60 protein-coding genes and 4 tRNA genes (2 of these 64 only partly in view) are annotated in these 53,798 nt (G+C 65.3%); 36 read left to right on the forward strand and 28 right to left on the reverse strand.

What is annotated here, in order from left to right; all coding sequences use genetic code 11:
- The 3 genes from pstC to pstB all read left to right on the forward strand — a co-directional run.
- Positions 1–284: the 3' portion of a phosphate ABC transporter permease subunit PstC gene (pstC, locus tag MUG94_RS00555; RefSeq protein ID WP_104102602.1), read on the forward strand. Its footprint begins 649 nt before the window's first position; the window shows 284 of its 933 coding nt (coding positions 650–933); its start codon lies off the left edge, out of view; its stop codon occupies positions 282–284.
- Positions 284–1,390, forward strand: a complete 1,107-nt coding sequence (pstA, locus tag MUG94_RS00560) for a phosphate ABC transporter permease PstA (protein ID WP_227891034.1) — start codon at positions 284–286, stop codon at positions 1,388–1,390. The genes pstC and pstA overlap by 1 nt, the downstream gene beginning before the upstream one ends.
- Before the next feature lie 68 nt (positions 1,391–1,458).
- Complete coding sequence (pstB, locus tag MUG94_RS00565; protein WP_227891035.1) at positions 1,459–2,238, forward strand: phosphate ABC transporter ATP-binding protein PstB; 780 nt, start codon at positions 1,459–1,461, stop codon at positions 2,236–2,238.
- A gap of 35 nt (positions 2,239–2,273) precedes the next feature.
- Here pstB and MUG94_RS00570 read toward each other — a convergent pair whose 3' ends face one another.
- From MUG94_RS00570 to MUG94_RS00580, 3 genes are all read right to left on the reverse strand, one after another.
- Positions 2,274–3,284, reverse strand: a complete 1,011-nt coding sequence (locus tag MUG94_RS00570; protein ID WP_227891036.1) for an inorganic phosphate transporter — start codon at positions 3,282–3,284, stop codon at positions 2,274–2,276.
- Positions 3,285–3,902 (reverse strand): DUF47 domain-containing protein, encoded by a 618-nt coding sequence (locus MUG94_RS00575; RefSeq protein WP_227907475.1) that lies wholly within the window; start codon positions 3,900–3,902, stop codon positions 3,285–3,287.
- Between the two features lie 229 nt (positions 3,903–4,131).
- Positions 4,132–4,776 (reverse strand): hypothetical protein, encoded by a 645-nt coding sequence (locus MUG94_RS00580; protein ID WP_227891038.1) that lies wholly within the window; start codon positions 4,774–4,776, stop codon positions 4,132–4,134.
- A gap of 218 nt (positions 4,777–4,994) precedes the next feature.
- Here MUG94_RS00580 and MUG94_RS00585 point away from each other — a divergent pair.
- A tRNA-Lys gene (locus MUG94_RS00585) sits at positions 4,995–5,070 on the forward strand.
- 165 nt (positions 5,071–5,235) lie between these two features.
- A complete protein-coding gene (locus MUG94_RS00590) occupies positions 5,236–5,832 on the forward strand; it encodes a mycothiol-dependent nitroreductase Rv2466c family protein (protein ID WP_227907478.1) in 597 nt (198 codons plus the stop codon).
- Between the two features lie 3 nt (positions 5,833–5,835).
- Here MUG94_RS00590 and MUG94_RS17295 read toward each other — a convergent pair whose 3' ends face one another.
- Both MUG94_RS17295 and MUG94_RS00600 read right to left on the reverse strand, forming a co-directional pair.
- Positions 5,836–6,135 (reverse strand): CDGSH iron-sulfur domain-containing protein, encoded by a 300-nt coding sequence (locus MUG94_RS17295; RefSeq protein WP_432418090.1) that lies wholly within the window; start codon positions 6,133–6,135, stop codon positions 5,836–5,838.
- A gap of 113 nt (positions 6,136–6,248) precedes the next feature.
- Positions 6,249–7,334 (reverse strand): iron-containing redox enzyme family protein, encoded by a 1,086-nt coding sequence (locus MUG94_RS00600; protein ID WP_227907480.1) that lies wholly within the window; start codon positions 7,332–7,334, stop codon positions 6,249–6,251.
- Positions 7,335–7,580: 246 nt separating this feature from the next.
- Between MUG94_RS00600 and MUG94_RS00605 the strand changes: the two genes are divergently transcribed.
- The 4 genes from MUG94_RS00605 to MUG94_RS00620 all read left to right on the forward strand — a co-directional run bounded on the left by MUG94_RS00605 (position 7,581) and on the right by MUG94_RS00620 (position 10,177).
- Positions 7,581–8,177, forward strand: a complete 597-nt coding sequence (locus MUG94_RS00605; RefSeq protein ID WP_227907481.1) for a hypothetical protein — start codon at positions 7,581–7,583, stop codon at positions 8,175–8,177.
- Positions 8,178–8,224: 47 nt separating this feature from the next.
- Positions 8,225–8,539: a GNAT family N-acetyltransferase gene (locus MUG94_RS00610; protein ID WP_227891042.1), complete on the forward strand. Its 315-nt coding sequence runs from the start codon at positions 8,225–8,227 to the stop codon at positions 8,537–8,539.
- Positions 8,540–8,792: 253 nt separating this feature from the next.
- Positions 8,793–9,446 (forward strand): hypothetical protein, encoded by a 654-nt coding sequence (locus tag MUG94_RS00615; protein WP_231704892.1) that lies wholly within the window; start codon positions 8,793–8,795, stop codon positions 9,444–9,446.
- Complete coding sequence (locus tag MUG94_RS00620; RefSeq protein ID WP_227907483.1) at positions 9,443–10,177, forward strand: hypothetical protein; 735 nt, start codon at positions 9,443–9,445, stop codon at positions 10,175–10,177. Before MUG94_RS00615 ends, MUG94_RS00620 begins: the two co-directional genes overlap by 4 nt.
- A gap of 154 nt (positions 10,178–10,331) precedes the next feature.
- On the opposite strand, the gene MUG94_RS00625 is transcribed toward MUG94_RS00620, so the two are convergent.
- From MUG94_RS00625 to MUG94_RS00640, 4 genes are read right to left on the reverse strand one after another with little or no spacing between them, the layout of a single operon-like run.
- The gene (locus MUG94_RS00625; protein ID WP_227907484.1) at positions 10,332–10,610 is read right to left on the reverse strand and encodes an HPr family phosphocarrier protein; all 279 of its coding nucleotides are present in this window, start codon (positions 10,608–10,610) and stop codon (positions 10,332–10,334) included.
- A gap of 58 nt (positions 10,611–10,668) precedes the next feature.
- A complete protein-coding gene (gene ptsP / locus MUG94_RS00630) occupies positions 10,669–12,381 on the reverse strand; it encodes a phosphoenolpyruvate--protein phosphotransferase (RefSeq protein WP_227907485.1) in 1,713 nt (570 codons plus the stop codon).
- Between the two features lie 30 nt (positions 12,382–12,411).
- Positions 12,412–14,613 carry a PTS fructose transporter subunit IIABC gene (locus MUG94_RS00635; protein WP_227907487.1) on the reverse strand — a complete coding sequence of 734 codons (2,202 nt, stop codon included), beginning with the start codon at positions 14,611–14,613 and terminating at the stop codon, positions 12,412–12,414.
- The gene (locus MUG94_RS00640; protein ID WP_227907489.1) at positions 14,613–15,644 is read right to left on the reverse strand and encodes a 1-phosphofructokinase family hexose kinase; all 1,032 of its coding nucleotides are present in this window, start codon (positions 15,642–15,644) and stop codon (positions 14,613–14,615) included. Before MUG94_RS00640 ends, MUG94_RS00635 begins: the two co-directional genes overlap by 1 nt.
- Positions 15,645–15,901: 257 nt before the next feature.
- On the opposite strand from MUG94_RS00640, the gene MUG94_RS00645 reads away from it, so the two are divergent.
- The 3 genes from MUG94_RS00645 (at position 15,902) to MUG94_RS00655 (ending at position 17,875) form a co-directional block, all read left to right on the forward strand.
- Positions 15,902–16,558: an alpha/beta hydrolase gene (locus tag MUG94_RS00645; RefSeq protein ID WP_227907491.1), complete on the forward strand. Its 657-nt coding sequence runs from the start codon at positions 15,902–15,904 to the stop codon at positions 16,556–16,558.
- Between the two features lie 141 nt (positions 16,559–16,699).
- Complete coding sequence (locus tag MUG94_RS00650) at positions 16,700–16,966, forward strand: GlsB/YeaQ/YmgE family stress response membrane protein (protein ID WP_104102621.1); 267 nt, start codon at positions 16,700–16,702, stop codon at positions 16,964–16,966.
- Positions 16,967–17,128: 162 nt separating this feature from the next.
- A complete protein-coding gene (locus MUG94_RS00655; RefSeq protein ID WP_227907496.1) occupies positions 17,129–17,875 on the forward strand; it encodes a hypothetical protein in 747 nt (248 codons plus the stop codon).
- 40 nt (positions 17,876–17,915) lie between these two features.
- On the opposite strand, the gene MUG94_RS00660 is transcribed toward MUG94_RS00655, so the two are convergent.
- Positions 17,916–19,172, reverse strand: coding sequence for a DUF445 domain-containing protein (locus MUG94_RS00660; protein ID WP_227907499.1), 1,257 nt, complete (start codon positions 19,170–19,172; stop codon positions 17,916–17,918).
- Positions 19,173–19,416: 244 nt separating this feature from the next.
- On the opposite strand from MUG94_RS00660, the gene MUG94_RS00665 reads away from it, so the two are divergent.
- Genes MUG94_RS00665 through MUG94_RS00675 form a run of 3 tightly spaced genes read left to right on the forward strand, consistent with a single transcriptional unit; the run spans position 19,417 to position 22,176 of the window.
- Positions 19,417–21,258, forward strand: coding sequence for a glycoside hydrolase family 15 protein (locus tag MUG94_RS00665; RefSeq protein WP_227907501.1), 1,842 nt, complete (start codon positions 19,417–19,419; stop codon positions 21,256–21,258).
- Positions 21,255–21,650, forward strand: coding sequence for a DoxX family protein (locus tag MUG94_RS00670; RefSeq protein ID WP_227891053.1), 396 nt, complete (start codon positions 21,255–21,257; stop codon positions 21,648–21,650). The genes MUG94_RS00665 and MUG94_RS00670 overlap by 4 nt, the downstream gene beginning before the upstream one ends.
- 10 nt (positions 21,651–21,660) lie before the next feature.
- Positions 21,661–22,176: a metallophosphoesterase family protein gene (locus MUG94_RS00675; protein ID WP_227907506.1), complete on the forward strand. Its 516-nt coding sequence runs from the start codon at positions 21,661–21,663 to the stop codon at positions 22,174–22,176.
- A gap of 52 nt (positions 22,177–22,228) precedes the next feature.
- Here MUG94_RS00675 and MUG94_RS00680 read toward each other — a convergent pair whose 3' ends face one another.
- The 4 genes from MUG94_RS00680 to pta form a co-directional block, all read right to left on the reverse strand.
- Positions 22,229–23,413: a zinc-dependent alcohol dehydrogenase gene (locus MUG94_RS00680; RefSeq protein WP_227891055.1), complete on the reverse strand. Its 1,185-nt coding sequence runs from the start codon at positions 23,411–23,413 to the stop codon at positions 22,229–22,231.
- Positions 23,414–23,598: 185 nt separating this feature from the next.
- On the reverse strand, positions 23,599–24,120 hold the full coding sequence (locus MUG94_RS00685; RefSeq protein ID WP_227907508.1) for a hypothetical protein: 522 nt from the start codon (positions 24,118–24,120) through the stop codon (positions 23,599–23,601).
- Between the two features lie 111 nt (positions 24,121–24,231).
- Positions 24,232–25,389 (reverse strand): acetate/propionate family kinase, encoded by a 1,158-nt coding sequence (locus MUG94_RS00690; RefSeq protein WP_227907509.1) that lies wholly within the window; start codon positions 25,387–25,389, stop codon positions 24,232–24,234.
- A complete protein-coding gene (gene pta / locus MUG94_RS00695; protein WP_227907510.1) occupies positions 25,389–27,461 on the reverse strand; it encodes a phosphate acetyltransferase in 2,073 nt (690 codons plus the stop codon). Before pta ends, MUG94_RS00690 begins: the two co-directional genes overlap by 1 nt.
- A gap of 267 nt (positions 27,462–27,728) precedes the next feature.
- Between pta and MUG94_RS00700 the strand changes: the two genes are divergently transcribed.
- From MUG94_RS00700 to MUG94_RS00710, 3 genes are all read left to right on the forward strand, one after another.
- Entirely contained in the window at positions 27,729–29,279 is a 1,551-nt protein-coding gene (locus MUG94_RS00700) for an APC family permease (RefSeq protein ID WP_227907514.1), read from the forward strand.
- A gap of 104 nt (positions 29,280–29,383) precedes the next feature.
- Positions 29,384–29,749: a thiamine-binding protein gene (locus MUG94_RS00705; protein WP_227907516.1), complete on the forward strand. Its 366-nt coding sequence runs from the start codon at positions 29,384–29,386 to the stop codon at positions 29,747–29,749.
- Positions 29,750–29,874: 125 nt separating this feature from the next.
- A complete protein-coding gene (locus tag MUG94_RS00710) occupies positions 29,875–30,744 on the forward strand; it encodes a spermidine synthase (RefSeq protein WP_227907518.1) in 870 nt (289 codons plus the stop codon).
- 99 nt (positions 30,745–30,843) lie between these two features.
- On the opposite strand, the gene MUG94_RS00715 is transcribed toward MUG94_RS00710, so the two are convergent.
- Both MUG94_RS00715 and MUG94_RS00720 read right to left on the reverse strand, forming a co-directional pair.
- Positions 30,844–32,274 (reverse strand): NCS2 family permease, encoded by a 1,431-nt coding sequence (locus MUG94_RS00715; RefSeq protein WP_227907521.1) that lies wholly within the window; start codon positions 32,272–32,274, stop codon positions 30,844–30,846.
- Positions 32,275–32,417: 143 nt separating this feature from the next.
- Positions 32,418–33,071, reverse strand: coding sequence for an NAD(P)/FAD-dependent oxidoreductase (locus tag MUG94_RS00720; protein ID WP_227907523.1), 654 nt, complete (start codon positions 33,069–33,071; stop codon positions 32,418–32,420).
- A 286-nt stretch (positions 33,072–33,357) separates the two neighbouring features.
- Between MUG94_RS00720 and MUG94_RS00725 the strand changes: the two genes are divergently transcribed.
- A complete protein-coding gene (locus MUG94_RS00725; RefSeq protein ID WP_227907566.1) occupies positions 33,358–34,350 on the forward strand; it encodes a universal stress protein in 993 nt (330 codons plus the stop codon).
- Between the two features lie 18 nt (positions 34,351–34,368).
- Here the strand turns inward: MUG94_RS00725 and MUG94_RS00730 are convergent, their stop codons facing one another.
- Complete coding sequence (locus tag MUG94_RS00730) at positions 34,369–35,298, reverse strand: cation diffusion facilitator family transporter (protein WP_227891064.1); 930 nt, start codon at positions 35,296–35,298, stop codon at positions 34,369–34,371.
- Positions 35,299–35,311: 13 nt separating this feature from the next.
- Positions 35,312–35,671 carry a metallopeptidase family protein gene (locus MUG94_RS00735; RefSeq protein ID WP_227891137.1) on the reverse strand — a complete coding sequence of 120 codons (360 nt, stop codon included), beginning with the start codon at positions 35,669–35,671 and terminating at the stop codon, positions 35,312–35,314.
- A gap of 158 nt (positions 35,672–35,829) precedes the next feature.
- Here MUG94_RS00735 and MUG94_RS00740 point away from each other — a divergent pair.
- From MUG94_RS00740 to MUG94_RS00780, 9 genes are all read left to right on the forward strand, one after another.
- Positions 35,830–35,902: transfer RNA gene (locus MUG94_RS00740), tRNA-Glu, on the forward strand.
- Between the two features lie 59 nt (positions 35,903–35,961).
- Positions 35,962–36,035: transfer RNA gene (locus tag MUG94_RS00745), tRNA-Asp, on the forward strand.
- A 58-nt stretch (positions 36,036–36,093) separates the two neighbouring features.
- Positions 36,094–36,169: transfer RNA gene (locus MUG94_RS00750), tRNA-Phe, on the forward strand.
- A 245-nt stretch (positions 36,170–36,414) separates the two neighbouring features.
- Positions 36,415–36,861, forward strand: a complete 447-nt coding sequence (locus tag MUG94_RS00755; protein WP_227907525.1) for a pyridoxamine 5'-phosphate oxidase family protein — start codon at positions 36,415–36,417, stop codon at positions 36,859–36,861.
- Between the two features lie 57 nt (positions 36,862–36,918).
- Positions 36,919–37,464, forward strand: coding sequence for an Asp23/Gls24 family envelope stress response protein (locus MUG94_RS00760; RefSeq protein ID WP_227907527.1), 546 nt, complete (start codon positions 36,919–36,921; stop codon positions 37,462–37,464).
- A gap of 71 nt (positions 37,465–37,535) precedes the next feature.
- Positions 37,536–37,727 carry a DUF2273 domain-containing protein gene (locus MUG94_RS00765; RefSeq protein ID WP_152220571.1) on the forward strand — a complete coding sequence of 64 codons (192 nt, stop codon included), beginning with the start codon at positions 37,536–37,538 and terminating at the stop codon, positions 37,725–37,727.
- Positions 37,724–38,119 (forward strand): hypothetical protein, encoded by a 396-nt coding sequence (locus tag MUG94_RS00770; RefSeq protein WP_227891067.1) that lies wholly within the window; start codon positions 37,724–37,726, stop codon positions 38,117–38,119. Before MUG94_RS00765 ends, MUG94_RS00770 begins: the two co-directional genes overlap by 4 nt.
- Positions 38,116–38,700, forward strand: coding sequence for a DUF6286 domain-containing protein (locus MUG94_RS00775; protein ID WP_227891068.1), 585 nt, complete (start codon positions 38,116–38,118; stop codon positions 38,698–38,700). Before MUG94_RS00770 ends, MUG94_RS00775 begins: the two co-directional genes overlap by 4 nt.
- Positions 38,697–39,308: a hypothetical protein gene (locus MUG94_RS00780; RefSeq protein ID WP_227891069.1), complete on the forward strand. Its 612-nt coding sequence runs from the start codon at positions 38,697–38,699 to the stop codon at positions 39,306–39,308. The genes MUG94_RS00775 and MUG94_RS00780 overlap by 4 nt, the downstream gene beginning before the upstream one ends.
- Before the next feature lie 12 nt (positions 39,309–39,320).
- On the opposite strand, the gene MUG94_RS00785 is transcribed toward MUG94_RS00780, so the two are convergent.
- From MUG94_RS00785 to nadE, 3 genes are read right to left on the reverse strand one after another with little or no spacing between them, the layout of a single operon-like run.
- Complete coding sequence (locus MUG94_RS00785; protein ID WP_227891070.1) at positions 39,321–40,175, reverse strand: DUF8083 family protein; 855 nt, start codon at positions 40,173–40,175, stop codon at positions 39,321–39,323.
- A 2-nt stretch (positions 40,176–40,177) separates the two neighbouring features.
- Positions 40,178–40,981 (reverse strand): exodeoxyribonuclease III, encoded by an 804-nt coding sequence (locus MUG94_RS00790; RefSeq protein ID WP_227891071.1) that lies wholly within the window; start codon positions 40,979–40,981, stop codon positions 40,178–40,180.
- Between the two features lie 30 nt (positions 40,982–41,011).
- Complete coding sequence (nadE, locus tag MUG94_RS00795; protein WP_227907529.1) at positions 41,012–41,848, reverse strand: NAD(+) synthase; 837 nt, start codon at positions 41,846–41,848, stop codon at positions 41,012–41,014.
- A gap of 58 nt (positions 41,849–41,906) precedes the next feature.
- On the opposite strand from nadE, the gene pyrE reads away from it, so the two are divergent.
- Positions 41,907–42,485: an orotate phosphoribosyltransferase gene (gene pyrE, locus MUG94_RS00800; protein ID WP_423724312.1), complete on the forward strand. Its 579-nt coding sequence runs from the start codon at positions 41,907–41,909 to the stop codon at positions 42,483–42,485.
- A 54-nt stretch (positions 42,486–42,539) separates the two neighbouring features.
- Entirely contained in the window at positions 42,540–43,541 is a 1,002-nt protein-coding gene (locus MUG94_RS00805) for an alpha/beta hydrolase (protein ID WP_227907532.1), read from the forward strand.
- 27 nt (positions 43,542–43,568) lie between these two features.
- Here MUG94_RS00805 and MUG94_RS00810 read toward each other — a convergent pair whose 3' ends face one another.
- Positions 43,569–44,321 (reverse strand): HAD-IIA family hydrolase, encoded by a 753-nt coding sequence (locus MUG94_RS00810; protein WP_227891138.1) that lies wholly within the window; start codon positions 44,319–44,321, stop codon positions 43,569–43,571.
- A 159-nt stretch (positions 44,322–44,480) separates the two neighbouring features.
- Between MUG94_RS00810 and MUG94_RS00815 the strand changes: the two genes are divergently transcribed.
- The 3 genes from MUG94_RS00815 (at position 44,481) to MUG94_RS00825 (ending at position 46,733) form a co-directional block, all read left to right on the forward strand.
- Positions 44,481–45,134 carry a TrmH family RNA methyltransferase gene (locus tag MUG94_RS00815; protein WP_227891139.1) on the forward strand — a complete coding sequence of 218 codons (654 nt, stop codon included), beginning with the start codon at positions 44,481–44,483 and terminating at the stop codon, positions 45,132–45,134.
- A gap of 151 nt (positions 45,135–45,285) precedes the next feature.
- Entirely contained in the window at positions 45,286–46,305 is a 1,020-nt protein-coding gene (gene fbaA / locus MUG94_RS00820; RefSeq protein WP_227907533.1) for a class II fructose-bisphosphate aldolase, read from the forward strand.
- Complete coding sequence (locus MUG94_RS00825; protein ID WP_104053616.1) at positions 46,305–46,733, forward strand: DUF3151 domain-containing protein; 429 nt, start codon at positions 46,305–46,307, stop codon at positions 46,731–46,733. Before fbaA ends, MUG94_RS00825 begins: the two co-directional genes overlap by 1 nt.
- A gap of 96 nt (positions 46,734–46,829) precedes the next feature.
- On the opposite strand, the gene MUG94_RS00830 is transcribed toward MUG94_RS00825, so the two are convergent.
- The 4 genes from MUG94_RS00830 to MUG94_RS00845 form a co-directional block, all read right to left on the reverse strand.
- Entirely contained in the window at positions 46,830–47,330 is a 501-nt protein-coding gene (locus MUG94_RS00830; RefSeq protein WP_227907536.1) for a DUF427 domain-containing protein, read from the reverse strand.
- A 108-nt stretch (positions 47,331–47,438) separates the two neighbouring features.
- Positions 47,439–48,131, reverse strand: a complete 693-nt coding sequence (locus tag MUG94_RS00835) for a sortase domain-containing protein (protein WP_227907537.1) — start codon at positions 48,129–48,131, stop codon at positions 47,439–47,441.
- Between the two features lie 42 nt (positions 48,132–48,173).
- Entirely contained in the window at positions 48,174–48,323 is a 150-nt protein-coding gene (locus tag MUG94_RS00840; RefSeq protein ID WP_227907538.1) for a GVDTG sorting domain-containing protein, read from the reverse strand.
- A 136-nt stretch (positions 48,324–48,459) separates the two neighbouring features.
- On the reverse strand, positions 48,460–49,053 hold the full coding sequence (locus MUG94_RS00845) for a hypothetical protein (RefSeq protein ID WP_227907539.1): 594 nt from the start codon (positions 49,051–49,053) through the stop codon (positions 48,460–48,462).
- A gap of 230 nt (positions 49,054–49,283) precedes the next feature.
- Here MUG94_RS00845 and MUG94_RS00850 point away from each other — a divergent pair, with 230 nt between their 5' ends.
- Entirely contained in the window at positions 49,284–50,573 is a 1,290-nt protein-coding gene (locus MUG94_RS00850) for an adenylosuccinate synthase (RefSeq protein ID WP_227891080.1), read from the forward strand.
- A 162-nt stretch (positions 50,574–50,735) separates the two neighbouring features.
- Here the strand turns inward: MUG94_RS00850 and MUG94_RS00855 are convergent, their stop codons facing one another.
- Entirely contained in the window at positions 50,736–51,101 is a 366-nt protein-coding gene (locus MUG94_RS00855) for a VOC family protein (RefSeq protein WP_227891081.1), read from the reverse strand.
- A 112-nt stretch (positions 51,102–51,213) separates the two neighbouring features.
- The gene (locus MUG94_RS00860) at positions 51,214–52,206 is read right to left on the reverse strand and encodes a DUF2804 domain-containing protein (protein WP_227907540.1); all 993 of its coding nucleotides are present in this window, start codon (positions 52,204–52,206) and stop codon (positions 51,214–51,216) included.
- Positions 52,207–52,314: 108 nt separating this feature from the next.
- On the opposite strand from MUG94_RS00860, the gene MUG94_RS00865 reads away from it, so the two are divergent.
- Both MUG94_RS00865 and MUG94_RS00870 read left to right on the forward strand, forming a co-directional pair.
- Entirely contained in the window at positions 52,315–53,433 is a 1,119-nt protein-coding gene (locus MUG94_RS00865; protein ID WP_227907541.1) for an NAD(P)-dependent alcohol dehydrogenase, read from the forward strand.
- A gap of 43 nt (positions 53,434–53,476) precedes the next feature.
- A protein-coding gene (locus MUG94_RS00870; RefSeq protein ID WP_227891084.1) for a carbon-nitrogen hydrolase family protein crosses the window boundary here: on the forward strand, positions 53,477–53,798 show its 5' end (the start). 485 nt of this gene lie beyond the right edge of the window; 322 of the gene's 807 nt are visible here — the first part of the coding sequence; it begins with the start codon at positions 53,477–53,479; its stop codon lies beyond the right edge, outside the window.

Here is a 53,798-nt window from a genome sequence, read left to right on the forward strand (position 1 = left end):
GCCCGGGTGTCATCAGCGCCGTCATGCTGGGCCTGGGACGCGCCCTGGGTGAAACCATGGCCGTGGCCCTGGTGCTCTCCTCCGGCGGCCTGATTGCCAGCCTCATCCGCCCTGGCAACCAGACAATCGCTGCGGAAATTGCCCTGAACTTCCCCGAGGCGTACGGCCTGCGCCTGTCCGAGCTGATCGCCGCCGGCCTGGTGCTGTTCCTGATCACCCTGGCCGTGAACGTGATTGCGCGCTGGATCATCAGCCGCCATAAAGAATTCTCCGGAGCCAACTGATGCAGACGACACCAACACTCAGCCGCCGCCCCTCGACACTGACCAAGAACCAGCTTCCGCCCTATGCGGTGTGGGTGGTTCTGGGAGCGGCAGTCATCCTCGGCGCGGCTTTGTCCGCCCTGATCGGTTTCGGCATCGCAAGCTTCACCATCTTCACCGCGGTAATTTTCGTCATCGGCGCTACCGCCCTGACCTGGGCTGTGGAGGGACGCCGACGAGCGGTTGACCGCTTTGCCACCTACCTGATCTGCGGCTCCTTCCTCCTGGCGCTGGTTCCCCTGGTGTCCGTGATCTTCACCGTCCTGTCCAAAGGCCTGGCAGGCCTGAGCCCGGACTTCCTGTTCACCTCCATGGGCGGAATGACCGGGGCCGTGGACAACAACAGCGCGGAGACGGGCGGCCCAGTGCTGGGCGGGGCGTACCACGGCATTGTGGGCACGCTGCTGATTACCCTGTGGGCCACGATCATTTCGGTGCCGATCGGCCTGCTGACCGCCGTCTACCTGGTGGAATACAGCAACGGCGGACCGCTGTCCCGGGCCATCACCTTCTTCGTGGACGTCATGACCGGCATCCCGTCGATCGTTGCGGGTCTCTTCGCTGCAGCCTTCTTCGCCCTGGTGTTCGGACCGGGGGTGCGCACCGGCTTTGTGGCCGCCGTCGCCCTCTCCGTCCTGATGATCCCCGTGGTGGTGCGCTCCACCGAGGAAATGCTCAAGATCGTGCCGAACGAGCTGCGGGAAGCCGCCTACGCGCTGGGCGTGCGCAAATGGCGCACCATCCTGAAGGTGGTGGTGCCGACGGCGATTTCGGGCATCGCCTCGGGTGTCACCCTGGCCATCGCACGCGTTATCGGCGAAACGGCGCCGCTGCTGGTCACCGCAGGTTTTGTGAACACGATCAACATGAACGTGTTTGCGGGCTGGATGAGCACCCTGCCCACCTACATTTACCGGCAGCTGATGAGCCCCACCTCGCCCACCAACACCGATCCGAGCACACAGCGTGCCTGGGCGGCGGCGCTGCTGCTGATCATCATGGTGATGCTGCTGAACCTGGGTGCCCGCCTGATCGCCCGGATGTTCGCGCCCAAGACCGGACGCTGACCAGCCTCACTCCCTGCGGCAGGCACCGCCGCCCTGCCGCTCCCGAAACTTCAACAAAAAGGAATCACATGTCCAAGCGAATCGACGTCAAGGACCTCAACGTCTACTACGGCGACTTCCTGGCCGTAGAAAACGTCAACATCAACATTGAGGCGCGCTCGGTCACGGCGTTCATCGGCCCCTCGGGCTGCGGAAAGTCCACCTTCCTGCGGACGCTGAACCGCATGCATGAAGTTCTTCCGGGCGCCCGCGTGGAGGGTGAAGTCCTGCTGGACGGCGAGAACCTCTACGGCTCCGGCGTGGATCCCGTCACCGTGCGCAGCCACATCGGCATGGTGTTCCAGCGCCCCAACCCGTTCCCCACCATGTCCATCCGGGACAACGTCCTGGCCGGCGTGAAGCTGAACAACAAGCGCATCTCAAAGTCCGACGCCGATGACCTGGTGGAGAAGTCCCTCACCGGCGCCAACCTGTGGAAGGAAGTCCGGGACCGGCTGGAGAAGCCCGGCTCCGGCCTCTCCGGCGGCCAGCAGCAGCGCCTGTGCATTGCCCGGGCCATCGCAGTGTCCCCCGAGGTCATCCTCATGGACGAGCCCTGCTCGGCCCTGGACCCCATCTCCACCCTGGCCATCGAGGACCTGATCGAGGAGCTGAAGAGCGACTACACGGTGGTGATCGTGACCCACAACATGCAGCAGGCAGCCCGCGTCTCTGACAAGACAGCGTTCTTCAACATTGCCGGCACCGGCAAGCCGGGCAAGCTCATCGAGTACGACGACACCACGGTCATCTTCAACAACCCGGCCCAGAAGGCCACCGAGGATTACGTCTCCGGACGCTTCGGGTAAACCGCGCGGGCAGACCCGCTGCGGGCGGCTGAATCTCAGAGCATCGGGCTGATCGCCAGGAAGAGGATGCCGCCCAGCAGGGCTGTCACCGGAGCCGTGGCAAGCCACGTGGCCAGGACTTCCCGCAGCGGAATGAAGCGGACGGTGGAAAAACGCTGGTTCGCGCCGGCGCCCACAATGGCCGAGGTCATGGTCTGAGTGCTGGAGAGCGGGATCTGCAGCCACACGGCGCCCAGGAAGAGCATGGTGGAGCTGACCGCCGTCGCGCTCATGCCGCGCAGCGGGTCAATGCGCACCAGGCGGCTGCTGAGCGTGCGGCTGATCCGCCAGCCGCCGAAGAGGCTTCCCGCGGCCAGCGCGGCGCCGGAGAAAACCTGTACCCAGAGCGGGATGCCTGCGCTGCCGGAGTATCCGGCAGCCACCAGTGCCAGGACAATCACGGCCATGGTCCGCTGCCCGTCCTGCATGCCGTGGCCCAGCGAAAACGCCGACGTGAACACTGACTGGGCGATCCGGTTTCCGGCGTCTCCGCGGCGCGGGGAGCTGTAGCGCATGAGCCAGGTAGTGGGAAAAACCAGCAGGTAGGCCAGGACAAAGGCAACCACGGGAGAGAGCAGCAGCGGCAGGACAATCTGCTGCAGCAGCACCTGATAGGACTCGGCGATGTTGGGGCCTCCCACCAAGGTGGACGCGGCCCCCGAGCCGACTATGCCGCCCACGAGGGCGTGTGTGGAGGAGGAAGGCATGCGCCGCCACCAGGTCCACAGTCCCCAGCCGCAGGCCGCGAGCAGGCCCGCAATCAGGATGCCCAGACCCGGTGTTCCATCCGGGAGTTGGATGAATCGATCTGCCAGGACCAGGGCCAGCGCCGTGCTCAGCAGGGCGCCGGTCAAGTTGAAGACGGAGGCGAGGACGACGGCGACCGTGGGGGTCAGCGCGCGGGTGCGCACCGAGGTGGCAATGGAGTTTGAAACATCGTGGAAGCCGTTAATGAAGGCGTAGGCACCTGCGAAGAGCACCACGGCGGCCAGCAGAACCGGCTCCACCTAGGATTCCCGGACCAGAATGCCGCCCACGGCGGTGGCACACCGGCGCAGCGATGAGGTGGTTCCGGCCAGCTGGTCCGCGAGGTCCCGGTGCCGGGCATACATGAGCGGCTTGTGGTCACGCAGGAGTTCGGACACCCAGATGCGGTGGGTCCGCTCGGAGCGCTTGGACAGGCGCAGCATCTCGATCCAGTAGTCGTCGAGGTCTTCCAGCGACGCCAGGCGGCGCATGGCGCCTGCCGTCAGCTCGGCCTGCCGGCCAATGACTTCAAGCTGTTCGGCGGCACGCCTGGAGATCCCGGTCAGCCGGTACAGCGAGATGATCTCCGCGGCGGCGTCGAGGTTTTCCGTCGCTGACATCAGTGTGAGGGAAAGGTCGTAGAGGTCCTCGCGGGGGAGCGGATTGATGAAGCTTGACCTCATCTGCGTCATGAGCGCGAAATGCAGGTCCGTGGCTTCCGCCTCCAGCTGATGCATGTGCTCGGAGAGCCGTTCATAATCGGCCGATTCGGCACCGAGGACCTCCGACAGCGTCCCCGCGCCGCGCACAAGCACGGCCCCCATTTGGGAAAGGAGCTCGAGCCCGGCGTTTTCCTGGGGAAACAGCCGCAGCCTCACGGGAAAACCTGGATTTGCCGGCCGGAAAGGGGGCCCTGCGCGATGTGGGTCACGAGCCTAGATTATCGGCTGCGCAGTAAGAACCAAAAGCGGTGCCGGACCGGGAGCGCCTCTCGGCGGAAGGCCGCTCGAAGCGGCTCTAAGTTGAAGCCCGGGGGTTCCGCAGTCCGACACCAATTTCAGTTTTCTACTCTTCGCCGGAGATGTCAACACGAGCTCCGGCCGACCCCTAATCGAGCTCTCCGCGGCGCCAGGCGGCAGCTGCATATTCCAAATCTTCGGCTGTGCGCACCAGTTGGCGCGCCTTGAGTGTCAGCTGCGTTGCCTTATCGGCGCTGCCCGTCTCTGCCGAGTCGGCGTGATGTGTCTGGCCCAGGGCCACTACGCGGCAGAACGCAGCGAAGCGTTCCAGCGCGACGTCGAACTCTCCCTCGAAGGCTCCGGAGAGGATGGTGTCCGCCATGGCTTTGACCTCGTCCGCACCCAGCGGCTCGGCCACCCCGGCCACCACCTTGGAGACCTGGGCAACGTCTTTTCCGGCGGCGTAGTAAGCGGCAACCCGCTCCGGATTCTGCTGAGTGGCGGCGCGGAGGGCGTAGAGACGCCACAGGGCACCGGGCAGTGAACGAGCAGGGCTTTCCGCCCACATCTCCGCGATGGATTCCAGGCCCTGCCGGTCTGCCAGCTTCACCAGGCGGCGGGTGATCTCCGGATCGGAGCTCTCCCTGCCGTGGTGCACCAGGGCCTGGGCAGCCAGGTGGGCTGCTTCGGATACTCGGGCCGGATCCGCGCCTCCGGGAATGTTGGCGAAGTCCAGCGGAGCGTACAGCTTGGGCTTGTGATGCCGTGGGGGCATTTCATTGGACTCACTCATGATTTGAGAATACTCCGCCCCGGGAACAGCCGTCGAGGAGGGGCCCTCCGGTGCGGCAGGGCGGGCGCTGCAGGGCATGCCGGCAGCGAAACGCAAACACTGGGGCCCGTAGTTTCGTGAGATGCGTCCCCCGTGCGATAAAGTGGAGAAGTCGATTCGTCGACGGCTGTATGGGTGAGGGAAACCTTGGACCGGAACCGCCGTCCCGATACGGCTGGGGGCCTTTAGCTCAGTTGGTAGAGCATCGGACTTTTAATCCGTGGGTCGTGGGTTCGAGCCCCACAGGGCCCACCAGAAGATGGGCCGGCTTGCCGTCAGCGGTGAGCCGGGACTTCGACAGCACCCCGGTTTTCGAACCGGGGTGCTTTTTCTTTGCCCCCGGGCTTCCGGCGGGCAGCGGTGCCGTTAGCATCGCAGGATGAATCCGAAGCGGATCCCCGGCGCCCGCGGGCGGCAGCCGTGAGTGCCAACACTTGGACCGTCGACTTCTGGCTTGATCCCGCCTGCCCGCTGACCCGCCGCACAGCGCGCTGGCTCACCTCCATGGCCGCAGACGTTCCCCTGCAGGTGCACTGGCGCGTGATGAGCCTGTCCCTCCTCTACGAGGACGAAGGGAACAGCCGGGACGGTTCCGGGGAAGGCAGAGCTTGGCCCAGGGATCCTGCCCTGGTTGCCGCCGCCGTTCAGGACGGGCACGGCCACGCGGCGCTTGGGGACTTTTACGACGCGCTGTGGACCGGGCAGGACGGCACGGAGCAGGAGGGGATCGGAAGCATCGCCGACGCACTTCGCCGCTGTGCGCTGCCGCCGGATCTGGCCGACGGTGTCTCCGCCGGCCGGGACACAGCACTGCACAGCTCACACAGCGACGGCGTTGGCCGTCTGGCGGGCAGTGCGGGCTCGCCCATCCTCTCCCTGACGGCTCCTTACGGCCGCCGGGAAACGATTCTTGGCCCCCTGCTGGATGCAATGCCCGCCCCCGCCGATGCGGTGACGCTGTGGAAAGCCACGGTATTGCTGGCCGGCATTCCCGGGTTCCGGGAGATCAGGCGCTGACGTTCAGGAGGAGGCCCTGCCGCCGGTGTCTTCGGCGTCCTTCGCTGACCCGTTGTTCTCCGTACCGTCTGCCTTTTCGCCGGCGCCGCGGCTGCGTTCGAGCACCGGGCCGGGAACCGGCCGGCGGCGGGCGGTGTCGAACTTCATGAGCTTGTGGGTTCCGTCGCAGTAGGGCTTGATGGCGGACCCGCCGCACCTGCAAAGGGCCACCGTGCCCCGGTCACGGGGGACCGGAACGCCGTCGGGCGTAATGATTTCAAAGTCTCCGCGCACCAGCAGCGGTCCGTTGGGATAGGCGACCACGGACGCTGCCGCGGGCCGGTTTCCGGAAGCTGCGGCGTCAGTCTCCGCGGTGCTCTGGCCGGAAGGACATCCGGCGCACTCATAGCCGTCAGTGCCGGGCGCAGCGGAGCTCGTCATGGAGTGACCCCTGCTGCGAGGGCAAGGCCGTCCAGGGCGGCTGCGGCCGCTCCCGCGGGCGCCTGCCCGCGAAGGGCTGAGCGGTCCTGCTGCCAGGCCTCGAGCTGGTCTTCGCCCATCAGGGCGTCCAGGGTCAACACCGTTGCGGCACCAAACATCACATCGGCCAGCAGATCCGGTTCGGCCTCGACCAGTCCGCCGGCCAAGTCCCGCGCGGCAATCTGTTCGTGGACGGCGTCGGCCTCCACATGCTCATCGAAATAGTAGGTGACGGTGTCGTCGAAACCGAGCCGGCGGAATCCCCGGGCGTAGAAGGAGTTTGGAATGGAAGAGGTCATCTCAAAGGCTGCAAGATGGCCGGAGATGGCCCCGCGCAGCCGGCGGTTCAGGCCGAACAGGGACATGGCGTTGGAGGAGGCCAGGGTCAGCGCGGGCACGGCGTCCAGGTACCAGCCGTACTCTGTCTCGAGCCCGAGACCCTTCATGGTGACCGCGAAGAGGTGGGAATGCATGCGTTCGGGACGTCCGCCGCCGTATTCGTCCGCCTGGATTTCGATCAGGGCGGCCTTCGCGCGGCCCACGGGCAGCCGGGGAATGGCCCAGCTGTGGGGGTCGGCTTCCTTCAGCTGGTAGATGGAGCGCAGGATCAGGAACTCCTGAAGCTGTTCGCGGGTGGCCTTGGAGGCGACGTAGCGGGAGACGCTGGGACCGTCGTCGTCGGCGGCCATCCGGAACAGCTCCGCGGCGACTGCCTCGGACGTGGGCTCCGGGAGCTCGGGAACGGAAACGGCGCGGCGGAGCGCCGCCTCGAAAGGCTCTTCCAGCTGCAGGCGCAGGCCCACGAGGCCGGGATGCCACTCCAGTGCGTCCGGCACTGAGTCCAGCCCGCTGTAGTGCAGCTCGTAGAGGCAGAACAGGGTCAGCTGAAGGTCTTCGTCGCGGAGAATGTCGGCAGTGTCCGCGCAGGCGCGGCGAACGGTTTCAGCCAGGGCCGTGAGCGCGTCGGTGGACGGTCCCGCAGGAGCCGTGAGCCGGTCAAACAGGGCGGCACTGACAGGTCCGCGGGGTGCGGGGATTTTCATTCTTATCCTTTGTACTCCGGTTCAAGGGTCCAGGCAGACTCCGTGGACGGGACGGTAAATCCAGGACATAAGCATACTTGGTAAAGCTGTTTCGCCCGGAATCCGCATCTGGCGGGACGGATGCGCAGACATTGACCTTTCCGCCCATCCGGCGTGAGATGGGAGCAGCGCGAACAATTGCGCAGGAGGACATCTGCCAACAACAACTGCGGAAGATGACGACAGCTGCGGAAAAGAGGGACACTCATGCCGCTGATTGATGCAGGAGCTTCCATGCTCATTCCGGCATTGGTGCTGCTGATTGCAGCCTTGGCTGTGACGGCCTTCAGGGTTGATGCGGCGCTCGCCCGGGCAGACGGCGAAAAAATCTTCTGGGTGGGCTTGACCGGGTCGCTGACGGCCCTGCTCGCTGTTGCCTGGGCGGTTGCAGGCAGCCCCGGCAGCGGGCCATGGATTGGCTTGGCCACGGTCATTGGAGTGTCAGGCGCCGCCGCATGGGTGCAGGTGCGCCACCGGCGCCGCCAAGCGGCCCGCAGGCAGAAAGCGCGCCGGCAGCGGGTGGCCGCGCTGGAGCGCCGCCACGATGCAGTGCTGCGGAGTTGGAGTTCCTACGAACTGGACGGCTGGAAGGCACTGGAAAAGCCCGGATTGAGCGACACCGCAAAGCCGGAGACGAAAGACCTGATGCGTGCGATGAAGAGCGCTGCTGCGCTCCGGCCGCTGGAGGAGGGAGCCGGTTTGGTCGACGATGAGGAGATCAAAGACTACGGAGCAGCAGTTGCCCGGTTGGAAGAGGCCTGGACGAGCGCCGAAGCATCCGCAGGAGGCGGCCAGGCCGCTTAGCCGCGCAGGTCTGGACGAAACCCGGCTTCGATGTCAGGCTCAGGGGCATGAGCGGGCGAATCAGGGATGACATTGAGGTCTCCAAGAACCAGGACAATGACCGTTACGAGCTTCGCGTGGGCGGTGAATTGGCCGGCACGGCGGAGTACGAGGAAGCGCCGGATGCGGTGGCATTGACCCACACAGTGGTCCGGGAACAATTCCGGCATCAGGGCTATTCATCAATACTGGTGAAATTCGCCGCGGAAGACATTATTGCGTCGGGGCGGCGGATCAAGCCGTATTGCTCCTACGCTGCGTCATATCTTGGAAAGCACCGGGAGCTGAGTCATCACGTGTCCTGGCCGCAGGAAGCTCACTGACCATTTCTCAAACGGCCGGACCGCGGGAACCGGAATTGGCTGCAGGCCCTTTACGGAAGAACCCTTAATTGAAGCTGGCTCCCCGCTCTGCATATGGGGGGAACGCAGAAGGGGGAGCCAGTGAAAATAGTATAGTTGCATCAGTCCGGAGAAACCAATTGGGGGGGAGTCGCCTGTGGCTGTGTCCGCAAAAGCCTTCCAGAGCTGGCGCTCCCTGACGGCCCCAAGGGAGTCAACCGCTGATCTTTGCCGCATGGCCGGCATCAAGCGTTCCACCCTGGCACAGCAGCTCGTCCGCGGAAAGGTGTCGGAAACCACTGTTGTCCGCGTGGCGAGGGCATGCGATCAGAACCCGGTTGAAGCGCTGTCCTTTTTCGAGGAATACCACGACCTTCTGGCAGGCTCCGGTCCGCCCACCGACTCTGAGCTGATCAGCCAGGTGACGTATGTCTGTGTTTTGCAGTTGCTTGTGGCGCGAAGCCTGCATCCGAATCCTTCGCCCTCCGATCTGCCGGGACTGGGCCCCTTCCCGCACCGCAATTCCGTGCGCGCCTGGTTCGAAGCCGTAGATCCGGGAGACCTGCGCCAACGGCTCAGTGCCAAGACAGGCGTGGCACCCCAAAACCTCTCCGCCCAACTGACGGCCGGCCGGCTCGCCCCGGAACTCGCCGTTCAGGCCGCCAGGCTCGCAGGGGTCTCCCTGACCGGCGGACTGGTTGCCACGGGGCTTCTAACACCGGATGAATGCGGGTGGCCCCTGGGGGGCCGCGAACGCGCGCTGGCCGAACTTTCCGACCCTGAACTGGTGTTTCTTGCCCGGGACCGGCTGGACACGCTGGGCAAAATGGTGAAAAAGCTTGAGCACGATGAAGACAGCAACTCTGCACTCTTGGAGCAATTGGGATGACATTACAGTGGGTTGTTTTTGGCGTCACTGCCCTGTTTGCACTCCAGCGGCTTCCTTCAGCGATCCGCGGTGAAAACCGCGGGACGTTCTGGGCTTTTGTTCTGATAGCGCTGGGAATGGCCCTGAGCATCCCCTTCTTTTATCAGACGGTCGATGCTCTCCTGGGTGGAATAAACCTCGCGAATCTCCTGCTGCGGTTTGTCGTTTTCGCCGCCTTCCTGATTCTCGGGGTGAAGGCCGCCGCAGCCTTCAAAGCCCACCGCGCGGGCCGTCTGATTGCGGGGCCGGTGGGGTTTACCGCCTTGGGATTGGCTGTAGCCGCCGTCATTATTCTCTTTGTACTGAGCGACCTGCCCGAGTCCTCCGCCGCCCTTCGCGCCTATGAAGACCAGGACACAGTGGTCGCCTATGCGCACTGTGCCCGGCTCTACCAGACGTATGTGGCCGCCTGCCTGGCCCCGGCAATGTTCCTGTATGCGGCCGACTCCCGCCATCGGAGCGACGTCCGATTCAGTGCCGGACTCATGTCCTTGGGAATGTCGCTTTTCATCGTTCACGCGTTGTTGAGCCTTGCACTGTGGGATGTGCACCCCGGCGCCTGGGAACGCACGCTTCCTTATGCGGCGGTGCTGGTCATATCAATCGGCCTGGCCCTGATGTGGAACGCGCGGAGGCTGGAGAAGAAGAAACCCAAACCCAATCCCCTGGCCACGGTTTACGGTTTAAGGTAAAGAATTGACATCGTTCGTTCACAGTTTCATCATCCTGTGTCAGAATTATGATTAAGTAACATCCGCTGCCTGTGGGGGGTCAGCGTGAGGTTACGAGCGAAGCCAGCGGATTTCATCCGCTGGCTTCGCTGCTTAAGGATTGCGGAAGGTTCGGCTATGAGGCGTCGAGGTCCGTTTCCAGAATCTTGACGAGAGCGTCCAGAGCGTCTTCGGCACCCTCGCCGTCGGCGCGCAGCACCACCACGTCTCCGTTGGAGGCTCCAAGACTCATCAGCGAGAGCATGCTTGCCGCGTCCATCGCTTCCTCAGCAGGCTCGCCCTCCATGGCGATGGTGACGTCCACCGGCTGTTCGGCGGCAGCCTCGGCGAAGATGGACGCGGGACGAGCGTGCAGGCCCACCCGGCTGGCAATTGTCGCTTTGCGTTCTGGCATGGTGTTGTTCCTTCCGGTTGGTCTCAGTCAAGCAGGGGTAGGGGGCACGGAAACCGGGTCACAGTCCCAGCTCCTCAAGGACGGGAAGCCGGCTGCGCACCGTGGACCGTGCCTCAGCTGCAGTGTGCGCGCTCAGGGCAAGCGACGCCAGATCCTGCGCCTCAGGGAGGGAGACGGTGGCCAGCACGGCTCCCACGGAAGACAGCGCCCTTGGCGTCATGGACAGTGTGTTGACTCCGAGACCCGTCAGTACGACGGCGAGGGCCGGGTCCGCCGCCGCCTCACCGCAGACCCCCACATTTTTGGTTACGGGTGCCCCCTGCCCCGGTTCGGCAGCTGCTTCCGCTGCCCGCGCGCCCTCGACGGTGCGCCTGATCAACTGCAGCACCGCCGGTTGCCACGGGTCATTGAGGGTGGCCAGGGTGCCCAGCTGCCGGTCGGCGGCCATGGTGTACTGCGTGAGGTCATTGGTGCCCAGCGACGCGAAGCGGACCCGGGAGAGGACGGCCTCGGCCATGAGCGCGGCAGCCGGGACTTCGATCATCACGCCGGGCATGGCCAGGCCGGCACCGGTGCACTGAACCGCAAAGTCTGCGGCTTCCTCGGCGGTGGAGATCATCGGCGCCATCACCCACACATCGGCCTCATGGGCGCCGGCGGCAATGGCGATCGCTTCCAGCTGGCGGCCAAGGACGCCGGGGGAGGACCGGTCCGTGCGGAATCCCCGAACGCCAAGGGCCGGATTGGGCTCCGTGGCGTCGGTCAGGAACGGGAGCGGCTTGTCCGCGCCGGCGTCCAGCGTGCGAACCACCACTTTCCGTCCCGGGAAGGCCGCAAAAACGGCGCCGTAAGCCGTGACCTGCTCCTCCTGGGTGGGCTCCGTATCGCGGCCCAGGAAGCAGAATTCGGTGCGCAGCAGGCCAATGCCCTCGGCCCCGGCTGCCGCCGCTGCCTGTGCGTCCTTGCCGGAGCCCACATTGGAGAGGAGGGGAACACGGTGACCGTCCGACGTCGTTCCCGTGCCGTTGAAAGGCGGCAGGGAAACCCGCGAGGCGTATTTCTTCGCCGATTCCCGTTCGGAGGCGCCCGGATCCACCACCACGGTGCCGGTGGCACCGTCGAGGTAGAGTTCCGCACCGTCGGCCAGCGAATCAGCTCCCGCGGCGCCCACCACTGCAGGCAGGCCCAGGGAGCGGGCCAGAATCGCGGTGTGGGACTGCGGGCCGCCGCCCGACGTGACAAGGCCGATGATTTTGGCCGGGTCCAGCGTGGCGGTGTCTGCCGGGGCCAGCTCTTCGGCGACCAGGATGAACGGAACGTCGGAAGCGGGAATGCCCGGTGCCGGCAGCCCGTCGAGCTCGGCCACGATGCGGGCGCGGACGTCCAGGACATCCTGGGTGCGCTCAGCCATGTAACCGCCCAGGCTCTGCAGCATGGCAGCCACTTCCAGCCCGGCCTCCCAGATGGCCCGGTCTGCGGCCATCCCGGCATTGATGTGCTTGCCGGCAGCCTTGAGCAGCATGGGGTCCGTGGCCATCATGGCCGTTGCGTCCAGCACCGCCTTGGCGTCTCCGCTGGCTGTCTCCGCCCGGTGCCGCAGGTCCGCCCGGACTTCCTCGGCGGCATCTTTCAGGCGGGCCTTTTCTCCATCCACCGTGCTGCCTGCTCCGAAGGTTGCATCGGCATCGGGCTCGGGCACCGGAGGCGGCATCCGCAGTGAAGGGCCAAGCACCCGCCCGGCGCTGACTCCGATTCCCTTGATGGTCCGCATCAGTGTGCCTCTCTGTGAATGGGCGATGGATTAGGCAATGACGGGCTCCTCTGCGCGCTTGGGCGCCGTCCAACGCTTGAGTGCAACATAGATCAATCCTGATGCCACCATTCCAGCGAGGATAGCCACAATGAACATCAGGATGTTGCCGATGGCGAAGAACACGAAGATTCCGCCGTGCGGCGCCTGTGAGGTCACGCCGGTGCCCATGCAGATGGCGCCGGCAACGGCTCCTCCCACCATGCAGGACGGAATGACTCGGAAGGGGTCTGCCGCGGCAAAGGGGATGGCGCCTTCGGAGATGAATGCGGCACCGAGCAGCCAGGCGGCCTTGCCGTTCTCCCGAAGCGCCATGGTGAACTGCTGCTTGTCCAGTACGGTTGCCAGCGCCATGCCCAGCGGCGGCACCATGCCGGCGGCCATGACGGCTGCCATGATCTGCCAAGGCGCCTGGTTTTCGAAGCTGCCCGCTCCCAGGCCGGCAACGGCGAAAGAGTAGGCCACTTTGTTGATGGGCCCGCCAAGGTCGGAGCCCATCATGAGTCCCAGGACTATGCCCAGTACGACGGCGGCGGCCCCGCTCAGACCCGCCAGCCAGTCATTGAGGGCAAGGGTCAGGGCGGAAATGGGCCCGCCCAGGACCAGGATGAGGAGTCCGGACGCTATCAGGGAGGTGACAAGCGGGATGATCACCACCGGCATCAGCCCGCGCATCCAGCTGGGTACACTCCAGCCGCCCACCCACCGGGCAATGTAGCCGGCCAGCAGGCCGCCCACCAGGCCGCCGATGAAGCCGGTGTCCATAAACAGTGCCACCGATCCGGCCGTGAAACCGGGGGCGATGCCCGGCCGGTCGGCCAGGGCGTAGGCAATGTATCCGGCCAGCGCCGGAACCAGGAATGCCAGTGACAGATTGCCGATTTTCCAGAAGACGGCGCCCAGATAGGTCAGCAGGCCCTCTTCCCCCGGATCAAAGATGGTGCCGCCGTCCAGGATGATGTCGCCGGTGAGGGTGCCGTCGTCGTCGGACAGAGAGAGTTCGTAACCTCCGAGCAGGAAGCCCAGGGCAATGAGCAGACCGCCGCCGGCCACAAACGGAATCATGTAGCTGACACCGGTGAGCAGGGCCCGCTTGAGCTGTCCGCCGAACCCTTCACCTTCCCCGCTGCTTTGCGGATCCCGTTCTTCGCCGCCGCCTCCGCCGCCGGAAACACGGCGGGAGTTGGGGTCCTTGGCAGCAGCGAGGGCCTCGTCGATCATGACGCCCGGTTCGTCGATGCCCCGCTTCACCGGGCCGGCCACCACCGGCAGGCCGGCAAACCGGCCCTTGTCCCGCACATCGACGTCGGTGGCGAAAATGACCGCATCGGCGTTGCTGATGACCGAAGGGTCCAGGGGCGTGGAGCCGGCCGACCCCTGTGTCTCCACCTGGAGATCGATACCGCGTTCGGCGGCTGCGGCTGCCAGGGAATCAGCGGCCATATAGGTATGGGCAATGCCCGTGGGGCAGGCGGTTACTGCGACCAAACGATGAGTTTTTCCGCCGTCGCCGGCCCCGCCGGCATTGCCGTGATCCGCGGTGGGCTCCGATGTCGGTGCTCCCGCTGAGTGGGCTCCGCCTGAACCGGCGGACGCAGCTCCCGCTGTCGTCGAGCCGGCGGCTTGAGCGCCTGTGGTGCCTGCACCTGTGCCGCCAGTGCCTGCGGCACTGGCTCCGGTGGCCGGAGCCGCATTCGCGGCCCCCGATGCTGTTCCCGGTGCCTGTGATTCCGGTACGGGGCCCAGCCCCAGGGCTCCGTCCACGAGGTCAACGATCTCCTGTGGGGAGGCTGCTGTCCGCAAGGCGCCGGTGAAGTTCTTCTTGATCAATGACCGTGCCAGCTTTGACAGCAGCTGCAGGTGTTCCTGGTCGGCGCCCTCAGGGGCCGCGATGAAGAACACGATGTCCGCCGGACCGTCCTTGGCTCCCCAGTCCACCGGTGGGTTGATGCGGGCCATGACGAGCGTTGCCTGGGTGACTGCGGAGGACCGGCAATGCGGAATGGCGATACCCCCGGGAACGCCGGTTGCCGTTTTGGATTCCCGTGCCATTGCGTCCGAATACAGCTCGTCAAAGCCTGTGGCGCGGCCCGTTGAAACTACTTGTTGGACCAGGTGGCGGATCACCTCGGACCGTTCGTTCCCCAGATTCTGGTCAAGGGTTACCAGCTCCGGCGTAATGAGATCCGACATTAGTCTTCCTCCTTGGTGGGTGCAGCCCGAGTGAATTCGGTGCCCGATACGTTGGCAGGGACGGCTATCTCCGTCACGGTCACGGCGCCGGGGTCAGTCTGTGCAAGCGTGGGAATGGTGGTGCCCGGAAGGGATGCCGCCGCCGCGCCATGTGCCACGGCCTGGCGCAGGCAACCGGCAGGCGGGGCACCGCTGACATTGGCGAGCAAGTACCCGGCAAGCGAGGAATCGCCGGCGCCGACGGTGGACCGTGCCTCGACCGGCGGTCGGGTCGCCTGCCAGGCACCTTCCGCCGTGATGAGCAGGGCTCCTTTGGGGCCGAGGGTCGCCAGGACGGCCCCGACGCCCCTGGCAATGAGGCTTCGTGCCGCCACCACTGCGAGGACCGGATCCGCCTCCAGCTCATCTTCCGACCCGATGCCGGTTACTTCGGCCAGTTCCTCTGCATTGGGTTTGAGCAGGTCAGGGGTGGCATCATGCATCAGTGCTCCGAGGAGCGGAGGTCCGGATGAATCGATGGCAATCCGCGGAGCCGTGCTCCCGAAGTGCCGCCGGACGGCGTGGGACACCAGCGCATACAGGTCCGGGGAGGCCCCGGGAGGAAGGGAACCGGCAAGCACCAGCCACGAAGCAGGGGCACCGCCGTCACCTGCAGCACACGTGTTGAGCAGCAGGCTGATGAGGGCCTCCTGCTCCGATGCGTCCAAAGGCGGGCCGGGAACGTTGATCTTGGTTGTGGTTCCGTCGGGTTCGGTCAGCGTAATGTTGCTCCGCAGGGCGGCCGCGATGGGAAGATTTGCGTAGCTGACACCTGCACTGCGCAACCCGGCCATCACCGGGTCATTGTCGGCGCCGGGCAGCACGGCTATCGACTCAACTCCGGACGCCGTCAGGGCGTGGGATACGTTGACGCCTTTTCCTCCGGGGTCCTGGCTGATGGCGGCGGCCCGCTGCACTGCTCCGCGGACCAGCGTCCCGGGCAGCTCGACGGTTCGGTCCAAGCTGGGATTGACGGTGAGGGTGACGATCATTGAACCACCATGTTCGGATCCTGACATTAGGCAGTTGCCGTTAGCGGTCAACTGTTGGGACTCGCCCTTGCGGCGGCACGGACAGGTATGGGGATTTGAGCATTATCACCCGCAATCTGCACCACCTTTCAGATATGGCGTGCGCCACGTCCGGTGTGCTGAACCAACGCTATTTAGGTTGATCGTTGATTGCAATGGGGAGCGTTTCCAGCGCCGTCCGGAAGCCCAAACGGGCCCCTGCGCATTAGGGTGAGGGGATGCAAAACGTCCTGTGGTCTGCCCCGGCCGAAGTCCGTCCGGGCACCCACCTCCTGGTGATGCTGCACGGATACGGAACCGACGAACACAGCATGGCCCGCCTCTTTCCGTCCATCCCGGCGGGAATCACTTCGGCGGCGCTGCGAGGCACCTTTCCCGTGGGGGACAGCCACGGCTGGTTCCTCCTGGATCCGTATCTGCAGTCCGACACCGGTGCAGTTTTGGAGGCCGCGGCAGGGATTTTCACCTGGCTGGACCGGGTCCGCGCTGAGGGGGCGTTCACCGGGGTCTCGATGCTCGGTTTCTCGCAGGGCATGGCGATGGCCACCACCCTGCTGCGGCTGCGGCCGCAGGGGTTCGACGCCGTCGTGGGGCTGTCCGGGTTCGTGGCTGAGAACGAACTGCTGGCCATGGCCGAACCGCTGCCCAAGCCGGTTCCCTACTTCTGGGGGCGGGACCGGGACGACTGGGTGATCAATGAAGACGCCATTGCCGCCACGCGGAATTGGCTGGCGGAGAATACTGCGCTGACCGCCCGCACTTACCCCGGGATGGGGCATACTGTCGGGGCTGAGGAAGCGCGCGATATAGGCATCTTTCTCCGGCGCTATGTAGTGTCCAAGGCCCACGCTGACAGGGAAAACAAAGAGGGCTAACACCTCTCAGGGCGGAAGAACAATCCGAGCCGACTACTACCTAAGCATGCTTATGAAGTACAGTGGAGGAAAGCGCGGCCCACAGGTCGCTCAGTAAACCAACGAAATCATCACTCGTTCACACAGCAAGGAGTAATCACAATGGGTTTCATTGCTTTCCTTATTCTTGGTCTTATCGCCGGTGCAATCGCTAAGGCAATCCTTCCGGGTCGTCAGGGCGGCGGCTGGATCGCTACTCTGGTCCTCGGCGTCATCGGCGCCCTGCTTGGCGGCTGGATTGGCGGCGCCATCTTCGGTGTCGAGCTGGAAGAATTCTTCTCCATCCAGACGTGGCTTGTTGCCATCATCGGCTCCATCATCGTTCTCGCAATCTACGGCTTCGTTACTCGCAAGAGCAGCCGCGCCTAGTTTGTGAGTCTGCGCTCCGGCGCAGAGTTCTGCAGCAGACTGCAGATAAAAAGCGGGACCGGCGGATTAGTTCGCCGGTCCCGCTTTTTACGTACCTGCCTCACGTAGGCTTAAACGGGCTGGTGCCCTGCACCGGAACATGTGTCGAAAAGGAGCGTTGCCGTGGGATTTTTATCCAACCGTGCCAGGAAGGCTGCCGGGGGAACCGTCTTTGAAAAGGACGGGACACCCAAACCTTCGGTGCTCCGGGCAATGGAGCGGGCCGTGGATGTCCAGCGCCCCTTGGTGCTCGCAAATATCAGACGGCTGCAGCGCAAGCATCCCCAGGCGACACCGGCGGAACTGGTGTCGATCGTGGAGAAGCACTACCTGAACACCGTGACCGGAGGCGGAGCCGCGGTGGGCGCCACCGCAGTCGTGCCCGCCATCGGCACTGTCGCAGCGTTAGGGCTCTCGGCGGCGGCAACGGTGGGTTTCCTTGAGGCAACGGCGCTCTACGCGCAGTCAGTCGCCGAACTGCACGGGGTGCACCTCTCAGATCCGGAGCGTTCGCGGACCATGGTCATGGCCATCATGCTTGGCGAAGAGGGAACCGCCATGATGCAGTCCGTTGCCGGGCGTGGAGGCAAACCCTGGGCCAGCTCCCTGGGCAAAATGCCGTCCGGCGTGATGGGATCCGTTGGGTCATCCATTCGAAAGCAGTTCATGAAACGCGTTATAGCCCGGCAGGGAACGGCCCTGTTTGGCCGCGCGCTGCCCCTGGGGATCGGGGCGGTTGTGGGCGGAGCGGGCAACCACGCCATGGGCAAGGGTGTCATCAAGGCCGCCCGGCGTGCGTTTGGCCCGGTACCGGAAACAATCAGCGGCGAACTGGCCGAGGACCTGCGGCAGACGCCGGACAAGCCCTAGCGGAACAGGCCGGGGCGGGCGTGTGCGCCCGCTGCCCGGCCTAGCCGAAGACCGCGTGCGCGACGGTGAAGATGGCCAACCCTGCCAGGGATCCCACCACGGTGCCGTTGATCCGGATGAACTGCAGGTCCTTACCCACCTGGAGTTCGATCTTCTCCGATGTCTCCTGCGCGTCCCAGTGCTCTACGGTCTCGGTGATCACGCCGGCAATGTCGCTGCTGTAGGTCTTGACCAGATAGCCGGCGGCGTCGGAAATCCAGGTGTTGACCTTGCCCGCGAGCTCAGGTTCGGTGGCCAGCCGGTGCCCGAAGTCCTGCACCGCGGCCTTGAAGTTCCGCGTCAGCTCACTGTCCGGGTCATCCACGGCAGTGGTCAGGGCGTTCTTGATGGTGGCCCATGTCTGGGTGATGAGCTGCTGGACCCGGGGATCATCCAGCACCTGTTCCTTGATCGCGTCAGCCTTGGCCATGACGGCGGGATCCTCCTGCAGGTCCCGGGCCAGTCCCTTGAGGTAGTTGTCCAGGGCCCGGCGCATCTCATGGTTCTCGTCTTCCTGCACGGCCCGCAGGAAGCGCCTCACTTCCACCTGCACGCGGTCGCCCACCAGGTCATCCACAAATGAGGGCACCCAGGACGGGGAGCGCTGGGCCACCAGCTCGGAGATGACATCGGGGTTCGCTTCCACCCAGTCGTTGATGCTGTCCACCACCAGATTCACGAGCTGGTGGTGGTGCCCCTCGTCGAAGACCCGTTCCGCCACCCGGCCCATGGGCGGTCCCCACGGCGGGTCCACCACGTGCCGGCGGAACATGGACTCCAAAACCGTTTTGACGGCGTCGTCGTCCAGCACCCGCAGGATTCCGCGGATGGCGGCGGAACCCTCAGTAGCCACGCGGGCGGCGCTCTCCGGCCGTTCCAGCCAGGCGCCGGCCTTCTGTGCCAGTTCCATGGAACCGAGTTTTTGGGTGATGACCTCTTCGGAGAGGAAGTTGCTCTCCACGAACTGGCCCAGCGAGGCTCCGATCTGGTCCTTCTTGCGCGGAATGATCGCCGTGTGCGGAATCTTCACGCCCATGGGGTGCTTGAAAAGCGCGGTGACCGCAAACCAGTCCGCCAAGGCGCCCACCATGCCGCCCTCGGCGGCAGCCCGAACATACTGCAGCCAGGGATAGCGGTCCTGCAGGGCAAAGGAGATGACGAAGATGACGGCGAGCACCACCAGCAGTCCGGTCGCCACCATTTTCATTCGGCGCAGGCCTGCCGCCCGCTGGGCATCGTCCAGTACCGGAAGGCTCATGCCGACGCTCCGTTTCCGTCGTTACGCATGTTCCCCGGCCGGGGAACCGAAGATGAAATCGAAGACAAAAGCAAAACCGCTCCTCGTGCTTGTGCCGGTTCGTGTGCCGCGGGCCGGTCGGACGCCGCGGCAGGAACCGTCCAGCCAATGTAATCAGTCTGCTGTGCAAGGTGCCGTGTCGGCAAACGCCGTCCCTTGGGGGACATGCTGGGAGCGGCGCCGGCCGTGTGGTTGAGTGGGGCTCATGGCTTCCCCGATTGAGGATTATGCGCTGGTTTCAGACCTGCACACCGGTGCGCTGATTTCCCGGCGGGGAAGCATCGACTGGCTGTGTCTGCCGCGGTTCGACTCGCCGTCGGTCTTTGGTGCATTGCTGGGAACCGAAAACCACGGCCGGTGGCTGCTGGCTCCGGAGGGAGATGCCGCCGTCGTGAGCCGAAGCTATCTTGGGCCCACATTTATCCTGCAGACGCACTGGGCAACTGACAGCGGCGCTGCGCTGGTTACTGATTTCATGCCGGTGGGTGACGGTCGGGCTTCGATTGTGCGCCGGGTGGAGGGAATCAGCGGAACCGTGGATATGCGGCAGGAGCTGGAAGTTCGCTTCAACTACGGAACCGTCCTGCCGTGGATGCGCCGTGACCCCGATCCGCACGGAGAGCGGCTGCTGGCGGTAGCTGGACCGAATGCACTGGTGCTGCGCGGGGACAACCTGCCCCGGGCGGTGGACCACCAGCATGTTGGCCGCTTCACTGTGGCTGCCGGCGAGCGCGTGGACATGGAACTGACCTGGCATCTCTCCCACCATGAAGTGCCTCCGCTGACGGACATCGACACCGCGCTGGCGTCCACCACCGATTATTGGGAAAGGTGGGCGGACCACTGCGATCCCGCGCCGCAGTATGTTGGACCCGTCCAGCGCTCGCTGCTGGTGCTGCGCGCGCTGACGCATGAGTCCACCGGCGGCATTGTGGCGGCTCCCACCACCTCGCTTCCGGAGGTTGCGGGCGGGGAACGCAACTGGGATTACCGCTACTGCTGGCTCCGGGACGCGGCGCTGACCCTCGAAGCCATGCTGGGTCACGGCTACGCGGATGAGGCTCTGCGCTGGCGCAACTGGCTGCTGCGTGCCGTGGCCGGTGACCCGGAGGACCTGCAGATCATGTACGCGGTGGACGGTGCCCGTGAACTTCCCGAACGCATCCTGCCCCAGTTCACCGGGTATGGAGGATCCGTTCCGGTGCGCGTGGGGAACGGGGCGGTTTCCCAGTACCAGGCCGACGTCGTCGGTGAAGTGATGGTTGCCCTGGCCAAGCTTCGGGATGCGGGTGTGGCGGAGGATCATTTCTCCTGGCCCCTGCAGCGGGCTCTGATGACCTTCCTGGAACGCCACCTCGAGGACAAGGACCACGGAATCTGGGAAATGCGGGGAGAGCCCCAGCACTTCACCCATTCGCGGGTCATGATGTGGGCGGCGTTTGACCGGGCTGCCGCCGCCGTCCGGTCCCATGGCCTGGACGGTCCCGTGGAGCTGTGGGAGGCCTTGAGGGACGGACTGCGCGAGGAGATCCTGAACCGCGGCTTTAACGAAGAACTGAATACCTTCACCCAGTATTACGGCAGCAGGGAAGTGGACGCGGCCCTGCTGCAGCTTCCCCAAGTGGGCTTCCTCGCCTACGACGACGAACGCATGCTGGGCACGGTGGCCCGGATTGAGCAGGACCTGCGCACCGACTCCGGCCTGCTGCTGCGCTACGCCACGCACAGCGGAATTGACGGCCTGGAGCCCGGCGAGAACCCCTTCCTGGCCTGCAGCTTCTGGCTCGTCGAGCAGTATGCCGCCACCGGGAGGTCAGGGGAGGCACGCACCCTCATGGATCAATTGGTGGCATACTCCAACGAGCTGGGCCTGCTCAGCGAGGAATACGATCCGGTGCACAACACCATGGCTGGAAACTTTCCACAGGCCTTTTCCCACCTTGCCCTGGTCCGCGCAGCCGACGCGCTCAACACCGCGGCGCGGCTGCCGGAGGCCGCTCCTGCCGGTCCTTCCGGCGACTTCCACCCCACCGAAAGAAGCAGATGAACCGCCAAAGTTACTCAGCGGCCGCAATGGCGGCGCTGCTGTCCGTTAGCGCCGTCAATCATTTCCGCAACCCGAAGTTCTACAACGCGGTGGTTCCCCGCAGCATCAGCACGGACACGGACGGCAAGTTCGGCGTGCTGACCCGCCGGCAGTGGACGCACTTGAGCGGGGTGCTGGAGTTTGCCGCCGCGGCCGGCCTGCTGCTGCCGGCCACCCGCCGGGCGGCCGCCACTGGAACCACGCTGATGTACATCGCCTTCATCGCCGGACACCTCAGTGCGCTGCAGCGGGCCTTCGGCCCCCGCGGATCGGACCGGGAGAAGGCCATCCACCTGGCCCGGCTGCCCCTGCAGCTGCCCCTGATCCGCTGGGCCTGGAGCCTGCGCGGCTAGGAAGCGGGACATGGCAACGAATTTGCTGGTGCTGTCGGACACCCATTTGCCCAAGCGGGCGCGGGAGCTGCCCGCGCAGCTGTGGGCGGACATCGAGGCGGCTGATGCCGTGGTCCATGCCGGGGACTGGGTCAGCGAAGACGCACTGGATGAAATGCTGCAGCGCTCTCGAAAACTGATTGCCTGCTACGGCAACAACGACGGCGGTGCGCTGCCGTCCCGGCTGCCTTTGGTTGCCACGGCCACGGTTGAGCAGGTGCGGCTGGCAGTCATTCATGAAACGGGTCCTGCCGCCGGGCGGGAAAAACGCCTGGATGAGCAGTTTCCGGACACAGATCTGCTGATTTTCGGGCACAGCCACATTCCGTGGGACACCGTGACCCCGGCCGGGATGCGGCTGCTGAATCCCGGATCACCCACCGACCGCCGCCGTCAGCCGTTCTGCACCTATATGCACGTGAAAGTCGAGGGAAAAACCGTCGCCGTGGAAATGGTCCGGCTTCCCCCACGCCTACCCGTGGCTTAAACGGCTGCTGCCCCGCCGATCCGGAAAGCGGATGGCGGGGCAGCAGAGGCGGCTAGTTGCTGCCAGGCTGGAAGACGACCTTGATGCAGCCGTCTTCCTTCTTCTGGAACTTCTTGTACAGCTCCGGCGCTTCCTCGAGGCTGGCCTGGTGGGTGACCAGGTTGGTGACGCCCAGCGGATCGGCGGGATCCTCCACCAGCGGCATCAGGTCATCGGTCCAGCGCTTGACGTTGCACTGGCCCATCCGCAGGGTCAGCTGCTTGTCGAACATATTCATCAGCGGCATGGGGCTGGCCGTGCCGCCGTAGACACCGCTCAGGGAAACGGTGCCGCCGCGGCGGACCGCGTCGAGCGCTCCGTGAAGGGCTGAAAGCCGGTCCGTTCCGGCCGTTTCCATGGCCTTCTGGGCCAGCTTGTCCGGGAGCAGGCCAACGACGGTCTGGGCGGCCTTGCCGGCGGGGGAACCATGGGCTTCCATGCCGACGGCGTCCACCACCGAGTCGGGGCCCCGGCCGTCCGTCATCTCACGGAGCTCGTCTGCAACGTCCTTGTGCAGGTCCAGTGTTTCCACCCCGTACTGGGAGGCCAGCTTGCGCCGTTCCGCCACGGGGTCAACACCGATCACCCGGTAGCCCAAATGGGTGCCGATGCGGGCCGCGAACTGTCCCACCGGGCCCAGGCCGTAGACGGCGAGGGTGCCGCCGTCGGGCACGTTCGCGTACTGGACTCCCTGCCAGGCGGTGGGCAGGATGTCGGAGAGGAATAGGTAGCGGTGGTCCGGGAGTTCGGTGCCCACCTTGATCGGGTTGTAGTCAGCCAGCGGAACCCGCAGGTACTCGGCCTGTCCGCCGGGAACGGAACCGTACAGCTCGGAGAACCCGAAGAGGGCGGCACCGGAGCCCTTTTCGTGGACCTGGGTGACCTCGCACTGCGTCTGCAGTCCCTGGCGGCACATGAAGCAGCTGCCACAGGCTATCTGGAAGGGGATGACTACGCGGTCGCCCTTCTTGAGGCTCGTGACGGCGGAGCCCACCTCTTCCACAATGCCCATGGACTCATGGCCGAGGATGTCGCCTTGCTTCATGTAGGGCATCAGGACGCCGTACAGGTGAAGATCCGAACCGCAGACTGCGGTGGAGGTTACGCGGATAATCGCATCGGTGGGTTCCTGGATCACCGGATCCGCAACCGTCTCCACGCTGACGGACTCTTTTCCCTGCCATGTAACTGCTCTCACGTGCCAACCTCCTGCTAATTGCTGCGGATGCTTGAAGTGCGTTCACCCATTGTGACAAATAGTAAGGGTGCTGACAAAACGTTCGTCTGCGGCATGCAGGATCCGGCGGAGCGGGCAGGTGCGCCTGCGCAGCGGAAACCAACGGGCGGATCTTCTAATCAGCGCCCGGTCAGCGGAAGAAAGGATTAGGTGGTGCGGCTGCCGGGCCGCGTTGGCTGCGGCCGACCATTGGCAGGTTCCACCAGGGCTCGCGGGTCCCGCCGGAGGAAGGCCATTTCCAGGGCTTCCTCATTGGTGAGTGCAGGTCCCGGGGGCTGGAAAGATGGTGCGGGCGTCTCCGGCCCCAGCCGGCACACCGGAAGGGCGGGCGGCACGATGATCTCCACCGGTTTTTCAAATGTCCGGCCGGCCGCAGGCCGCGTACCATCGGCGGGAAGGAAGCCAATGCCGGCACGGACGGCGGCGTCAGCGCCGTCGTACAGACGCGCCAGCGCGCCACTTTCCACGTGTTCTGCCCGGGTGAGATTAACCCGGACGGCGGCACCGAGCGCTCCGGTGTGGGTCAGGATGTTTGCCAACGTCGCGTAAGTCGAAGCGGTGAGGCAGCCCCGGACTTCCAGGCAGGCCAGACGCAGCTGCGTATCGATCCGGACCAGGACACGCAGTCCGTGGTCCGTTGAGGACTGTTCCCGTGATTCGTCGAGCATGGAATTCTCCGCACGCGTGTGACAGTGGCCTCTGCTTAACCGAGTAATCGACGTTAGCCCACGTGGGAGGAGTCTGTCTGCACCTGACGGTGGTTGCGGGCCTACTACTCGCTAAACGGCGGTTGTGCCTGTCGGAGCAGCATTGTTCCGGGTCACGGTTTCAGCTGTAGCTTCGGCAATTGCTTCCTCTTCGTCGGTGGGCACCACCAGGACAGGAATGGCAGACGCGGCGCTGCTGATCAGCCGCGCCCCCGATTCCCGCCGCCGGTTTGCATCCTGGTCCAGTTCGATCCCCAGGGCGCCAAGCTTGTCCACGGTCAGCTCGCGGAAGTCCCAGGAGTTCTCTCCGATGCCGGCCGTGAACACCACCGCCTGGGCTCCGCCGACCGCCACATGGTAGGCGCCGATGTACTTGGCGAGCCGGTACGCGGCAACGTCAAGGGCGGTGGCTGCGGCTGTGTTCCCGGCTGCCGCCGCCTCCTCCAGCGTCCGCATGTCCGAGGCTCCGCCCAGGGCCAGAAGGCCCGATTCTCGGTTCAACAGGTTGTCGAGCGTGTCGGCGTCGTAGCCTTCCCGGAGCAGGAACACCAGGATGGACGGGTCAACGTCGCCGCTCCGCGTGCCCATCACCAGTCCCTCCAGGGGGGTAAAACCCATGGAGGTGTCGATGCTCCGGCCGTCCTTGATGGCCGCCACCGAGGCGCCGTTGCCCAGGTGCGCAATGACGGCGTCGAACTCTCCCGGGTTGATGCCCAGGAAACGTGCCGCCGCCGGAGCCACAAAGCCGTAGCTGGTTCCATGAAAGCCGTACCGGCGGATCCCGTACCTGCGGTACAGGCTGTTGGGCAGGGCGTAGCGCCAGGCGTGCTCAGGCAGGGTGCGGTGGAAGGCGGTGTCGAAGACGGCCACCTGAGGGATTTCGGGCCACTTGTCATGCACGGCGCGGATCCCGCGGGCGCTGGCCGGATTGTGCAGGGGCGCCAGCGGGCTCAGGCGCTCAATGGACCGGACAATTTCATTGTCGATCAGGACCGGCTCACTGAAGCGCTCGCCGCCGTGCACCACCCGGTGCCCGACGGCGTCAACCTCCCGCCCGCCGAGTGCCTCGGGCAGGCGGCGGGCAAGTTCCTCCAGCGCAGCGCCGTGGTCCGGCACCGCCTCTTCGCCGATCCGGTCGATGATGCCCTTGACCAAGAGCTCACCGTTTGCGGTGTCCCGCACCTGGTATTTCAGGGATGAGGAACCGGAATTGATGACGAGTACCAGCATTAGACCTCCTGGGCCTGAACGGCGGTGATGGCCACGGTGTTGACAATGTCTTCGACCGTGCAGCCGCGGGAAAGGTCATTGACCGGTTTCCGCAGTCCCTGCAGGATCGGCCCGACAGCCACCGCTCCGGCCGACTGCTGCACGGCCTTGTAGGTGTTGTTGCCGGTATTGAGGTCAGGAAAGATGAACACCGTGGCCTGCCCGGCCACGCTGGAACCGGGCAGTTTCGAGGCGGCAGTGGTCGCGTCCACTGCGGCGTCGTACTGGATGGGTCCTTCCACCGGCAGATCCGGCCGGCGGCTGCGGACCAGCTCGGTGGCCTCGCGGACCATTTCCACCGACTCTCCGTGCCCCGAGGCTCCGGTGGAATAGGACAGCATGGCCACCCGGGGTGTCACGCCGAACCGGGCGGCAGTGTCCGCGGAGGCCAGGGCGATGTCCGCCAGCTGCTTGGCATCCGGCTCCGGGTTGACGGCGCAGTCCCCATACACCAGCACCCGGTCCTGCAGCAGCATGAGGAAGACCGAGGAGACGATCTCCACCCCCTCCTTGGTGCGGATGAACTCCAGCGCCGGCCGGATGGTGTTGGCAGTGGTGTGGGCCGCTCCGGAGACCATCCCGTCCACCCGTCCCAGCTGGACCATCATGGTGCCAAAGTATGCCCCATGAAGCATACGTTCGCGGGCATCGTCTAGGGTCACGCCTTTCTTGGCCCGCAGGGCCGCGTATTCGCGGGCAAAGTCGTCCCGCAGTCCACTGGTTGCCGGGTTGATGATGGTGGTGCCGCTGAGGTCAACGCCCTCGCTGGCCGCCAGTTCCCTCACCTGGCCTTCGGGCCCCAGGATGGTCAAGGCGCAAACGTCCCGGCGCTGCAGGATTTCCGCGGCGCGGAGCACCCGTGCGTCAAGGCCCTCCGGCAGGACAATGTGCTTACGCTGCGCACGGGCCCGCACGATCAGTTGGTTCAGGAACCGCAGCGGCGTGGTTTTCTCCGGTCGCGGCAGCTCCAGTCGCTCCAGGAGCTCATGCTCGTCCACGTGCCGGGTCCATACGCCGAGGGCGGCGGCGACCTTTCGGCGCTGGCCGGAGGCAATCTCGCCGCGCACCCGGCTGACCTTCCGCGCGGCCGTGTACGTGTCGTCGTCGACGGCGAACACGGGGAACGGCGCCTGCGACAGCAGCGCCAGGATCCCCGCATCGATGGGGAGGCCGCCGGTCAGGACCATGCCGCTGGGGACCGGAAACTCCGGTGACACGGCGGAGGCCAGCGCGGCCACCATGACATCGGCCCGGTCGCTGGGCGCGATGACCAGGTTGCCGTGCTCCAACTGGGAAACGAAATTTCCCACGGTCATGGCGGCCACTTTGATGCCCACGACGTCGCGCTCCAGTGACGAGCTCCCGGCCACCTGACGTGCGTCAAGCGCTTTGGCCACCTCCGACATGGACGGCTGGGAAATCTCGTTCAGCTCAGGCATCACGTACACGGGCCGCCCGGATGCACCGGGCCGCACTGCGGTGCGGACCTCATCTACGTCGTCCGGCTCCGCCCGGTTGACCATCATGGCAAGGAGGTCACAGCGTGCGTCGTGCAGCTCGCGCCTGGCCACGTCCACCGCATCGGCCGTTTCCGGCACTGTCATCTCCCGCCCGTTGACAACCGCCAGCACCACGGCGCCCAGGTTGTTCGCAAGGCGGGCGTTCAGGACAAACTCAAGGGCGACGTCGTGCCCGGAAAGGTCGGTGCCCTCGATGATCACCACGTCGCAGTGGGCTGCAACTTCGTTGTAGATCGTCAGGCACCGGGAATCCACTTCACCGCGTTCGCCGGCCACAAGCAGGGAACGGACCTCGCGGCGGGTGAGCCCGCCCCGGCTCGTCTCGGCGGTCAGGTTGAACTTGCGCTGCATCAGCCGCACCATGGGATCCTGTGCTGGTTCGGAGCCTTCCACGATTGGCCGGAAAAACCCTACGCGGTCGGCATGGCGCAGCAGCATGTCGGCAAGGCCGAGGGTGACAAGGGACTTGCCGGACCCCGGGGTCATGGCACTGACATAGATTCCGCGGGCCATGGTTGTTGTCCGATCTGTGGGCTTCAGGGCCGTGCCGCTGCGTCAGTCACCGGAAGCGCACGAGGTGTGATAAGCGACACTACTTTATCCTCCCAAAAGCACCGGGCAGTGGCTAGCGGGCAGGCCGCCGGAGCCCGCCGAGTACCGTTTCCGCTGTCCTGCTTGGACTGGGACGTCTCACCATGTGGGATTAAACTGGAGACTATTGGCCGGCGGCCTACGATTGATCGGTCAGTTTTACCGAATACCCCGAGTACAAGGACCACCGTGAGTCTCTTCCGAACCAAACCCATTGAGGATTCCCTAGCGGATGCCGACGAACCGGGACGGAGACTAAAACGTTCGCTGACCACCTGGGATCTGATGATCATGGGCGTGGCAGTGGCCGTGGGTGCCGGCATTTTCTCGGTTGGCGCCAAGGCGGCCGCCGACTTCTCCGGCCCGGCAGTGACCCTGTCTTTCGTCCTCGCCGCACTCACCTGTGCACTGGCCATCATGTGCTACGCAGAATTCGCCACGGCCATCCCGGTAGCCGGATCCGCCTATGTGTTCACCTACGCCACCATGGGCGAACTGGTGGCCTGGATCATCGGCTGGAACCTGATCCTGGAACTGTTCACCGCCGCGGCGGTGATTGCCAAGTACTGGGGCATCTACCTCAGCGAGGTGTTCCGCCTGCTCGGATTGGATATCCCGGCCACCATCGACCTTGGCCCGGTGGATCTCACCTGGGGGCCGCTGCTGATCGTCGCGCTGTTCACTGTGCTGCTGGTGATGGGCACCAAGCTGTCCGCGCAGGTCAGCAACGTCTTCACGCTGATCAAGATCGGGGTGGTGCTCTTCGTCATTGTCGCCGGTTTCTTCTATGTCAAGGCTGAGAACTACACGCCCTTCATTCCGGATTCGGTACCGACCGGGGGCACCGGAGCTGAAGACGTGATGCAGCAGTCCCTGTTCTCCTTCCTGACCGGCGCGGCGCCGGCCCAGTACGGCGCCCTCGGTGTCTTCGCCGGCGCGGCAATTGTGTTCTTCGCCTTCATCGGGTTCGACGTCGTTGCCACCTCCGCCGAGGAAGTGAAGGATCCGGGCAAGACCCTTCCGCGGGGCATCTTCGCCGGGCTGGCAGTGGTCACCCTGCTCTACATCGGCGTATCGCTGGCCCTGACGGGCATGGTCCCCTACACCGATCTGGCTGCCGCCGAAGCCCCGAACCTCGCGACGGCGTTCAGCCTGGTGGGCAACACATGGGCGGCGCAGGTGATTGCCATCGGCTCGCTGATCGGGCTCACCACGGTGATCATGGTGCTCCTTATGGGACTGGCCCGCGTGGTGCTGGCCATGAGCCGCGACGGCCTGCTGCCGCGTTCCCTCTCCCGCACCAGCGACAAGCACGCCACGCCGGCCCGCCTGCAGATAATCTGCGGCACTTTGGTTGCCCTGGTGGCAGGGTTCACGCAGGTGGACGTGCTGGAGGAAATGATCAACATCGGCACGCTGTCCGCATTTGTGGTGGTCAGCCTCGGCGTTCTGGTGCTGCGCCGCAAGCGCCCGGATCTCAAGCCCGCCTTCCGTGTGCCTTTCGGCCCGGTGCTGCCCGTTCTCTCGGCTTTGCTGTGCCTGTATCTGATGGCCAACCTGGCCGTGGAAACCTGGCTCTACTTCGCCGGTTGGCTCCTGATCGGCTTCCTGCTCTACTTCGCGTACGGCCAGCGGAATTCGCGGATGAATGAGAAGTTTGCCGACATCCGGCAGGCGGAGCGGGACGAGCGCGCCGACCGGCTGGAACGCGAAGCGCGTTCCGCCGCACCGGAGGCCTGAGCAACTCCGGCCTGAGGGTTGGCCCCTTTTCGAGGGAGTCCGCCCGATGACGGGCCGGGACCCGCGGGCTTGCGTTCCGGCGCGCCGGTGGCAGACTGGGTGGCATGTTAGTTGCCTTCTCAGTAGCCCCGTCCGGCGTCGGTCCGGAAACGCCCGCGGGTCCCGCAGCGGCCGATGCCTCAGTGCACGACGCCGTTGCCGCGGCAGTCCGAATTGTGCGCGAGTCCGGCCTGCCCAACCGGACCGACGCCATGTTCACCACCCTTGAGGGGGAGTGGGACGAGGTGATGGAGGTGATCCGCCGTGCCACGGAGGCGGTGGGCCGCTACGGCAGCCGCGTGTCCCTGGTGCTCAAAGCGGACATCCGGCCCGGCCACACCGGTGAACTCGTTGGCAAGGTCGAGCGGCTGGAAGCGGCACTGGAACGCTCTCCGGGAACGGATTCCGGGAGCGGCAGCCCGCTTTCCTGAGGTTCCTTTCCTCCGTCGGTCGGCATCGCTGCGGGGACTTAAACTGGGAGCATGCTCCTTACCCCCAGCGAGACGACGTCGACCGGCCGTCTCCGGACCATCCCGGCTCTCCGGACGACTGACTGATGGGCCGCCAGCGGCCCGGAAAGACTCCCGCCAACTCTGCAGAAACAAGTAATGCGCCTGCCGGCGGGCCGGTGGCCGGAACCTATCCGGTGGACACCGGAACCTGTGAACTGATCCCGGACCAGTTCAACCCCCACGGCTGGATCCTGAAGGTCAACGGAGCGCACAGCTCCCACATCGACGTCGCCGATCCGCGCCTGCTGGACTTTGAATACATGCGCTGGATCGCTGCGCTTGTGGACACGCACTGGGAAGCCGACGCGAAGCTGCGCGCCCTGCACCTTGGTGGCGCCGCCTGCTCCATGGCCCGCTACTTTGCCGCCGGTTTTCCCAACGCCCGCCAGGTGGTGGTGGAACTGGACGGCCGGCTCGCCGAGCTGGTGCGTGCCTGGTTTGACCTGCCGCGCGCGCCCCTGATGCGGCTGCGCGTGGGTGAAGCCCGCGAAGTCACGGAAACCCTGCACGACGACAGCCGTGACCTGGTGATACGTGATGTCTTCGCCGGTGCCAAAACTCCGGAGCGTCTCACCACCCTCGAATTCACGGCCGAGGCGGCGCGGGTGCTGGCCCCGGGAGGGCTCTACATCATCAACTGCGGTGATACTCCGGATCTGCGCGGAGCCCGCCGCGAAGCCGCCGCGGTGTGCCGCGTGTTTGCGCACACCGCCGTCGTCGCGGATCCCGCGATGCTCAAGGGCCGGCGCTACGGCAACATGATTATTGCCGGCAGCGACGCACCGTTTGCCGGGCACCCGTCCCTGCCGCGGACCCTGCTGGGCGGCGGCGTTCCTGCCCATCTGTGGGATGACACCCAAGTGCGCGCCTTTGCCGCGGGCACGCGTCCGCTGACGGACGAAGAGGCGTCCTGACGGATTTTTGGCAGCAAAAAGGCCGTCCGTGATGCACAGTGCACCACGGCCGGCCTTTTTTCATGCCCTTCGAAACCCGGCTGCTTCGGGAACGGGGACTTAGACCCCGAGGGCTGAGGAAATTGCCCCCACGGAGAAGAACACCACGAAGGCTGCGGCCACCACATACATCAGCGGGTGGACTTCCTTGCCGCGGCCTTGGAAGAGGCGGATCACGGCGAAAGTCACGAACCCGGCACCCAGGCCGGTGGCGATGGAGTACGTGAACGGCATCAGGACAATCGTCAGGAACGAGGGAATGGCCAACCCAATGTCGCTCCAGTCGATCTTGCCAACCTGGGAAACCATGAGAAAACCCACCACCACCAGTGCGGGGGCGACAGCCTCAAACGGCACCAGATAAATCAGCGGCGTCAGGAACATGGCGACAATGAAGAGCAGGCCGGTCACCACGGAGGCCAGCCCGGTGCGGGCACCTTCAGCGATGCCGGAGCCGGATTCCACGAAGATCTGATTGGAGGAAACACCCGCGGCACCGCCTGCAACTGCACCGGCTGCATCGACCAGGAGGACGCGGTCCACGTTCGGGATGTGACCGTCTTTGTCGACGGATCCGGCGGCGGACGCCAGGCCCACCATGGTGCCCATCGCGTCAAAGAAGATGCTCAGCAGGATCACGAAGGTCAGCAGGGACGCAGCGACGACACCAAGCGTCTGGAAGGAACCAAAGACGCTGACTTCGCCCAGCAGGGAAAGATCCGGGGCCGCCCACTGCGGCATGCTCGGGGTGACCAGCGACCAGCCGGTTTCGATGCCGGCGCCCTGGGAGCCGGGGGCAGCGACCATCTCGATGATCACGGCGAGGACGGTGGAGGACACGATGCCAATGAGGATGGCGCCCCTGACGTTGCGGGACATCAGGATGATCGTCACGAGCAGGCCAAAGACGAAGACCAGGCTCGGCCAGCCCAGCAACTGGCCCCCGGTGCCCAATTCCAGCGGAACGGTGGTGCCGGCCGCGTCGGGGATGCGGCGGACAAAGCCCGCGTTCACAAAGCCCAACAGTGCAATGAACATGCCGATGCCGACGACGATCGCCGTTTTCAGGCTGGCCGGAACGGCCCTGAAGACCGCGGTCCGGAAACCGGTCAGGACCAGGATGAACATGGTCACGCCGGAAAGCAGGACCAGGCCCATGACGTCGGGCCAGGTCAGGCCCGGATTGGTTGCCACCGTTGCGGCGACGAAGGCGTTGACGCCCAGCCCGGTAGCGAGCGCAAACGGATGCTTGGCCCAGGCACCCATGATGATGGTCAGAACGCCGGCCACGAGGGCGGTGGCAGCAGCGACAGCAGGCCCGGACAGTGTGTTGCCTACGCCGTCCTGGCCGCCGAGGATCAGCGGGTTAAGGACCACGATGTAGCTCATGGCGAAAAATGTGGCCAAACCACCCCGGACTTCGCGGGAGACGGACGAACCCCGTTTGGAGATCTCGAAATACCGGTCCAGTTTTGAACCTTGTTTGAGCATGACGCTTCCTCTGGATGGTGATGGCTGGTAGGGGAAATCCCGCCATTCGATCTTATCGCGCACCATTGGCCGGATGAGGGGGGAGGACGCATTGGGGCGGAGAGCTCGTAACGTGAGATCCGTCGCGTCCGTCCGATTCGGAACTAAGCGCTGCCGGCCCGAACCCCGGAACCAGAGTCGAAAGCCGCGCCGCGCTGAGCCACTTCCTGTCCCGCGCGCTTGGCCTGACGGACCAGTTCGCGGGTGGGCGAAGTAACTGCTTCCCCCGCGCCCACCAGATAGAGCCCCGCACTGCGCAGGGCCCTGCGCCGTTCCGTTCCGGCAGTAAATCCGAGTGAGCGGAGCAGCTTCAGCACTGCCGGGCGCCCGCATCCGGCCAGCACCACGGCGTCGGCCAGCAGCAGGCCGCCGGGGGTGTGAACCGCCCACTTGACGGCCGCCCGGGTCACCGGCGCGGGAATCTTGGAACCCCGCAGCAAGCCCACCGCCTGGACAGCAGTGCCGCGGCGGATGTCCAAAGAGTGGCCCGTCGCGTAACCGTGCAGCAGACGGAGCAGTTCGGCCCGCTCCGGCAGGCCTGCGGCATCCGGAACCGGCACATGGACCGGTTGGCTGTCATGCTGGAGGCCGTCCAGGACAACGGACTCAACACCCCGGCGGTTCAATTCACTCACTACGGCAAGGCCTGTCAATCCGCTGCCAATCACGACGGCGGTGGTCACTTCCGTGTGGATTCCCGCCTCCGGGAGAACTGTATTTGCCGTGCCGTTGACCCTGCGGGCCGCTGTTTCAACCACCGAGGCAACCCCCTGACGTAGATCAAGGCTGCGGGTCCGGCGCCTCTTCCGGTTCCGCAGATGCCCGCCCCGGACGGATGCGGGCAGGTTTTCGGGCTGTGATGCCCCGAAGCATATCCGCCTTTCGCGGTGCCGTGTAGTGCCTCTTACGGTGTGTTCCGGAAGCCGTCTCGCTCCGGGCCGAGGCACTGTAGGCTACCCACTAAAGCCGTGTTTGGCGGCGTTCCTTTGGGGACGCCGGCGGCCGTGGGCGGAGCGAGAGGGGTGCGGCATTGTGAGCAGTTCAATGTGGAGCGAAGACAGCGGACTTGAGGCGTCACCGGGCATTGTCGTGGGGGTGGACGGCTCGGACCAGAGCCTCTGCGCCCTCGTGTGGGCGGCGAAGGAAGCGCAGCGCCGCAGGAGTCCGCTGCATGTGGTCACCGCGTACACCGTCCCGATCTTTGCGGCCTCCTCCATGGATGCCGGCTACACGACGATGGATGACGCCATCATCCGTGAAGGCGCCCAGTCAGTGCTGAACAAGGCCCTGGAACGCATCAGCCAGTACAACATTGAGGTCTTTCCGCGGGTGGAAACCGGAGACGCATCAGCTGTTTTGCTGGAATTGTCGGAGGAAGCAGAGCTGATGGTGGTGGGTTCCCGCGGCCGGGGCGGCTTCGTGGGGCGCCTGCTGGGTTCCGTCTCCAGCGCGCTGCCGGCACATGCCAAATGCCCCACGGTGGTGGTGCCTCTGCGCACTGCAGGAAGACTACCCGAGGCCGGAGTCCGGCCTCCGTCCGGAGCACCCACCGTGCAGACAGTCGAAGACGTGGTGGTGGTGGGCGTGGACGGCTCCGAACAGGGGCGTGCGGCGTCACTCGTCGCCGCTGAGCAAGCCGCGAGCCGAGGATTGCCGCTGCAGATTCTGTGCGCACTGCCGCCCTTCAGCGGCTCCCTTGCCTGGGTGCCGGCACCGCTGGATCTCGAGGCCCTGCATGAGGAAATTGCCGAGCAGCTGCGCGCGGGCCAAGCCTGGCTGCAGAGCCATTTTCCGGAACTGCCCATGTCCGTTCAGCTGCTCGACGGACCTCCCGCGGAGATCATGATCGACCGGACCGCGGACGTGGAGCTGCTCGTCCTGGGCACGCGCGGACGAGGCGGCTTCACCGGCATGCTGATGGGCTCCACCAGCCAAAGCGTTCTGCACCACGCCAAGGGTCCGGTGATGGTGGTTCCCGATCACGAGGATCCTCGCCTGGCGGACCGGGCGGCTTTCGGCTCCCTTCCCCAGGAGTGAAGCCGGCCGGCTGCAGGGTCAGGCGTGGTGCTGCCCCTCGTGGATGGCGTGTGTGGCGGGTTCCAGCTGGAAAGTGCAGTGCTCCGTGTCGAAGTGCTCGCTGAGGCATGCCGTGAGACGGTCCAGCAGCTGGTCCATCCGCTCGGAGGTGAGGTGGTCGTCGTCGACCACCACGTGGGCGGAGAACACGGGGACCCCTGAGGTGATGGTCCAGATGTGGATGTCATGCGCGTCCGAGATGCCGTCCACCCGGACAATGTGGTCGCGAATCATCTCGGCGTCCACTCCCTGCGGTGTGGCTTCGAGGAGGACATCGATGACTTCCTTCAGCAGTGACCACGCGCGGGGCAGGATCATCAGGGCTATCAGGATGGAAGCCCAGGTGTCCGCCTGCTGGTAACCCGTGAGCATGATGACGACGGCTGACACAACGACGGCGGCGGATCCCAGCAGGTCGCCCAGGACTTCCAGATAGGCGCCGCGTACGTTCAGGCTTTCCTTGCGGCCGCTTTGCAGCACCAGCAGCGATGCGAGGTTGGCCAGTCCGCCCACAATTGCGGCACCGAGCATGAGGCCGGTGTGCACTTCGGGTTCAGTTCCGAAGCGGCGGATGGCCTCAACGAAAATGACGGTGGCAATGACGATCAGCAGCATCGCATTTGCCAGCGCGGCAAGCACTTCGGCGCGTTGATAGCCGTAGGTGCGGCGCTTGGTGGCTGGCCGGGTCGCAATCCAGGCGGCCACCAGCGCTATGGAAACGCCGGCGGCGTCGGAGAGCATGTGCCCTGCATCGGCCAGCAGCGCCAGCGAGCCGGAGAGCAGGGCGCCCACCACCTGCAGGAAAACCACGCTGATGGTGATGAGGAAAACGATCAGCAGTTTGCGTCGGTGCTTGCCGGTTGCGGTTCCTGCGGGCAGTCCGTGACTGTGGCCGTGATGATCTCCCATGACTTAAGGCTAACTATCCCCAGCCAAGTTCATGCAGGCGCTCGTCGTCGATCCCGAAATGGTGGGCCACCTCGTGGATGACCGTGATGCGGATTTCATCCACCAGTTCATCCCGGGTGGAACACATCCGCATCAGCGGTCCGCGGAAAATGACAATGCGGTCCGGCAGCGAACCGGCGTCCCACCAGGAATCGCGTTCTGTCAGCGGGGTGCCGTCGTACAGGCCAAGCAGTTCGGTCTCAGGATCCTCGCCGGGGAGAGGCACGTACTCGTCCTCGATGAAGATGGCGACGTTGTTCATGGCAGCGGCCAGATCCGCGGGGATGGAGTCCAGAGCGTCATCCACCGCGGTTTCGAAGTCTTCGGGAAGCATGTCTATGGGCACCTAAGCCACTCTAACGGGACAGTGTGTCGGGGCCGCCGCCGCAGCCGTTTTGCTGTTTGCCCCAACAGGCCCTATAGTTTTATGAGTCCACAGGGGCGCAAACGAACGGAAACTTCCGCTTCAAAGCGTTCCCGTGTGTTCTAAAGGCCCCCATCGTCTAGCGGCCTAGGACACCGCCCTTTCACGGCGGCGGCACGGGTTCGAATCCCGTTGGGGGTACTCAGGAGTGGTAATCGGACCGGCGAAATGCTGGTAGAGTTTACACTCGTGAAAAGCAAGGCCCTGTAGCGCAGTTGGTTAGCGCGCCGCCCTGTCACGGCGGAGGTCGCGGGTTCGAGTCCCGTCAGGGTCGCTCAGATTTTCTGAAGCGATTTGGAAGATCTCGGTGATCATCGGTAGCGATGATGCCCGGCTCTGTAGCTCAGTTGGTAGAGCGTTCGACTGAAAATCGAAAGGTCACCGGATCGACGCCGGTCGGAGCCACCAGCTAAAACCCCGGACTTACGAGTCCGGGGTTTTTCTTTTAACTGCCCTCGCCTCCGGTCCGGGTCGCGGCCCCGGAGCCTTTGCAATGATGAGCCAGAGAATATCCTTCATCAAATAGGTCAGTTTATCGGCGTCGCGGTCTCAGCCGTCCAAACCCGCCCCGACGCGGAAAAAGCGCTCTGCTCTCTTCCCAAAATCCGTACGTTGACGCTTGACTGGTCCCTGAATCTACTTCGGAGGCAATGATGGCGACGGAAGATACACAGGGTTTTGCGTGGGAAAGTGCTGCCACGCACCAGAGCGAGGACCTGACGGAAGCGCAGTGCTGGACGCTGTTGTCCGGCAGGGGGACCGGGCGGGTGGCATATCTGGACAACGGCCGGGTGCTGGTTTATCCGGTCAACTACGTTGTCCACGACCAAGGTGTTTATTTCCGGACCGCACACGACGGGTTCCTGGGCGGCGGACCGGAGCACCAAAGCGCGTCCTTCCAGATTGACCACCATGATCCCGGCCGCATGGACGGCTGGTCCGTCCTGCTCAGCGGAAGGGCCGAGCCCGTCACGGACGCCGACCTGCTGACCGAACTCTGGGGGCGCCGCATGGATGAGCCGTGGGGCGGCGGGCAGCGTGATGTCTTCATCGGCATTGAGCCCGGGCTCCTTACCGGGCGCAGGGTGGGACGGCATTGAGTGCCGCCCGCTGCCCTGCCTGCCCAAAGGACAGAGCCGCAGGATACGCTTTGCAGCATGGATGACGCCCAGAACCAGTTCCTGTCCGCAGCCCAGGGCGGCCCCGCCCGGCCGGAATCGGTGGATGCAGCAGCCCGCCGGGCCCCCGTGCACGCACCTGTTCCCCCGCAGGCGCCGTCAGCGGCCTCCGCCGCGGTCCCAGCAGAAGTTCCCCCCACCGTGATCGGCGGCAAAACTGCCATCAGCGAGCAGGCAGTGGCGAAAGTTGCCGCCATTGCCGCCCGATCCGTGGCAGGGGTTTACGCACTGGGCACCGGTTCCGGGCGTGCGCTCGGCGCCGTCCGCGACGCGGTGGGAGGTTCCAGCGCCACCCAGGGAGTCCACGTTGAAGTGGGCGAGACCGAAGTGGCGGTTGACGTCACCCTCGTGGCTGTTTACGGGACCCCGCTGACCCGGATTGCCGACAACGTTCGTGCCGCCGTCTACGCCGCGGTGGAATCGCTGGTGGGACTGCGGGTGGTGGAAGTGAACGTAGACGTGAATGACGTCCAGATTCCGGGCGCGGCCGAAGGCAAGCCCGGCTCCGCGCCCGAATCCGCGTAGCGGAAGGGCTGCGGCAGTATCCGTTATAGGGTCGAAGAAGAGTTCGGGATCACCGTCATGAGGCAGGAACTATGAAACCAACCGTTACGGGCATGGCGATCGGAGCCGTTCTGGCCTTCACCGCCCTGATTTTCGATTTTTGGGGCTTCCTGCTGATGGCACTGTTCATTGCCGTGGGAGCCCTGTGCGGACGCGCCGCGGAGGGCAAGGTCGATTTCCGCACGGTCCGCGATGCGCTGACCGGACGCCGTTCATCCTCGTGAGCTCCGCAGTCCTGCCCGCAGCACCGTTCGCTGAACCCGGAACCGGCCTCGCCGGACATAACCGGATCAGCACCCAGGCACTGACCTCCACGGCCAAAGCGGCCGCCGCCGAATTCTTTCGGGTTCCGCCGGCACAGATCAGGGTTACCTGGTCCGATGACCAGGGCATGCTTGCAATGTCCCTGGCCCTGCCGGTCGCCCTTCCGCCGCTGAACCGCATTGCGGCTGACCCGGGCCTGGTCAGCCGGGCGGGCGGATCGGTCTGGGACCGCGCCCACGCGGCCAAACCCCTGCTCAGGGACAGGGTCACGGAACTTACCGGATCATTGGTTTCAAGGGTGGACGTGCGCATCACCGGCGTCCAGCTTGAGGAAGGAAGCAGGGTCCGGTGAGCAGCAACGACGTCCGCACGCGCCAGATCGTGCGCCGCGAAACCCACGCCAGCCGGGCGGCCGCCTCCGTGGTGGCCGTGATCCTGGGCATTCTCTTCTGCCTTTATGTCCTGCTGGAAGCAACCCTTCAAACCCTGGGCCAGGATGCTTGGCTCACTGACCCTGCCGCCCTGGGCGCCTGGTTGTCACGGCTGCCGGAGAATGCCGACTCAGCCATTCTGGGACTGAGCGGACTGCTCATCCTCCTGGCGGGCCTCGTGCTGTTCCTGCAGGCGGTTCTGCCGGGCCGGCGCCCGCGTTACGCCCTGCCCAACCCGCGCGCCGCCGTCGTGGTGGATGCCGAAGTGCTGGCGTCGTCACTGGCCCGGCGGGCGCGTCTCACCGCCGGTGTTACTTCCGAGCAGGTGCTGGTGACCGTTGGCCGCACCCGCGTCGACGTCCGCATCCGCCCCACCTCGGGCGTCCCGGTCGATGAGGATGCGGTGCGGAACGCCGTGGCCGAGGAGCTGGAGCTGACCGGACTGGAACCGCGGCCCGAGGTCCGTGTGCAGGTCTCCCAGATGGGGGTGATCGGACAGTGAACCGCACGCCCCGCGCACTGAACCGCTTCCTGCTGGGCCTTCTTGGGCTGATCCTCATCGGGCTCGGCGGCGGCTTGCTCTGGCTCAGCCTCGACAGCGGCGCCGCCCGCCGCTGGCAGGGCTTCGCGCCCGGACTGTTGGAGAGGGTCGAGGCTTTTGGGGCTGACACTGCCCTGCCGGGGCAGTCGCAGAGCTGGATCTGGCCCCTGCTGGTGGTGGCCATGGTCGTGGCGATCGTGTTCCTGGTCCTTTGGGCGGCAGCGCAGGGCCGCGGACGAACCGGCACCCTGATCTCGGAATACGACGACGACGGCGCACCGGGCCGTGTGGCGATCAGCGGCGCGGTGGCGGAGCAGGCGCTCCGGTCGGCCCTGCAGGAAAACCCCGATGTGGCAGCTGCCGCCGTCAGCACCTATGACGTGCGGGGCAGTTCTGCGCTTCGGATCCGGATCAATCCCCGGCAGGGAGCGGCACCGCACTTGATTGCCGCCGACGCCACGCACCTGGTGGAAGCACTCGACGCTGCCCTGGGCCGGGAACCGGCGGTGCTGATCAGCATCGATGCCGGCCGCAAACTGCGCTTCAACCGCGAGGACCGGGTCCGCTAGGTCCGCGCTCCGTCAGCTGGCGCGGGCCAGCTGACGGATGGGAATCCATCGGTTGGCCAGCCTGCGGTAGGAGGCGGCGGCCCCGGTCATGTCACCTTCCGCCAGTGATTCGATGCCCAACCGGACATCCGACGGGGAATCGTCGGGGAACACCAGGTCCGCCACCGGACCGTAGTCCAGCTCCAGCACTGCGTCCTCGGAGAAAACCTCCAGCCAATTCGTCAGCTCGTCCAGTTCATCCAGCAGATCCAGCTCAGGCGCCACGAGCGCCAGGGAAGCCATGGCGCCGCGTGCCCGTTCCAGGGACTGGCCCACCGGTGCCGCGAGCCGGACGGTCTGCACCTTGCCGTCATCCTCCACCACCTCGCTGTGGTCATCCTCGTGCAGCAGCACAAACCAACCGAACGGGACGCCCCAGGTCGCCGAGCGCGTGTGCAGCCGTGCCAGCGAGTCGGCAAACGAATCAGGATCTATCCGGGCGGCGTGCGCCTCGCGGGCCACTTCCGGCACCAGGACATCGACCAGGGGGCCGCGGATGCTTTCGCCCAGTGATTCGGCGGCCAGTGAGGCCCTGACCGCCAGCTGGTTGGGGCAGTACAGTCTGCGGGTGGACCCTTCATGGCCCGGGTAATGCAGTACCCTCACCAGGTCGGAGGAACCGTGCGGAAAGGGATCCGAAACAGCACGGACCAGCCGGCGCACGGCGTCACTGCGTTCCAGGACCTCGGTCTCATGGCGTCCCCGGGACCGCTGATCCAAGATGGCCAGTTGCTGGCCATCGTCAAACACGTCCAGCGGCTCATAGACACGCAGATGCGACACGTAGGGGAACGTGCGGTGCAGGGGCTGCTGAGGCCGCGGGCTCATGGTCAGTCCAGCTCCACGATGACGGGAGCGTGGTCAGAGGCACCCTTGCCCTTGCGCTCCTCGCGGTCAATGGAGGCGCCGGTGACCCGGGCGGCAAGAGCGGGGGAACCGAGGACGAAGTCGATGCGCATGCCTTCCTTCTTCGGGAAACGCAGCTGCGTGTAGTCCCAGTACGTGTACACGCCGGGTCCCGGCGTGTACGGCCGGACGACGTCGGTGAGCCCGGCGTCGAGGAAAGCTTGGAATGCCGCTCGCTCCGGTTCGGTGACGTGGGTGGCATTCTGGGCGCGGAACCAGTCGATGTCCCACACATCGTCATCCTGCGGGGCGATGTTCCAGTCACCCATCAGTGCCAGCGGCAGGTCCGGGTTCTCCTTCATCCAGCCTGCGGCCTGATCCTTAAGGATGTCCAGCCACTGCAGCTTGTACGGCATGTGGGGATCGCCCACGGCGCGGCCGTTGGGGACGTACAGGCTCCACACCCGCACGCCGTTGCAGGTGGCACCGATGGCGCGGGCCTCGGTGGCGGTGGTGGCCTCGGTCTTGCCGAACGCCGGCTGGCCCGGGAAGGTGCGCTCGACGTCGTCGAGCCCCACCCGGGAGGCGATGGCCACGCCGTTCCACTGGCTCAGGCCGAAGTGGGCAACTTCGTAGCCGTTGTTCTCAAAGATTTCCCACGGAAAATTTTCGTCCTTGGCTTTGGTTTCCTGAATGGCCAGGACATCGACGTCGGAGCGCTGCAGCCACGCCTCAACGCGGTCGGCACGGGCACGGATGGAGTTCACATTCCACGTAGCAATCTTCACCCTTGCTACGTTACCGAATGTCCGCCCGGTTCACGGCATGACTTCCGGCTTCCACCATGTGTCCAGAATGCTCACCGGCACGGTCCGCTTGTGCCGGGTCATCAGGAATCTGCGCTCGATCTTCTCAGCCGCTTCGTCCGGGACCTCGCGTCCTTCAAGGTAGTCGTCAATGGTGTCGTAGGAGATGCCCAGCTCCGTCTCATCGGTCTGGCCCGGGGCATTATCCAACAGGTCCGCGGTGGGAGCCTTGTGCACCAGGGATTCCGGGGCGCCGAGTTCGGCCAGCAGCTGCCGGTTCTGGCGCTTGTTCAGGCCGAACAGCGGCAGGACGTCAGCGCCGCCGTCGCCGTATTTCGTGAAGAACCCGGTGACGGATTCAGCGCCGTGGTCCGTGCCAATGACCAGCAGGTTGTGCTGGCCGGCCACCGCGTACTGGGCCGTCATCCGGGCCCGTGCCTTGATGTTGCCCTTGTTGAAGTCGCTGATCCGCTCGCCGGTCATCTTGACGTACTCGTCTTCGTAGCCGTCCACGGCCGGCGCCACGTTGTAGACCCAGGAGACGTCGGGACGGATGAACTCGAGGGCGGCCTGCGCGTCCGCTTCGTCATGCTGGACCTGGTAGGGCAGGCGGAGGGCAATGAACTGCGCCTCGGTGCCTTCAGCAGTGAGCTCATCCACCGCCAGCTGGGCCAGACGGCCGGCCAGGGTGGAGTCGATCCCTCCGCTGATGCCCAGGACAAACCCGCCGGTATGGGAAGCGGCGCGATAGGCCTTCAGGAAGTCCACGCGCCGGCGGATTTCCGCACCGGCATCAATGGTGGGCTGCACGCCCATTTCCGCGATGATTTCAGCTTGTAATTGGCGCATGTATCCCAGCCTATATCCCCCGTCACATCCGTGTGTGGGAAAGGGGCCCTCGGCTAGGATGGAGGCCATGACTGCGCCCGCTTTGCCTGCTGCCCGTGCCCGCCTTTTGGATCTCATCAGTGACCTGGCCGTGGTCCGGGGAAAGGTGACACTGTCTTCCGGCGCCGAGGCCGACTACTACATTGACCTTCGCCGCATTACCCTCCACCACGAGGCCTCCCAGCTGGTGGGCGATGTGATGCTGGACCTGATTGACGGAGCCGGCCTTTCCTTTGAGAGCGCCGGCGGGCTGACCATGGGCGCCGATCCGGTGGCCACCGCTGTGATGAATGCCGGTGCCCGTGCCGGCCGGCCGATCGACGCCTTCGTGGTGCGCAAGGCGCAGAAGTCCTACGGCATGGGCCGGCAGGTTGAGGGCCCCGATGTTGCCGGCCGCAACGTGGTGGTCCTGGAAGACACCTCCACCACGGGCGGATCGGCGCTGGCCGCCGTGGAAGGCGTCCGGCGGGCCGGCGGAAACGTGGTGGCCGTTGCCGTCATCGTGGACCGGAACACGGGATCGAAGGAACGCATTGAAGCTGAAGCCGGAGTGCCGTATCTCTATGCATTCGGCAAGGATGAGCTGGGTCTGGACTAAGGCCGCGGCGGCAACGGCGGGACCTGCATTGCCGGGCGCGGGACCCGGGCTGCCGTGACCGGGGATCCGGCAGAGTTCCTGCGGTCCGCAGAAAACCTCAAACGGTACTCCCGGCGCCGTTTTCTGGCCGGCAGCGCACTGGGGTTGACCCTGGCCGCGGATTTGTTGGTGACCCGCCAAATCCAGCGGTACCGGGAAGATCTGGAAATCCTTCGGGTCCGGGACGAGACCGCGGAACGGCGGTTCCCCACGGCTTCCTGGTTCCTGTTTCCGGGCTACAAGACCAGCTGGGAAGAGACGGTCTGGCTCCTCAATTCCCTGCGCCCGGCGCTGGCTTCACGCGGCCAGCTTGCCGGGGTGGGTTATTCCAACCGGGGCCTGGACGTCGATGACATCGTGGCCGCCGTGTACCGCTACATCCGAAATCATCAGCTGCGGCGCATCTACTTTTACGGCCACAGTTTCGGCGGGATGCTCGCCGTCGAGGTGGCGGCCAGGCTGCTGGAGCGCGGCGTCGCCGTCGAACTCATCATCCTGGACTCCAGCCCGGCCGGCCCGCAGGACGTCCTGGACCGGGCGATGTTTGAGGGCGTCGTGGCCCTGTACGACGCCGGCTACCGGATTCCCAGCGTGGTCCGCGGCGGGTATGAACTGGGGGAGCGGGTGCTGCACAAGGACGAACGGACCTGGCGGACGGTGGTGGACCAGACCCTGGAGCAGCTTTCGCCGCTGGCGCCGTCGACCACCCTGATCCAGTCCGAAGCGTCCTACATCTTCCACTACGAGGCGACGCGCTATGCCGGTGCCCTGGGCGGCACCTCGCTGGCGTTCATCGGTAATCCGGACGACAAGACGGTCAATTACTTCGGCGCCAAGTATGAATGGGCCGCAGTGTTCCCGCGCAACCTCGTCTCCAACGACCTGGTGACCGAAGGAGCCAGCCCGGCGCATGCCAGCCCGCAGTGGAATCCCGGCGTTTACCAGCGGGTGGTGCGCGACGTGCTGCGGCAATACTCTCCTCCGGAACAGGGCGGCGGCCTGAAATCCGTGTTCTGACCCAGGCGCCCGAACCGGGCGACAGCCTTAAACCGTGCTGATCAGGTCCGAGACCGAGTTGACGATCTGGGTGGGACGGAACGGATAGGAATTGATGTCCTCGCGCTGCGTGATGCCGCTGAGGACCAGGACCGTGGTCAGCCCGGCCTCGATGCCGGCAATGATGTCCGTGTCCATCCGGTCACCGATCATGGCGGTGGTTTCCGAATGGGCGTCGATCTTACGCATCGCGGAGCGGAACATCATGGGATTGGGTTTGCCCACAATGTAGGGCTTCATGTTGGTGGCGGCGGTGATCAGGGCCGCGATCGCGCCGGTTGCGGGCAGGGGGCCCTCCGGCGACGGGCCGGTGACGTCCGGGTTGGTGGCAATGAAGCGTGCCCCGCCCATGATCAGGCGGATGGCCTTGGTGATGGTGCCGAAGGAGTACGTGCGGGTTTCGCCCAACACCACGTAGTCCGGATTGGTGTCCGTGAGGATCATTCCGGCCTCATGCAGCGCCGTCGTAAGCCCGGCCTCTCCCACCACGAAGCAGCGTCCCGGTACGCCGGCGTTTTTGACCTGGTCCTTCAGGAATTCGGCCGTGGCCAGCGCGGACGTCCACAGGTTTTCTTCGGGAATTTCCAGTCCGGAGGCGTGCAGCCGTGCGGCGAGGTCCCGCGGGGTGTAGATCGAGTTGTTGGTCAGGACCAGGAACCGCTTGGACGTGGCCACCCAGCGGTCAATGAGCTCGGCTGCGCCCGGAATGGGATTATTCTCGTGGACCAGGACACCGTCCATGTCCGTCAGCCAGCACTCAATGTTCTCGTTTTCGCCCACGCTGTTCCTTTTCTTGCCGTGCGGGGCCCCAGGTGTGCCCGGTTCCGCCGCCGCTCGCCCGTGATCTTCCGGGCCAGTCTTTCACCTTAAGCTTGAAGGGTGAAAGACAGCGCTGAACAATTGCCGGACCTGCCCGTTGAAACACCCGACACCGCACCGTTGCATCAGGTGGGCGTCGGCCCGTGGGAAGGACCGCTCCCGGAGGGCGACCACTGGGATCCGGAACTGCTGGCCAACGGCGATGTCCGCAACGTCGTGGATGAGTACCGCTACTGGAAACACGACGCAATCGTGGCGGATCTGGACACCAAGCGGCATCCGTTCCATGTCGCCATTGAAAACTGGCAGCACGACTTCAACATAGGCACCGTGGTCCGCACGGCCAACGCGTTCATGGCCAAGGAAGTGCACATCATTGGACGACGGCGCTGGAACCGCCGCGGCGCGATGGTCACCGACCGGTACCAGCATGTGCGGCACCACCCCACCGTCGAGGACTTCGTGCAGTGGGCTCACGGTGAAGGCCTGCGCATTATCGGGATCGACAACTTTCCGGATTCCGTGCCCCTGGAAACCTACGAGCTGCCTCAGAACTGTGTCCTGGTGTTCGGCCAGGAAGGACCCGGGCTCAGCCCGGAGGTGCATGCCGCCGCCGATGCCACCCTGTCCATTGCCCAGTTCGGCTCCACCCGGTCCATCAATGCAGGCTCCGCGGCGGCCATTGCCATGCATGGATGGATCAGGCGGCATGTGTTCGGCCAGACGGTGAACTGACCAATAACCGGAAAGGACCCGGCTCGTTGCGGCTCCTCGGTGCGTGATGCAGTGACACGGCCTGCTGCCGGAAGGATACTTATGGCTAGGATGTAGGAAGCCAATGAGGGCCCTGGCCCTGCCGTAGATCGACCTTTCACGAGGAGTCAGCATGCCTATTGCAACCCCTGAGATTTATGCCGAGATGATTGACCGTGCAAAGGCCGGGGGATTCGCGTATCCGGCAGTGAACGTCACCTCGTCCCAGACGCTGAATGCCGCCCTCGCCGGGTTCGCCGAGGCCGGGTCGGACGGCATCGTCCAGGTGTCCACCGGCGGCGCCGCCTACTGGTCCGGTGCCAAGATTAAGAACATGGTCACCGGTTCGCTGGCCTTCGCGGCGTATGCCCGCGAAGTGGCGAAGAGCTATGACGTGAACATTGCCCTGCACACGGACCACTGCCCCAAGGACAAGCTCGAGGATTTTGTGCTCCCCCTCCTCGCAGCCTCCGAAGCTGCGGTCAAGCGCGGAGAGGACCCCATCTTCAACTCCCACATGTGGGACGGCTCCGCGGAAACCCTCGAGGACAACCTCCGCATCGCCCAGGAACTGCTGGCCCGCACGCATGCCGCCAAGATGATCCTCGAGGTGGAAATCGGCACCGTGGGCGGTGAGGAAGACGGCGTGGAGAACGCCATCAACGAGAAGCTGTACACCACGGTGGCGGACGGCATGAAGACCATCGAGGCCCTCGGCGCCGGTGACAAGGGCCGTTACATCACGGCTCTCACCTTCGGCAACGTGCACGGCGTGTACAAGCCGGGCGGCGTGAAGCTGCGCCCGGAAATCCTCAAGGACATCCAGGACGCCGTGGGTGAATCCATTGGCCGCGAGCGCCCCTTCGACCTGGTCTTCCACGGCGGCTCGGGCTCCTCCGCACAGGAGATCGCGGACGCCGTTTCCTACGGCGTCGTGAAGATGAACATCGACACCGACACCCAGTACGCCTACACCCGCCCCGTTGTGGACCACATGTTCCGCAATTACGACGGCGTCCTGAAGGTCGACGGCGAAGTTGGCAACAAGAAGCAGTACGACCCCCGCGTGTGGGGTGCGTCGGCGGAAGCCGGCATGTCCGCCCGCGTGATCGAAGCAGCACAGAACCTAGGATCGGCAGGCAAGTCCCTCTAATGTCAGATGAATTCCGCAAGAACCTGCTCGGCCCCGAGCCCACGTACCTGCCCGAGGAGTCCGACGTCGTCGCCCGCCTTGAAGCCGGAGACGAAGCCGTGGACCTGGCAGCGAAGCACCCCACCTCCTCGCAGGTCTGGGCCATCTTGGCCGATGAGGCGTTCGATGAGGGACGGACCATTGAGTCCTACGCCTATGCGCGGGTTGGCTACCACCGCGGTCTGGACGCCCTGAGGCGCTCGGGCTGGCGCGGTGCCGGTCCCATCCCGTGGGAGCATGTGCCGAACCAGGGTTTCCTGCGTTCGCTGTACGCCCTGGGCCGGGCGGCGGCGGCCATTGGCGAGGCCGAGGAAGTGGACCGGATCACCAAGTTCCTGAATGAGTCGGATCCGCAGGCCAAGATTGCCATTGAGGGACGCGAGTCCTGATCCTGCGGTGATCTGCGGCAAGGGGCCGGGTGCCAGCTTCGGCTGGTGCCCGGCCTTTGGCGTGTCCGAGAGTATTGGGAGTCCCGGCAGGTCGGGTCACCAGCCGCCGGTGCCCGGTGCCCCCTTGAATGGGCCGGTGATGCGTCCGGTTATCCAGCCGCCGTAGAAGTCTCCGTCCTGCGCCTGGACCTCTTCGCCGTTCACCGTGCAGCGCTCCATCTTCCCCGGATACACCGCTGCCCGGGTTGCCAGCTGACCGTACCCGGAAACGGGATCGGGATAGGTCCACGCGGCCCGGTCTGCCCGTGCCTTTCCGCCGGTGACGTCGAAGTACGCCGCCTTGCCCTTGTACTCGCACCAGGTGGATCCGCTGACCGGAACCAACGCGTCCGGCGCAAAGTCCTCCAGGGGGATGTAGTACACCGGGGGATGGCTGGTTTCGAGCACGCGGACGGCTGACGTGGTGTCCGCGATCAGCTGCCCGCCCAGAAGAATCTGAATGTGCTCCGACGTCGGTTCAACCCGCGGTGGCCGGGGATAGTCCCACACGGATTCCGTGGTGCGCTCCGGCTCCCGATGCAGAGGGTGGTGTTCCATGATCGACCTTTCGTCTGCCGGCTGCAGCCGGCTCCGCCCGGGCTCGGATGTTCCGGGTTATCCCTTGCTTCGAAGCTGTGGATGTTCGGGATGGGTGCTTCGGCAAGCTCAGGAGGCAATCCGCGCATAGACAACGTAGTTGTCACCGAAGGTTCCGTTCTGGGGATCGTAACCGTCGCAGGTGATCAGACGGAGTTCAGGCCCGTCAGTGTTGCCGTAGACCTTCTCGGTGGGGAAGGTGTCCTTGGGATACTGCTCTCCGTACAGCACTGTGAAAACCGCGGTGGAACCGTCCTCACGCTGAACCTGAATCTCATCATTTGGCTGCAGTTCGCGCAGGTTCGCGAAGACCCCCGGTCCGCCATCGTCGGCGTTGACGTGCCCCAGGATCACTGCCGGTCCGGGGTCTCCGGGTTTTGGTGAATCTCGGTACCAGGCAGCGGGTGCTCCGGGGTTGCCGGGAGGCACTTCCAATGTGCCGTCTTCCCTCAGCCCCACCTGCATCAGGTCCGAACCTGCGGCAACGGACGGAAGCGTCAGGGTTCTGGGTCGTGCCGTGATCTCGCGGGCCGACTCAGGGCTTGGTGTTTCTGTTGGCTCGGAGGTGACGGTGCCACCGGTGGTCTGAGCGGGCGACGGCGGCAGCTGCCAGGACGACGCCGAGGGTTCCGGCGGCAACGCTTCGGCGCCGGGGCTGGTTCCGCATCCCGGGAGCAGCAAGCCGGCTGTAATGAACAGGCAGGCGGCGGCAGTTGCCCGAAGACTCCTGCCGCCGCCGATCTCAGGTGTCAGTCGGCTCATGAGTGATGGAACCTTATTCCGGCTGATCCTGGTCGCTCGGAACTAGGCATGGTTTTCGCTGCGGCGCCGAATGACGTAGGTTCCGGCCCCGGCGGCGGCCAGGATGAAGCCTCCGGCCAGGGCGACTGAACCGAAGTCCGTCCCCTTCTCCGTCGCCACACCGGCATCGACGCCGCCCTCGGGCATTGGCATCCCGGTGTCTGTCGGTGTGGGTGGCTGGGTTGGTTGCGTTTCGGGAACAGGTTTGCTGGGTGACGGTAGTTTTGTCACCCGGGTAGCCGGTGTTTTTACCTCCGCGGCACGCACATTAAATCGGGACAAAAGCCCGTCACGAAACAATGCTGGTAGTCACAGCCACTATTTGCGGTTTCGGCGGCACCGAGCTGAATCCGAAGCGAACCGGCGGATCAATGGGTGACAATCCGCCCAGATCCCGTCCATCCCAGCTGGCCAGGGCTCCGGTGAGGGACCGGATGGACCGGACGCCGTAGTACTCACGGCGTCCGCCGCCTGCCGATCCGGACGTCCGGACACCGCGCATCAGCAAGCCGGCCAAGGGACTGACGGCACCCAGCCAGCGCGGGTGCACGGCAACAGCGGGCGGAACACGCTCCAGCAGCTGACCAAGCAGCGTGCGCGGACCCAGATCCGCCCTCAGCCGAAGCGGCCCCGCACTGACAAGGAGTTGGTGTGCGGTGAGCCGGGCTTCGACGTCTGCCACGTCCACCGCATCAAAGGAATAGGTGCCGGACACGTAGTCCGCAATCTCCTGGCTGGGGGCCAGCAGCAGGCGTGACCCGGCGGCGTTCTCCGTCATGACATCCGTGAACGCACCAAACGGTGACTCCAGCCAATGGCCCACCACCATCCGGGTGCCGGAGGATGTTCCAATGCCGGCAATGAAGCCCCGAAAACGGTCCATCCGGTCACGCTACCCGGGTATCACCCGGCAGAATACCTCTTGTGGCGCCTTCAAAAGAGCAGAAGACCCACAATCGGCTAAACTTGGTAGGTAAGAGCCCCGCGACTCCGGCCAGACCCGGCGCACAGCCATTTCCGGTCCGGCTTGGGAGTTTAGGGGCGTTCTCATGCACGGAAGCGGATCGCGCCGTCGGCGTTTTCTCCCTTTCGTAACTAATGGGGGAGGATCCCATGCCCGCAATTGTCATCGTCGGCGCCCAGTGGGGCGACGAAGGTAAAGGTAAGGCCACTGACCTGCTCGGGGGCCGTGTCGACTACGTCGTCAAGCCCAACGGCGGAAACAACGCCGGCCACACCGTCGTCGTCGGCGGTGAAAAATACGAACTCAAGCTTCTGCCGGCCGGCATCCTGAGCCCCAACGCCATTCCGGTGATCGGCAACGGCTGCGTGGTGAACCTCGAGGCCCTCTTCACTGAAATTGACGGGCTGGAAGCACGCGGCGCGGACACCTCCAAGCTGCGCATCTCCGCCAACGCCCACCTGGTGGCCCCGTTCCACCAGGTGATGGACAAGGTCACCGAACGCTTCCTGGGCAAGCGTGCGATCGGCACCACCGGCCGCGGCATCGGCCCGGCCTACATGGACAAGGTGGCCCGCCTCGGCATCCGCGTCCAGGACATCTTCGACGAGTCCATCCTGCGCCAGAAGGTTGAAGGCTCCCTGCGCCAGAAGAACCAGCTGCTGGTCAAGGTCTACAACCGCCGCGACGTCGACGTCGAAGAGGTTGTCGAATACTTCCTGTCCTACGCGGACCGGCTGCGCCCCATGGTCATTGATTCCACCTTCGAACTGAACCGGGCGCTGGACGAGAACAAGGTTGTCCTGATGGAAGGCGGCCAGGCGACGTTCCTGGACGTGGACCACGGCACCTACCCGTTCGTGACGTCCTCCAATCCGACCGCCGGCGGCGCGTCAGTGGGTTCGGGCATCGGCCCCACCCGCATCACCCGCTCCGTGGGCATTATCAAGGCCTACACCACCCGCGTGGGTGCCGGTCCGTTCCCCACCGAGCTCTTCGACGACATGGGCCTGTACCTGCAGAAGACCGGCGGCGAGTTTGGCGTGAACACCGGCCGTCCCCGCCGCTGCGGCTGGTACGACGCCGTGCTGGCGCGCCACGCCTCGCGCGTGAACGGCTTCACGGACTACTTCGTCACGAAGCTGGATGTCCTCACCGGCATTGAGCAGATCCCCGTGTGCGTGGCCTACGACGTCGACGGCGTGCGTTTCGATGAAATGCCGATGACGCAGACCGACTTCCACCACGCGAAGCCGATCTTCGAGTACTTCGACGGCTGGACCGAGGACATCACCGGCGCCCGGACGCTGGATGACCTGCCCAAGAACGCCCGCGATTACGTGCTGGCCCTGGAAAAGATGTCCGGCACCCGGTTCTCGGCCATCGGCGTCGGCCCCGACCGCGACCAGACCATCGTGGTGCGGGACCTGATTTCCGAATAGTCCTGCCCGGAGGGAAAGCCCCGCAGCCCACGGCCGCGGGGCTTTCCTGCGCCCGGAGGCACTTTTGCCGCGGCGCCCCGGCCGGCCAGTACCGTGTGCCGCACCGCGACAGCCGCGACGGATCCCGCGAAGGCTAAAGCAGAGCCGCTGGTTTTCCCGGCGCTAGTCCCGGGCAGAGAGAATGCAGAACTCGTTGCCCTCCGGATCAGCGAGCACCACCCAGGACACATCAGGACCTTGCCCAACGTCGGCGCGGACAGCGCCCAGCGCGAGCAGGCGCTCCACTTCCTCCTCCTGGGTACAGCCATCAGGCACCAGGTCCATGTGCAGCGGGTTCTTGGCCTGCTTCTTCTCCGCAACGGGGACTATGTCCATGGGCGGGCCCGCCACTCCGTCCGCAGGGGCGATGGTAAGGCAGCCGTCCCACTCCTCGGCAACCTGCTCATAGCCAAGGGCTGAGGCCCAAAACCGCGCCGAAGCGGGGACGTCGACGGCGTCGAGAACCAGCGAAGAAAACCTGTTGGCCATTGGGATGCTCCTTCGGAAGCGACGAGTTTGGAAAGACCCTAGCAGTCCCCAAAAAGCAGTACACAGGGCACGGCGGCGGGAACGGGGCGAATCCGGCCGGGCGGGAACACGCCTACCAGCGGTGCCGGGCCTCCTCGATCCAGCCGCCCAGTCCGTCCAGGGAGTAGCTGGTGCCGTCCGGCGTGCGCGCCGTGCCCGTCCAACTGCCAAAGGCCTGCCAGATCTCCGAGGTAATGACACCCAGCTTGGTGGCGGACTCCCTGCGGTGGAAGGGCGTGAGCACGGCGTCGATCCACGGGCCGTGCACCGTCCACGTGGACGCCGGGTCCGAGAGGTCGTAAGTGAACTCCAGCTCGCCGTCGTAATGGTGGAGCCGGCCGTCCACGATCAGGGCGTTCTCGGTGGCCGGGGTGCCGGCCGTCCATTGACCGCCGATCTGCAGGCCAATCCGGGTGCCGTCCACAACGCCGGATCCGGCGCCCCAGGTCCAGGTGGTCCGGTACGGCCACCTGCCGCGGCCGCGGTCCAGCACGGCAAAGGCGCCCTCGCCCACGGTGAAGGTCTTGCCGTCCACGGTGACGGTGCCGGAAACGCTGCGGGCCACGTCCTTGAGCGTGTACTGGAAGCGGTTCTCGGACCAGGGCACCACCACGCCCAGCACATCGCCCTCGGCCGGTGCATAGAGGTCCACCTCCACCCGCGGGGAACGGGCACGCAGGTGGGTGCCGCCGTCGTCGTCGTGGAAGCGCAGCGAGACACCGCCCGCCGACCCCAGCGCCGTCAGCGGCGGGAGGGTGTCCGGCAGCTGGATGTCGGCCGCGGAGGGCAGGATCTTCAGCGGCTCAATGCTGATTTCCTTGCCGGTGGCCCGGTCCAGGACGTAGATCTGCAGGCTGGCGGCGTAGCCGAGGTTCACGATGGTCATGCCCAGTGCCAGCTCGGGCGTGAGCACGCCCCAGTATTCCCAGCGCTTGGTCCGCAGCCGGGACGCAGGGCCGCCCGGCAGTGGAGTGCGGTGCAGGGGAGAGCGTGAGTAGCCCACAGCGCCGGGGTTGAGGGTTCCGCGGGCGGTGGTGAGGTCCGTCGGCAGCGTGAGTTCATCCATGCGGCCCAAGTCTAGGCGGCTGCAGCGGAGCCTGTTGCAGATCTACCCGGGCGCGTCCCGCGATCCGGGCGTAGCGTGGGTGGTGTTCCGGAGAGAAAGGCAATGATCATGAGCACCACCGCCACCGCCGCAGTCCTGCGCGGCACCAATCAGCCGTTTGAACTCACTGAAGTGACACTCGACGATCCCCGGCCTGATGAAGTCCTGGTGCGCGTTGTCGCCAGCGGCGTCTGCGGCACCGATCTGGGCGTGCAGGCAGGTCACATCCCGTTTCCCTTGCCCGGAGTGCTGGGCCACGAAGGGGCAGGCATCGTGGAAGCGGTGGGAGAAGCGGTGACCTCCGTCCAGCCCGGAGACCATGTGCTGCTGACGTTCACCAGTTGCGGGATCTGCCGCAACTGCCGCAGCGGGCACCCTGCCTACTGCGTGGAGTTCCTGCCCCGGAACCTGCTCGGCGGCGAACGCGCGGACGGCAGCACCACCATCACCGAAAACGGCGCCGACCTGCACGGGCATTTTTTCGCGCAGTCATCCTTTGCGAACCTGGTGCTGGCCGACGAGCGCGGTGTCACGAAGGTGGATCCGGCGGCAGACCTCTCCCTGCTGGCACCGCTGGGCTGCGGCATCCAAACCGGTGCCGGAGCGGTGCTGAATGTCCTGAAGCCCGAACCCGGATCGGTTCTGGCGGTCTTCGGAGCCGGACCCGTGGGCCTGGCGGCAGTCATGGCGGCAGCACTGTCTCCGGCCACCAGGATTGTGGTCATGGATCTGGTGGACTCCCGCCTGGAACTGGCAAAGGAACTGGGTGCCACTGACGTAGTGAATTCCGGCAGCACTGACGCGGCGGAGATGCTGATGGAACTGACCGGGGGGCTGGGTGTGACGCATGCACTGGAGACCACCGGCAGCGTCCGGGTGGCTGAAACCGCTGCGTCGGTGCTGGCGCCCATGGGCAAGCTCGGCCTGATCGGAGCGCCGGCAGCGGGCAGCACCATGAGCCTGGACGTGAATTTCATGCTCAACGGCCGGCAGGTTCTGGGCATCACCGAAGGCGACTCGAACCCGCAGCTCTTTCTCCCGGCGCTGGTGGACCTGGTGCAGCAGGGCCGGTTTCCGCTCGACAAGATGATCACCCGGTACTCGTTCAAGGACATCAATGACGCCGCGGCTGCAGCCAAAAGCGGCAGCGTCTTGAAGCCCGTGCTGCACTTCGAAGACCTGGTCTAGGCTGGGGGAGAAACTTCAGCCCAGAAAAAGGCGGTGCCGCACAATGTTGGTGAGCGTAGGTCAGTTCAGTCCCGCGGGCGACGTCGGGACGAACCTCGCGGTGATGCGCTCGCTGGCCGCTACGGCCAAGGAGGACGGTTCCGAGCTGATTGTCTTTCCCGAGGAATCCATGTTCAGCGTGGGCAAGGTGGACGGTCCGCTGGCCGCGGCCGTGGACGCCGGCTGGTCCACCTTCGTCCAGCAGCTGTCGCTGCTGGCAGCGGAACTGGGCATCGCCGTCGTTGCCGGCGGTTATGAGTCCAGCGGCGAAGAGCGTCCCTACAACACCCTCGTGCTGATCGATTCCACCGGCCGGATCGTGGACA

This window comes from Arthrobacter gengyunqii (genome assembly GCF_023022985.1).
Lineage (GTDB): Bacteria > Actinomycetota > Actinomycetes > Actinomycetales > Micrococcaceae > Arthrobacter_B > Arthrobacter_B gengyunqii.

Excerpts from the sequence above, each read along its gene's own strand:
- pstA (WP_227891034.1), top strand. The coding sequence starts at position 284 with ATGCAGACGACACCAACACTCAGCCGCCGCCCCTCGACACTGACCAAG.
- pstB (WP_227891035.1), top strand. The coding sequence starts at position 1,459 with ATGTCCAAGCGAATCGACGTCAAGGACCTCAACGTCTACTACGGCGAC.
- MUG94_RS00580 (WP_227891038.1), bottom strand. The coding sequence starts at position 4,776 with ATGAGTGAGTCCAATGAAATGCCCCCACGGCATCACAAGCCCAAGCTG.
- MUG94_RS00600 (WP_227907480.1), bottom strand. The coding sequence starts at position 7,334 with ATGAAAATCCCCGCACCCCGCGGACCTGTCAGTGCCGCCCTGTTTGAC.
- MUG94_RS00605 (WP_227907481.1), top strand. The coding sequence starts at position 7,581 with ATGCCGCTGATTGATGCAGGAGCTTCCATGCTCATTCCGGCATTGGTG.
- MUG94_RS00610 (WP_227891042.1), top strand. The coding sequence starts at position 8,225 with ATGAGCGGGCGAATCAGGGATGACATTGAGGTCTCCAAGAACCAGGAC.
- MUG94_RS00615 (WP_231704892.1), top strand. The coding sequence starts at position 8,793 with ATGGCCGGCATCAAGCGTTCCACCCTGGCACAGCAGCTCGTCCGCGGA.
- MUG94_RS00620 (WP_227907483.1), top strand. The coding sequence starts at position 9,443 with ATGACATTACAGTGGGTTGTTTTTGGCGTCACTGCCCTGTTTGCACTC.
- MUG94_RS00625 (WP_227907484.1), bottom strand. The coding sequence starts at position 10,610 with ATGCCAGAACGCAAAGCGACAATTGCCAGCCGGGTGGGCCTGCACGCT.
- ptsP (WP_227907485.1), bottom strand. The coding sequence starts at position 12,381 with ATGCGGACCATCAAGGGAATCGGAGTCAGCGCCGGGCGGGTGCTTGGC.
- MUG94_RS00635 (WP_227907487.1), bottom strand. The coding sequence starts at position 14,613 with ATGTCGGATCTCATTACGCCGGAGCTGGTAACCCTTGACCAGAATCTG.
- MUG94_RS00640 (WP_227907489.1), bottom strand. The coding sequence starts at position 15,644 with ATGATCGTCACCCTCACCGTCAATCCCAGCTTGGACCGAACCGTCGAG.
- MUG94_RS00645 (WP_227907491.1), top strand. The coding sequence starts at position 15,902 with ATGCAAAACGTCCTGTGGTCTGCCCCGGCCGAAGTCCGTCCGGGCACC.
- MUG94_RS00650 (WP_104102621.1), top strand. The coding sequence starts at position 16,700 with ATGGGTTTCATTGCTTTCCTTATTCTTGGTCTTATCGCCGGTGCAATC.
- MUG94_RS00660 (WP_227907499.1), bottom strand. The coding sequence starts at position 19,172 with ATGAGCCTTCCGGTACTGGACGATGCCCAGCGGGCGGCAGGCCTGCGC.
- MUG94_RS00665 (WP_227907501.1), top strand. The coding sequence starts at position 19,417 with ATGGCTTCCCCGATTGAGGATTATGCGCTGGTTTCAGACCTGCACACC.
- MUG94_RS00670 (WP_227891053.1), top strand. The coding sequence starts at position 21,255 with ATGAACCGCCAAAGTTACTCAGCGGCCGCAATGGCGGCGCTGCTGTCC.
- MUG94_RS00675 (WP_227907506.1), top strand. The coding sequence starts at position 21,661 with ATGGCAACGAATTTGCTGGTGCTGTCGGACACCCATTTGCCCAAGCGG.
- MUG94_RS00685 (WP_227907508.1), bottom strand. The coding sequence starts at position 24,120 with ATGCTCGACGAATCACGGGAACAGTCCTCAACGGACCACGGACTGCGT.
- MUG94_RS00690 (WP_227907509.1), bottom strand. The coding sequence starts at position 25,389 with ATGCTGGTACTCGTCATCAATTCCGGTTCCTCATCCCTGAAATACCAG.
- pta (WP_227907510.1), bottom strand. The coding sequence starts at position 27,461 with ATGGCCCGCGGAATCTATGTCAGTGCCATGACCCCGGGGTCCGGCAAG.
- MUG94_RS00705 (WP_227907516.1), top strand. The coding sequence starts at position 29,384 with ATGTTAGTTGCCTTCTCAGTAGCCCCGTCCGGCGTCGGTCCGGAAACG.
- MUG94_RS00710 (WP_227907518.1), top strand. The coding sequence starts at position 29,875 with ATGGGCCGCCAGCGGCCCGGAAAGACTCCCGCCAACTCTGCAGAAACA.
- MUG94_RS00715 (WP_227907521.1), bottom strand. The coding sequence starts at position 32,274 with ATGCTCAAACAAGGTTCAAAACTGGACCGGTATTTCGAGATCTCCAAA.
- MUG94_RS00725 (WP_227907566.1), top strand. The coding sequence starts at position 33,358 with ATGTGGAGCGAAGACAGCGGACTTGAGGCGTCACCGGGCATTGTCGTG.
- MUG94_RS00730 (WP_227891064.1), bottom strand. The coding sequence starts at position 35,298 with ATGGGAGATCATCACGGCCACAGTCACGGACTGCCCGCAGGAACCGCA.
- MUG94_RS00735 (WP_227891137.1), bottom strand. The coding sequence starts at position 35,671 with ATGCTTCCCGAAGACTTCGAAACCGCGGTGGATGACGCTCTGGACTCC.
- MUG94_RS00755 (WP_227907525.1), top strand. The coding sequence starts at position 36,415 with ATGGCGACGGAAGATACACAGGGTTTTGCGTGGGAAAGTGCTGCCACG.
- MUG94_RS00760 (WP_227907527.1), top strand. The coding sequence starts at position 36,919 with ATGGATGACGCCCAGAACCAGTTCCTGTCCGCAGCCCAGGGCGGCCCC.
- MUG94_RS00765 (WP_152220571.1), top strand. The coding sequence starts at position 37,536 with ATGAAACCAACCGTTACGGGCATGGCGATCGGAGCCGTTCTGGCCTTC.
- MUG94_RS00785 (WP_227891070.1), bottom strand. The coding sequence starts at position 40,175 with ATGAGCCCGCGGCCTCAGCAGCCCCTGCACCGCACGTTCCCCTACGTG.
- nadE (WP_227907529.1), bottom strand. The coding sequence starts at position 41,848 with ATGCGCCAATTACAAGCTGAAATCATCGCGGAAATGGGCGTGCAGCCC.
- pyrE (WP_423724312.1), top strand. The coding sequence starts at position 41,907 with ATGGAGGCCATGACTGCGCCCGCTTTGCCTGCTGCCCGTGCCCGCCTT.
- MUG94_RS00810 (WP_227891138.1), bottom strand. The coding sequence starts at position 44,321 with ATGGACGGTGTCCTGGTCCACGAGAATAATCCCATTCCGGGCGCAGCC.
- fbaA (WP_227907533.1), top strand. The coding sequence starts at position 45,286 with ATGCCTATTGCAACCCCTGAGATTTATGCCGAGATGATTGACCGTGCA.
- MUG94_RS00825 (WP_104053616.1), top strand. The coding sequence starts at position 46,305 with ATGTCAGATGAATTCCGCAAGAACCTGCTCGGCCCCGAGCCCACGTAC.
- MUG94_RS00830 (WP_227907536.1), bottom strand. The coding sequence starts at position 47,330 with ATGGAACACCACCCTCTGCATCGGGAGCCGGAGCGCACCACGGAATCC.
- MUG94_RS00835 (WP_227907537.1), bottom strand. The coding sequence starts at position 48,131 with ATGAGCCGACTGACACCTGAGATCGGCGGCGGCAGGAGTCTTCGGGCA.
- MUG94_RS00840 (WP_227907538.1), bottom strand. The coding sequence starts at position 48,323 with ATGCCAATGCCCGAGGGCGGCGTCGATGCCGGTGTGGCGACGGAGAAG.
- MUG94_RS00845 (WP_227907539.1), bottom strand. The coding sequence starts at position 49,053 with ATGGACCGTTTTCGGGGCTTCATTGCCGGCATTGGAACATCCTCCGGC.
- MUG94_RS00850 (WP_227891080.1), top strand. The coding sequence starts at position 49,284 with ATGCCCGCAATTGTCATCGTCGGCGCCCAGTGGGGCGACGAAGGTAAA.
- MUG94_RS00855 (WP_227891081.1), bottom strand. The coding sequence starts at position 51,101 with ATGGCCAACAGGTTTTCTTCGCTGGTTCTCGACGCCGTCGACGTCCCC.
- MUG94_RS00860 (WP_227907540.1), bottom strand. The coding sequence starts at position 52,206 with ATGGATGAACTCACGCTGCCGACGGACCTCACCACCGCCCGCGGAACC.
- MUG94_RS00865 (WP_227907541.1), top strand. The coding sequence starts at position 52,315 with ATGAGCACCACCGCCACCGCCGCAGTCCTGCGCGGCACCAATCAGCCG.